Annotated in this window: 58 protein-coding genes (2 of these 58 cut by a window edge); 32 read left to right on the plus strand and 26 right to left on the minus strand. The window is 33.2% G+C overall.

The window, feature by feature from the left end; genetic code table 11:
- The 9 genes from mobB to ACRASX_RS15535 form a co-directional block, all read left to right on the plus strand.
- Nucleotides 1–124 carry the 3' end of a conjugal transfer protein MobB gene (gene mobB, locus ACRASX_RS15495; protein ID WP_432221882.1) on the plus strand. 1,181 nt of this gene lie to the left of the window's left edge, so only the last 124 of its 1,305 coding nucleotides appear in the window; the start codon falls outside the window, past its left edge; its stop codon occupies nucleotides 122–124.
- Between the two features lie 116 nt (nucleotides 125–240).
- Nucleotides 241–2,241 (plus strand): conjugal transfer protein MobC, encoded by a 2,001-nt coding sequence (mobC, locus tag ACRASX_RS15500; protein ID WP_432221883.1) that lies wholly within the window; start codon nucleotides 241–243, stop codon nucleotides 2,239–2,241.
- Between the two features lie 159 nt (nucleotides 2,242–2,400).
- On the plus strand, nucleotides 2,401–2,691 hold the full coding sequence (locus tag ACRASX_RS15505) for a helix-turn-helix domain-containing protein (RefSeq protein WP_248428673.1): 291 nt from the start codon (nucleotides 2,401–2,403) through the stop codon (nucleotides 2,689–2,691).
- A 444-nt stretch (nucleotides 2,692–3,135) separates the two neighbouring features.
- The gene (locus tag ACRASX_RS15510; protein ID WP_432221884.1) at nucleotides 3,136–3,321 is read left to right on the plus strand and encodes a hypothetical protein; all 186 of its coding nucleotides are present in this window, start codon (nucleotides 3,136–3,138) and stop codon (nucleotides 3,319–3,321) included.
- Nucleotides 3,322–4,123: 802 nt separating this feature from the next.
- Nucleotides 4,124–4,471, plus strand: coding sequence for a hypothetical protein (locus tag ACRASX_RS15515; RefSeq protein WP_432221885.1), 348 nt, complete (start codon nucleotides 4,124–4,126; stop codon nucleotides 4,469–4,471).
- 66 nt (nucleotides 4,472–4,537) lie between these two features.
- Nucleotides 4,538–6,319: an Eco57I restriction-modification methylase domain-containing protein gene (locus ACRASX_RS15520; protein WP_432221886.1), complete on the plus strand. Its 1,782-nt coding sequence runs from the start codon at nucleotides 4,538–4,540 to the stop codon at nucleotides 6,317–6,319.
- A 98-nt stretch (nucleotides 6,320–6,417) separates the two neighbouring features.
- Nucleotides 6,418–7,284, plus strand: a complete 867-nt coding sequence (locus tag ACRASX_RS15525) for a TaqI-like C-terminal specificity domain-containing protein (RefSeq protein ID WP_432223098.1) — start codon at nucleotides 6,418–6,420, stop codon at nucleotides 7,282–7,284.
- Between the two features lie 16 nt (nucleotides 7,285–7,300).
- On the plus strand, nucleotides 7,301–11,104 hold the full coding sequence (locus ACRASX_RS15530; protein ID WP_432221887.1) for a hypothetical protein: 3,804 nt from the start codon (nucleotides 7,301–7,303) through the stop codon (nucleotides 11,102–11,104).
- 77 nt (nucleotides 11,105–11,181) lie between these two features.
- Complete coding sequence (locus ACRASX_RS15535; RefSeq protein ID WP_432221888.1) at nucleotides 11,182–11,817, plus strand: DUF4011 domain-containing protein; 636 nt, start codon at nucleotides 11,182–11,184, stop codon at nucleotides 11,815–11,817.
- A 60-nt stretch (nucleotides 11,818–11,877) separates the two neighbouring features.
- Here the strand turns inward: ACRASX_RS15535 and ACRASX_RS15540 are convergent, their stop codons facing one another.
- The 3 genes from ACRASX_RS15540 to ACRASX_RS15550 all read right to left on the minus strand — a co-directional run bounded on the left by ACRASX_RS15540 (nucleotide 11,878) and on the right by ACRASX_RS15550 (nucleotide 15,801).
- Nucleotides 11,878–13,959, minus strand: coding sequence for a DNA topoisomerase (locus ACRASX_RS15540; RefSeq protein WP_432221889.1), 2,082 nt, complete (start codon nucleotides 13,957–13,959; stop codon nucleotides 11,878–11,880).
- A gap of 21 nt (nucleotides 13,960–13,980) precedes the next feature.
- Entirely contained in the window at nucleotides 13,981–15,408 is a 1,428-nt protein-coding gene (locus ACRASX_RS15545; protein ID WP_432221890.1) for a DUF3945 domain-containing protein, read from the minus strand.
- A 99-nt stretch (nucleotides 15,409–15,507) separates the two neighbouring features.
- Entirely contained in the window at nucleotides 15,508–15,801 is a 294-nt protein-coding gene (locus tag ACRASX_RS15550; protein WP_066306475.1) for a helix-turn-helix domain-containing protein, read from the minus strand.
- 915 nt (nucleotides 15,802–16,716) lie between these two features.
- Between ACRASX_RS15550 and ACRASX_RS15555 the strand changes: the two genes are divergently transcribed.
- The 3 genes from ACRASX_RS15555 (at nucleotide 16,717) to ACRASX_RS15565 (ending at nucleotide 19,590) form a co-directional block, all read left to right on the plus strand.
- Nucleotides 16,717–17,616: a helix-turn-helix domain-containing protein gene (locus tag ACRASX_RS15555; protein ID WP_432221891.1), complete on the plus strand. Its 900-nt coding sequence runs from the start codon at nucleotides 16,717–16,719 to the stop codon at nucleotides 17,614–17,616.
- Between the two features lie 105 nt (nucleotides 17,617–17,721).
- On the plus strand, nucleotides 17,722–19,224 hold the full coding sequence (locus ACRASX_RS15560; RefSeq protein ID WP_432221892.1) for a MauE/DoxX family redox-associated membrane protein: 1,503 nt from the start codon (nucleotides 17,722–17,724) through the stop codon (nucleotides 19,222–19,224).
- Nucleotides 19,225–19,314: 90 nt separating this feature from the next.
- Complete coding sequence (locus ACRASX_RS15565) at nucleotides 19,315–19,590, plus strand: hypothetical protein (RefSeq protein ID WP_432221893.1); 276 nt, start codon at nucleotides 19,315–19,317, stop codon at nucleotides 19,588–19,590.
- A 67-nt stretch (nucleotides 19,591–19,657) separates the two neighbouring features.
- Here the strand turns inward: ACRASX_RS15565 and ACRASX_RS15570 are convergent, their stop codons facing one another.
- From ACRASX_RS15570 to ACRASX_RS15580, 3 genes are all read right to left on the minus strand, one after another.
- Nucleotides 19,658–22,273 carry an alpha/beta hydrolase family protein gene (locus ACRASX_RS15570; protein WP_432221894.1) on the minus strand — a complete coding sequence of 872 codons (2,616 nt, stop codon included), beginning with the start codon at nucleotides 22,271–22,273 and terminating at the stop codon, nucleotides 19,658–19,660.
- Entirely contained in the window at nucleotides 22,260–23,564 is a 1,305-nt protein-coding gene (locus ACRASX_RS15575) for a RagB/SusD family nutrient uptake outer membrane protein (protein WP_432221895.1), read from the minus strand. The genes ACRASX_RS15570 and ACRASX_RS15575 overlap by 14 nt, the downstream gene beginning before the upstream one ends.
- Before the next feature lie 106 nt (nucleotides 23,565–23,670).
- Nucleotides 23,671–26,604, minus strand: coding sequence for a SusC/RagA family TonB-linked outer membrane protein (locus ACRASX_RS15580; RefSeq protein WP_432221896.1), 2,934 nt, complete (start codon nucleotides 26,602–26,604; stop codon nucleotides 23,671–23,673).
- A 1,005-nt stretch (nucleotides 26,605–27,609) separates the two neighbouring features.
- Between ACRASX_RS15580 and ACRASX_RS15585 the strand changes: the two genes are divergently transcribed.
- The 4 genes from ACRASX_RS15585 (at nucleotide 27,610) to ACRASX_RS15600 (ending at nucleotide 29,839) form a co-directional block, all read left to right on the plus strand.
- Nucleotides 27,610–27,843, plus strand: coding sequence for a helix-turn-helix domain-containing protein (locus ACRASX_RS15585; RefSeq protein ID WP_197413374.1), 234 nt, complete (start codon nucleotides 27,610–27,612; stop codon nucleotides 27,841–27,843).
- A 589-nt stretch (nucleotides 27,844–28,432) separates the two neighbouring features.
- Nucleotides 28,433–28,990, plus strand: coding sequence for a protein adenylyltransferase Fic (fic, locus tag ACRASX_RS15590; protein WP_432221897.1), 558 nt, complete (start codon nucleotides 28,433–28,435; stop codon nucleotides 28,988–28,990).
- 223 nt (nucleotides 28,991–29,213) lie between these two features.
- Nucleotides 29,214–29,438 carry a hypothetical protein gene (locus ACRASX_RS15595; RefSeq protein WP_432221898.1) on the plus strand — a complete coding sequence of 75 codons (225 nt, stop codon included), beginning with the start codon at nucleotides 29,214–29,216 and terminating at the stop codon, nucleotides 29,436–29,438.
- Nucleotides 29,438–29,839, plus strand: a complete 402-nt coding sequence (locus tag ACRASX_RS15600) for a DUF5958 family protein (RefSeq protein WP_432221899.1) — start codon at nucleotides 29,438–29,440, stop codon at nucleotides 29,837–29,839. Before ACRASX_RS15595 ends, ACRASX_RS15600 begins: the two co-directional genes overlap by 1 nt.
- A gap of 56 nt (nucleotides 29,840–29,895) precedes the next feature.
- Here ACRASX_RS15600 and ltrA read toward each other — a convergent pair whose 3' ends face one another.
- Complete coding sequence (gene ltrA, locus ACRASX_RS15605) at nucleotides 29,896–31,212, minus strand: group II intron reverse transcriptase/maturase (protein WP_432221900.1); 1,317 nt, start codon at nucleotides 31,210–31,212, stop codon at nucleotides 29,896–29,898.
- A gap of 704 nt (nucleotides 31,213–31,916) precedes the next feature.
- Here ltrA and ACRASX_RS15610 point away from each other — a divergent pair.
- Nucleotides 31,917–32,231, plus strand: a complete 315-nt coding sequence (locus ACRASX_RS15610) for an SdpI family protein (protein ID WP_432221901.1) — start codon at nucleotides 31,917–31,919, stop codon at nucleotides 32,229–32,231.
- Nucleotides 32,232–32,304: 73 nt separating this feature from the next.
- On the opposite strand, the gene ACRASX_RS15615 is transcribed toward ACRASX_RS15610, so the two are convergent.
- The 5 genes from ACRASX_RS15615 to ACRASX_RS15635 form a co-directional block, all read right to left on the minus strand.
- Nucleotides 32,305–32,679, minus strand: coding sequence for a group II intron maturase-specific domain-containing protein (locus ACRASX_RS15615; RefSeq protein WP_432223099.1), 375 nt, complete (start codon nucleotides 32,677–32,679; stop codon nucleotides 32,305–32,307).
- A complete protein-coding gene (locus ACRASX_RS15620) occupies nucleotides 32,676–32,921 on the minus strand; it encodes a hypothetical protein (protein ID WP_432221902.1) in 246 nt (81 codons plus the stop codon). Before ACRASX_RS15620 ends, ACRASX_RS15615 begins: the two co-directional genes overlap by 4 nt.
- Nucleotides 32,918–33,196 (minus strand): transposase, encoded by a 279-nt coding sequence (locus tag ACRASX_RS15625; RefSeq protein WP_432221903.1) that lies wholly within the window; start codon nucleotides 33,194–33,196, stop codon nucleotides 32,918–32,920. Before ACRASX_RS15625 ends, ACRASX_RS15620 begins: the two co-directional genes overlap by 4 nt.
- Nucleotides 33,197–33,314: 118 nt before the next feature.
- A complete protein-coding gene (locus ACRASX_RS15630; RefSeq protein ID WP_432221904.1) occupies nucleotides 33,315–33,521 on the minus strand; it encodes a hypothetical protein in 207 nt (68 codons plus the stop codon).
- Nucleotides 33,522–33,565: 44 nt separating this feature from the next.
- Nucleotides 33,566–33,910, minus strand: a complete 345-nt coding sequence (locus tag ACRASX_RS15635; RefSeq protein WP_432221905.1) for a transposase — start codon at nucleotides 33,908–33,910, stop codon at nucleotides 33,566–33,568.
- 473 nt (nucleotides 33,911–34,383) lie between these two features.
- On the opposite strand from ACRASX_RS15635, the gene ACRASX_RS15640 reads away from it, so the two are divergent.
- The 4 genes from ACRASX_RS15640 (at nucleotide 34,384) to ACRASX_RS15655 (ending at nucleotide 36,655) form a co-directional block, all read left to right on the plus strand.
- Nucleotides 34,384–34,605: a hypothetical protein gene (locus ACRASX_RS15640; protein WP_432221906.1), complete on the plus strand. Its 222-nt coding sequence runs from the start codon at nucleotides 34,384–34,386 to the stop codon at nucleotides 34,603–34,605.
- 23 nt (nucleotides 34,606–34,628) lie between these two features.
- Nucleotides 34,629–35,717: an acyltransferase family protein gene (locus ACRASX_RS15645; protein WP_432221907.1), complete on the plus strand. Its 1,089-nt coding sequence runs from the start codon at nucleotides 34,629–34,631 to the stop codon at nucleotides 35,715–35,717.
- A gap of 97 nt (nucleotides 35,718–35,814) precedes the next feature.
- The gene (locus tag ACRASX_RS15650; protein WP_432221908.1) at nucleotides 35,815–36,282 is read left to right on the plus strand and encodes an SOS response-associated peptidase; all 468 of its coding nucleotides are present in this window, start codon (nucleotides 35,815–35,817) and stop codon (nucleotides 36,280–36,282) included.
- Nucleotides 36,283–36,292: 10 nt separating this feature from the next.
- Nucleotides 36,293–36,655, plus strand: a complete 363-nt coding sequence (locus tag ACRASX_RS15655; RefSeq protein ID WP_157492525.1) for a hypothetical protein — start codon at nucleotides 36,293–36,295, stop codon at nucleotides 36,653–36,655.
- A 4-nt stretch (nucleotides 36,656–36,659) separates the two neighbouring features.
- Here ACRASX_RS15655 and ACRASX_RS15660 read toward each other — a convergent pair whose 3' ends face one another.
- Nucleotides 36,660–37,007, minus strand: coding sequence for a hypothetical protein (locus tag ACRASX_RS15660; protein WP_432221909.1), 348 nt, complete (start codon nucleotides 37,005–37,007; stop codon nucleotides 36,660–36,662).
- A gap of 105 nt (nucleotides 37,008–37,112) precedes the next feature.
- Between ACRASX_RS15660 and ACRASX_RS15665 the strand changes: the two genes are divergently transcribed.
- Nucleotides 37,113–37,289 carry a hypothetical protein gene (locus tag ACRASX_RS15665; protein ID WP_432221910.1) on the plus strand — a complete coding sequence of 59 codons (177 nt, stop codon included), beginning with the start codon at nucleotides 37,113–37,115 and terminating at the stop codon, nucleotides 37,287–37,289.
- 13 nt (nucleotides 37,290–37,302) lie between these two features.
- Here the strand turns inward: ACRASX_RS15665 and ACRASX_RS15670 are convergent, their stop codons facing one another.
- Nucleotides 37,303–37,494 (minus strand): hypothetical protein, encoded by a 192-nt coding sequence (locus ACRASX_RS15670; RefSeq protein WP_066305464.1) that lies wholly within the window; start codon nucleotides 37,492–37,494, stop codon nucleotides 37,303–37,305.
- Between the two features lie 329 nt (nucleotides 37,495–37,823).
- Here ACRASX_RS15670 and ACRASX_RS15675 point away from each other — a divergent pair, with 329 nt between their 5' ends.
- Both ACRASX_RS15675 and ACRASX_RS15680 read left to right on the plus strand, forming a co-directional pair.
- The gene (locus ACRASX_RS15675; protein ID WP_432221911.1) at nucleotides 37,824–38,198 is read left to right on the plus strand and encodes a hypothetical protein; all 375 of its coding nucleotides are present in this window, start codon (nucleotides 37,824–37,826) and stop codon (nucleotides 38,196–38,198) included.
- 884 nt (nucleotides 38,199–39,082) lie between these two features.
- Complete coding sequence (locus ACRASX_RS15680; RefSeq protein WP_432221912.1) at nucleotides 39,083–39,928, plus strand: RteC domain-containing protein; 846 nt, start codon at nucleotides 39,083–39,085, stop codon at nucleotides 39,926–39,928.
- Between the two features lie 76 nt (nucleotides 39,929–40,004).
- Here the strand turns inward: ACRASX_RS15680 and ACRASX_RS15685 are convergent, their stop codons facing one another.
- Nucleotides 40,005–40,334 carry a hypothetical protein gene (locus ACRASX_RS15685; protein ID WP_432221913.1) on the minus strand — a complete coding sequence of 110 codons (330 nt, stop codon included), beginning with the start codon at nucleotides 40,332–40,334 and terminating at the stop codon, nucleotides 40,005–40,007.
- Between the two features lie 387 nt (nucleotides 40,335–40,721).
- Between ACRASX_RS15685 and ACRASX_RS15690 the strand changes: the two genes are divergently transcribed.
- The 3 genes from ACRASX_RS15690 to ACRASX_RS15700 all read left to right on the plus strand — a co-directional run bounded on the left by ACRASX_RS15690 (nucleotide 40,722) and on the right by ACRASX_RS15700 (nucleotide 44,090).
- Entirely contained in the window at nucleotides 40,722–42,377 is a 1,656-nt protein-coding gene (locus tag ACRASX_RS15690; protein WP_432221914.1) for a helix-turn-helix domain-containing protein, read from the plus strand.
- Between the two features lie 208 nt (nucleotides 42,378–42,585).
- On the plus strand, nucleotides 42,586–43,326 hold the full coding sequence (locus ACRASX_RS15695; RefSeq protein WP_432221915.1) for a DUF3891 family protein: 741 nt from the start codon (nucleotides 42,586–42,588) through the stop codon (nucleotides 43,324–43,326).
- A gap of 263 nt (nucleotides 43,327–43,589) precedes the next feature.
- Complete coding sequence (locus tag ACRASX_RS15700) at nucleotides 43,590–44,090, plus strand: GreA/GreB family elongation factor (protein ID WP_432221916.1); 501 nt, start codon at nucleotides 43,590–43,592, stop codon at nucleotides 44,088–44,090.
- Between the two features lie 38 nt (nucleotides 44,091–44,128).
- Here ACRASX_RS15700 and ACRASX_RS15705 read toward each other — a convergent pair whose 3' ends face one another.
- The 5 genes from ACRASX_RS15705 to ACRASX_RS15725 form a co-directional block, all read right to left on the minus strand.
- Entirely contained in the window at nucleotides 44,129–44,632 is a 504-nt protein-coding gene (locus tag ACRASX_RS15705) for an N-acetyltransferase family protein (protein WP_432221917.1), read from the minus strand.
- Between the two features lie 180 nt (nucleotides 44,633–44,812).
- The gene (locus ACRASX_RS15710; protein WP_432221918.1) at nucleotides 44,813–45,454 is read right to left on the minus strand and encodes a hypothetical protein; all 642 of its coding nucleotides are present in this window, start codon (nucleotides 45,452–45,454) and stop codon (nucleotides 44,813–44,815) included.
- A gap of 159 nt (nucleotides 45,455–45,613) precedes the next feature.
- A complete protein-coding gene (locus ACRASX_RS15715; protein ID WP_432221919.1) occupies nucleotides 45,614–46,303 on the minus strand; it encodes a restriction endonuclease in 690 nt (229 codons plus the stop codon).
- On the minus strand, nucleotides 46,303–46,800 hold the full coding sequence (locus tag ACRASX_RS15720) for a hypothetical protein (RefSeq protein WP_432221920.1): 498 nt from the start codon (nucleotides 46,798–46,800) through the stop codon (nucleotides 46,303–46,305). The genes ACRASX_RS15715 and ACRASX_RS15720 overlap by 1 nt, the downstream gene beginning before the upstream one ends.
- Nucleotides 46,801–46,913: 113 nt before the next feature.
- On the minus strand, nucleotides 46,914–47,594 hold the full coding sequence (locus ACRASX_RS15725; RefSeq protein WP_432221921.1) for a recombinase family protein: 681 nt from the start codon (nucleotides 47,592–47,594) through the stop codon (nucleotides 46,914–46,916).
- A gap of 401 nt (nucleotides 47,595–47,995) precedes the next feature.
- Between ACRASX_RS15725 and ACRASX_RS15730 the strand changes: the two genes are divergently transcribed.
- The gene (locus ACRASX_RS15730) at nucleotides 47,996–48,565 is read left to right on the plus strand and encodes a hypothetical protein (protein WP_432221922.1); all 570 of its coding nucleotides are present in this window, start codon (nucleotides 47,996–47,998) and stop codon (nucleotides 48,563–48,565) included.
- A 390-nt stretch (nucleotides 48,566–48,955) separates the two neighbouring features.
- On the opposite strand, the gene ACRASX_RS15735 is transcribed toward ACRASX_RS15730, so the two are convergent.
- Together ACRASX_RS15735 and ACRASX_RS15740 are read right to left on the minus strand one after the other, a co-directional pair.
- Nucleotides 48,956–49,330: a hypothetical protein gene (locus ACRASX_RS15735; RefSeq protein WP_432221923.1), complete on the minus strand. Its 375-nt coding sequence runs from the start codon at nucleotides 49,328–49,330 to the stop codon at nucleotides 48,956–48,958.
- A gap of 26 nt (nucleotides 49,331–49,356) precedes the next feature.
- Nucleotides 49,357–50,004, minus strand: coding sequence for an SOS response-associated peptidase (locus ACRASX_RS15740; protein ID WP_432221924.1), 648 nt, complete (start codon nucleotides 50,002–50,004; stop codon nucleotides 49,357–49,359).
- Between the two features lie 163 nt (nucleotides 50,005–50,167).
- Between ACRASX_RS15740 and ACRASX_RS15745 the strand changes: the two genes are divergently transcribed.
- The gene (locus ACRASX_RS15745; protein ID WP_066307108.1) at nucleotides 50,168–50,713 is read left to right on the plus strand and encodes a hypothetical protein; all 546 of its coding nucleotides are present in this window, start codon (nucleotides 50,168–50,170) and stop codon (nucleotides 50,711–50,713) included.
- Between the two features lie 79 nt (nucleotides 50,714–50,792).
- Here the strand turns inward: ACRASX_RS15745 and ACRASX_RS15750 are convergent, their stop codons facing one another.
- Nucleotides 50,793–54,374, minus strand: a complete 3,582-nt coding sequence (locus ACRASX_RS15750; protein ID WP_432221925.1) for a PAS domain-containing sensor histidine kinase — start codon at nucleotides 54,372–54,374, stop codon at nucleotides 50,793–50,795.
- 21 nt (nucleotides 54,375–54,395) lie between these two features.
- Nucleotides 54,396–54,830 (minus strand): response regulator, encoded by a 435-nt coding sequence (locus ACRASX_RS15755; protein ID WP_432221926.1) that lies wholly within the window; start codon nucleotides 54,828–54,830, stop codon nucleotides 54,396–54,398.
- A gap of 363 nt (nucleotides 54,831–55,193) precedes the next feature.
- On the opposite strand from ACRASX_RS15755, the gene ACRASX_RS15760 reads away from it, so the two are divergent.
- The gene (locus ACRASX_RS15760) at nucleotides 55,194–55,739 is read left to right on the plus strand and encodes a peptidoglycan-binding protein LysM (protein ID WP_432221927.1); all 546 of its coding nucleotides are present in this window, start codon (nucleotides 55,194–55,196) and stop codon (nucleotides 55,737–55,739) included.
- 80 nt (nucleotides 55,740–55,819) lie between these two features.
- Here ACRASX_RS15760 and ACRASX_RS15765 read toward each other — a convergent pair whose 3' ends face one another.
- The gene (locus ACRASX_RS15765) at nucleotides 55,820–56,470 is read right to left on the minus strand and encodes a ferritin-like domain-containing protein (RefSeq protein WP_432221928.1); all 651 of its coding nucleotides are present in this window, start codon (nucleotides 56,468–56,470) and stop codon (nucleotides 55,820–55,822) included.
- Nucleotides 56,471–56,725: 255 nt separating this feature from the next.
- Here ACRASX_RS15765 and ACRASX_RS15770 point away from each other — a divergent pair, with 255 nt between their 5' ends.
- Both ACRASX_RS15770 and ACRASX_RS15775 read left to right on the plus strand, forming a co-directional pair.
- Nucleotides 56,726–56,893: a hypothetical protein gene (locus tag ACRASX_RS15770; RefSeq protein WP_432221929.1), complete on the plus strand. Its 168-nt coding sequence runs from the start codon at nucleotides 56,726–56,728 to the stop codon at nucleotides 56,891–56,893.
- A gap of 43 nt (nucleotides 56,894–56,936) precedes the next feature.
- Nucleotides 56,937–57,383 (plus strand): hypothetical protein, encoded by a 447-nt coding sequence (locus tag ACRASX_RS15775; RefSeq protein WP_432221930.1) that lies wholly within the window; start codon nucleotides 56,937–56,939, stop codon nucleotides 57,381–57,383.
- 29 nt (nucleotides 57,384–57,412) lie between these two features.
- On the opposite strand, the gene ACRASX_RS15780 is transcribed toward ACRASX_RS15775, so the two are convergent.
- Nucleotides 57,413–57,671, minus strand: the 3' portion of a protein-coding gene (locus ACRASX_RS15780; protein ID WP_432221931.1) for a DUF72 domain-containing protein. 467 nt of this gene lie beyond the right edge of the window; only the last 259 of its 726 coding nucleotides appear in the window; its start codon lies beyond the right edge, outside the window; it ends in the stop codon at nucleotides 57,413–57,415.

Raw genomic sequence — 57,671 nt, forward strand, 5'->3', positions numbered from 1 at the left:
TGGACTTACAGAAAGCCTTGCTGGTTTATTGCCCGAATCTCAAGGTGAAGATTACGAAGAACAGGCATTTGCAAACCAAATGAAGAAAAAATTAAAACGAAAAAATTATCGAGCAAAGAAATAGATTCTCAAGTTATTCTACAGACAAATAGTGCCACTAAAAGCCATTTGAAGTCACTTTATTTTATGGATTTCTCTTATCTATTAAATTCACTTGCTGAAATTTTAACTAGTTAAAACATGCAAGGAGAAGACGATTTAAGAGGGCTCGCGAAAATAATGGCCTTCATGCGAGCAGTAAGTATCCTTTTGATGCTGATGCATTTTTACTGGTTTTGCTATAGCTTTTTCTTAGAAAAAGGTTGGACACTCCAAGTGATTAACAAAATACTAGGTAATTTCCAACGTACAGCGGGCCTGTTCTCCCATACTTTATATACCAAACTATTCGCTTTGGTCTTATTGGCGTTAAGCTGTTTGGGAACGAAAGGAGTAAAAAACGAAAAAATTAGTTGGTCTAAAATTTCCATTGCCTTAACTATTGGTTTTATACTTTTTTTTCTCAATACACCATTACTCAAGCTATCCGCAAGCCTAGCTACTTCTTTATATATCGTGACCACCTCATCAGGTTATATTTCGTTAATGATGGCTGGCGTTTGGATTAGCCGTTTGCTTCGTACCAATCTCATGAACGATGTATTTAATAACGAAAATGAAAGTTTCATGCAGGAAACCACATTGATGCAAAATGAATATTCCGTTAACTTGCCAACCAAGTTTTATTACAAAGGAAAATGGAATGAAGGATGGATTAATGTCGTAAATCCTTTTAGAGCTTCTATTGTTTTGGGAACACCTGGATCAGGTAAAAGTTATGCCATTATAAACAATTATATCAAGCAGCACATTGAAAAAGGATTTTCGATGTACATCTATGATTTTAAATTCGATGATCTTTCCACTATTGCTTACAATCATTTACTAAAGCATAGCGATAAGTACAAGGTAAAACCAAAGTTCTATATTATCAACTTTGATGACCCTAGTAGAAGCCATCGCTGTAATCCTATAAATCCGGATTTCATGACGGATATCTCAGATGCTTACGAATCGGCTTATACGATTATGTTAAACCTCAACCGAAGTTGGATACAAAAACAAGGAGATTTCTTTGTCGAATCTCCAATTATATTACTAGCCGCTATAATCTGGTACCTGAAAATTTATGATAATGGAAAGTACTGTACTTTTCCGCATGCTATTGAATTACTGAACAAGAAATATGTTGATGTATTTACCATCCTTACTTCCTACCCTGATCTCGAAAACTATTTATCGCCGTTTATGGATGCTTGGCAAGGTGGTGCTCAGGATCAGTTGCAAGGGCAAATCGCTTCCGCAAAAATTCCTTTGTCTAGAATGATTTCACCTCAACTGTATTGGGTGATGACTGGAGATGATTTTTCGCTGGACATTAATAATCCAGATGAACCTAAAATTCTTTGCGTTGGAAACAATCCTGATAGACAAAATATTTATTCGGCGGCTTTAGGTTTGTATAATTCGAGAATTATAAAACTAATCAATAAGAAAGGAAAATTAAAAAGTTCAGTTATTATCGATGAGTTGCCAACAATCTACTTTAGAGGATTGGATAACTTAATTGCTACTGCCAGAAGTAATAAAGTAGCGGTTTGTTTGGGTTTTCAAGACTATTCGCAATTAACCCGTGATTACGGCGATAAAGAAAGTAAGGTGATCCAAAATACCGTGGGTAATATCTTTAGTGGGCAGGTTGTGGGAGAGACCGCAAAAAGCCTATCTGAACGCTTTGGGAAAGTATTACAAAAACGTCAAAGTCTAACCATTAATCGAAACGATAAATCAACTTCGATTTCCACACAATTAGACAGCCTGATTCCAGCTTCTAAAATCTCTACACTTACGCAAGGAATCTTTGTAGGAGCTGTTGCAGATAACTTTGACGAACGTATTGAACAGAAAATTTTTCATTCTGAAATTGTAGTCGATAATAAGAAAGTAGCTGCAGAAACAAAAGCTTATAAGAAGATACCGATAATCTTATCTTTCGTTGATGAAAATGGAGTCGATCAAATGAAAGCCGAAATAGAAGCTAATTATAAACAGATAAAACGGGATATTGTTCTGATTATTGAAACCGAACTGGAACGCATCAAAAATGATCCTGATTTGCAGCATTTGGTACAGGTGGGGTAATTGAAAAGAATATCGACTATTTAGCAGACTTATATATAATCTTCAAATAGTGTAACTAAGCATTCTGTTTATATAAGACCATTCAAGAAACAATCGCAAAATGTTTGTTTTTATATACAAATTTATTGTTTGTGCTCATATTAACGAACGTTTGTATAAATGAGTGCGAAAAAACAAATCTTGTTCCCTAAACACCAACTCCTTTTAAAGCCAATGGGGGAGAATATTAAATTAGCTCGAAAAAGAAGAAAACTAACAGCTATACAAGTATCTAAAAGAGCTGATATAGCAAGAACTACATTATACCAAATTGAAAAAGGAAATTCTAGTGAAGCATTAGGTGCTTATTTGAATGTACTCCCAGTTTTAGGGCTTCAAAATGATTTCTTAAAACTAGCTGCGGATGATGAACTAGGAAGAGAACTTCAAGATCTAGACTTACTAAAATAATCAATTAGCCTCATAATTCCCCTCCAATGGAAGGGTGCCCATAGGGAGCGGTGGAAAAAAACAGATAAAAACAATACTCAACATGTCTCCAGCCTAAACCGATATCTACGTTTATGCGTATTGGGAATAAATGCAGAAACCTAAACTAAGTGGTATTCTAAGAACTAAACAAGCCAAAGAAAAAAAGGCATTCAGTTTTGAATACAATAAAAATTGGCTAAAAACGAACAAAAAAATGTTTTACAACCCGAAATTCAATTATAAAGTAACTCACAGTACCCGGGCCAAAAAGAAAACTTTGGTATCTTTCTAGAAAGCATACCTGATACTTGAGGCCGCACTTTATTGAAAAGTAAAGAAGTGTAACTGTTTAAAGAAAATAATGAAAAACCAAAAATACTCTATGATATTGTTTATCTAGTGTGTGTGTAAGACGAAAGTCGTATGGGAGCATTAAGATTCAAAACCGACCCAATTGCAGATTTCTTAGAAAACAACAAAGTCACTCCTACTCAACAATGCTTTTACATTCTTGAATTACAAAACGCTGCGGCTATTTTTGAAAATCACAACTACAACAACATGAAAAAGATCATCAATGAAATACCTATAAACAAAAAACATATCTAATTTTGCATAAACAAATACTTAAATTAATATTGCAGAGAAATAGTCTTGATAATTGTTTTTCCTAAATAAGAAAATAGCAAAACAGAATTCATTGTCACAGCTAATGGAAACAAATTTTATTTCAACCCGTTAAGTTCTGTAATTGATTATGCGCCACGGCTCAAAAAATAAAAATTCAGCTTCTTTATTCAACCAACAACTAGAATAGATCTAATTATCGAAGAATTGGTCGAGTAAGATATTTTTCAAGAAATTATTTTAAAAATTGGCGCACTCAAATTTTTCACTCTATAAAATCAACTGAAGTAAAAAATTTTGAAGTTATGATTTATCTGAAATATTACAATTTATAATGTAACACAAAAACGATTACAAAAGCAATTTTCATAATTATTCATACCCCTTTTGGAGAAAAAAGAGAAACCATAAACAGTTATTTTGTGCAACTACCAATGCTATAAGATCCAAAGCATGAACTGATTAAATTACAGAAACTCAATTACTCTCTTGAATCTTTTTAAATAGACTAATATCACTAAAAGTGTGTATTGTTATTTCAAAATATTAAGTGTTTATTTATATTTGACCAACCAAAGTAAACCAAATAACCACAAAACAAATGAATAAACGAAGTCCCCTTAGCTATTAAATTATATCAAGGTATGGAAAACCGTAAACTAATCCCATTTACTTCGCATAACTTTGAAAGTAGTGTAATTTATCAGCCAACTTTGTTAATAATAAAAATCTTACACTCCTTTCAAATTGTGTATTTTTAGATTCTCAAACAAAAGCGTTGCCAATGTCATTATTTCAGCCTTCCGTACTCAAAAAATATTTGAGTCAACAAGATACAGTACAAGTTCAGAAAGCCTATAAAAAATACACCAAGTATTTTCACAATGCTGTTATTCAAGAAAACATTCGAAACAGCAAGGAAGAACAATTCCAGGAAGGTTTTTTACGTGAATTGTTTGTGGATATCTTGGGCTATACACTCAATCCGGCACCAAGCTTCAACCTGACCACGGAACTCAAAAACATAAGAGGAGCCAAAAAAGTGGATGGTGCCATTCTCAAAGACGGTAATGCATTGGCTGTTATTGAACTAAAGGGAACCAACACCAAAGACCTCGAAAGCATCCGCTAACAAGCTTTTGATTACAAAGCCAACCAAACAGGTTGTATCTATGTCATTACTTCTAACTTCGAGAAGTTGAGGTTCTACATCAACAATGCCGTGGACTATGAAGAATTCAATCTATTTACCCTCACCCACGCAGAATTCGAAATCTTCTACCTCTGTCTGGCCAAAGAAAATATCCTGGCCAACAAACCACTCAGTATAAAAGAAGCTTCGGTGGTGGAAGAAGAAAATATCACCAAAAAATTCTATTCCGATTATTCCGTTTTCAAACGCGAATTGTACCGGGATTTAGTCAAACAAAACCGGTCTAACATCATACTTAATGATTTACCTGAAAAGACTACTAAACTGATTCTTTTCCAAAAATCACAAAAATTGATCGATCGTTTTTTGTTCATTCTCTTTGCCGAAGATCGCGGACTACTAGCGCCAAACTCCATCAATACCGTACTTAAAGAATGGAAAGCCTTGGCCGATTTGGATGTCGAAATGCCACTTTACGACCGCTACAAACAATACTTTGGCTATCTTGATACTGGTCGCAAAGGCACCGACAAGAAAGAAGAAATCTTTGCTTATAACGGTGGGCTTTTTCAGCCCGATATCATTCTCGACGCTGTAATTATTGACAATGATTTGCTCTACCGCCATACCTTAAAACTTTCAACCTACGATTTCGAAAGTCAGGTCGATGTCAATATTCTGGGGCACATTTTCGAACATTCACTAAACGAAATCGAAAGTGTCAATGCAGAAATTGAAGGGACCGATTTCGACAAACAAAGAACCAAACGCAAGAAAGATGGCGTTTTCTATACCCCAAAATACATTACCAAATACATAGTTGACAACACAATTGGTAAACTCTGTGCCGAGAAAAAACAGGAACTGGGCATTATAGACGAAGAGTATGCCAAAGGTCGCAAGAACCGCCAATCCAACACCATCATAAAACTGGACCAGCAGCTCAAGGACTACCGCGAATGGCTTTTGGAACTCACCATTTGTGATCCCGCTTGTGGCTCCGGAGCCTTCCTGAACCAAGCCTTGGATTTATTGATCAAGGAACACGCCTATCTGGACGAACTCAATAAACAACTTTTTGGGGGTTTCTTTGTCTTTCCCGATATCGAAAACCAAATCCTAGAACACAACATCTACGGGGTAGATCTTAATGAGGAAAGTATCGAGATAGCGAAACTCTCTTTGTGGCTTCGTACTGCCCAACCCAAACGAAAACTGACGAGCCTGAACAACAACATTAAATGTGGTAACTCTCTTATAGAAAGCAAAGCCATAGCCGGAGACAAAGCCTTTAACTGGAAAGAACAATTCCCGGAAGTTTTTGCCAAAGGGGGTTTTGATGTGATTATTGGGAATCCGCCTTATGGTGATTACTTTAATTCAACTGAAAAAATATATTTACTTAAAAAATACGATGCCTCATTTTCGGGAACATTTGATATGTACATTATGTTTTTTGAAGTAGCTTTAGGTCTAATTAAGGCCGAAGGAAAACTATGTTATATTACACCTAATACGTTCATAGATTACGCCCAATTTTCAAGCTTAAGAAAGCTCCTTTTAAAAGGAAATAATATAGAACAGTTAATTAGTCTTACGAATGTTTTCGAAGATGCAATTGTAGATACTGCAATCATTATTTTAACAAAATCTAAAACCCAATGTGAAAATTTTAAGGGTATAAATATAAAAGAAAAAATAACATCTTTAGAAACTTCCATTTTACCTTCATTAAATTTCGAAAACTTAGGTTCTAAGGGATTTATTTTAAAATCAACTGGAAATTTTGATATAAAAAAGTTGATAAAAATTGTCCTTATAAATTAAGTGATGTTTTAAAAATAACTCAAGGAATAACAACTGGAGGTAATGATTTTTTTATTGGAAAAAGAGACTATTTTATTAAAAATGGAATACCAGAAACTATTTTAAAAAAAGTATTAAAAGGGAAATCAATAAACAGAAATAAAATTCTTTATGATAATGACTATATCTTATATTCTACAAAAAATACTGATCAAGATGCTCAAAATAAGATTTCTATTTTATTAGATCAATTTAAAAATAAGTTGTCCGAAAAAAGAGAAACTGCACAAGGGAAATTACCTTGGTATTGTTTGCATTGGGCAAGAGATCAAAAAGATTTCAATGAACCAAAAATATTAATTAGACAAACTGCAAGTAATATAATTGGTGTTTTTGATAATGATAATTATTATTCACTTGATACTTTACACACTTTAAATTTAAAAATTGAAGTAAATGATAAGGTTACTACATTGAAATTTTTACTTGGAATTCTAAATTCAAAATTATTTAAATATTTATATCATTGGAAGTTAGATGAAGGTGGTAAAGTTTATCCTCAAGTTAAAAAAGTAAATATTGAATGGCTTCCAATTCCAACATTAATTAATGACAATTTGATTTCAATTAATATTGATCAACTCTTAGAAATAAACTTAAAAGAGGAACAATCTAGAGTTAAATTTTTAACTTTTCTTAATTCAAAATTCGATAGTTCAATTTTAAACTCAAAAAAATTAGAAAACTGGCACGAATTAACTTTTGTAGAATTCATTACTGAACTCAACAAAGTCATTAAAAAAGCAGGACAAACCCAACTCAATAAAAAAGACGAGTTCGAATGGCTAGATTTATTTGAAGAAAACAAAACCAAGGCCCAAGTCCTAAAATCACAAGTAGAAACCACCGAAAAAGCAATTGATAAAATGGTGTATGAGTTGTATGGGTTGAGTGAGGAAGAAATAAAGATTGTTGAAAATTGTTAATTAACACAAAAAATAAATGAACTCAATTTCTCTTGAAAATATAAAAAGTTTAAAAGCGGAATACCTAACTCAGCTTTTATTAATGCTATTACATTTAGAATACAAAAAGTACAATTTTCCTAATTGTTACATCAGCGTACCTCAAAATATTACAACTCCAGATGGTGGAGAAGATGGCAGAATAACAACTACAGACTACAAAGATTCAAGATGGATTATTGATGTTTTTTGCCTATTTCAATCAAAAGCAACTTCAATGTCTAAGGTACAGTGTAAAAATGAAATTTTAAACACAAAAAATGATGCTTTGAAAGATCAAGTGAAAGACCTTTTTGATAAAAATGGCACTTATATATTATTTACAACTGATGATTATGTTGAACAGAATTTACAAGACAGAATAGATGGTTTTAGAGATGCTGTAAAGTTGGTTGAAAATGAAGAATATGGTAACAAAGTAAAAATAAAAATTTATGATGCTAATTTTATAAAAGATTGGACAAATGAATATATCTCTGCAGTTTCATTTATTCAGTTATTGTGTGGAATACAAAGACCGCTTGGTCTTCAAATTTGGGGCGAATTAAAATCACATCCCAGTAATTCATCAAATTTTAAAACAAATCCTGAAATAGAAGCATTAATAGAAAATATTAGAACGCAAACATTTAATAAAAAAAATATTAGAATAGAAGGTGTTTCAGGGATTGGAAAAACTAGATTAATCTGTGAGGCTTTTTCTCCTGGTAGTTGTGATACGGATGGTAATTTCGAAGTGATTAGAAAGTCACTTTCAGATAGTGTTATTTATTTTGATATTGGAAAAGGAAATCCCCAAAATATTTTTGATTTCATTAGAAGTATTGTAACAACGTACCCAGCAATATTAATTTTAGATAATTGTGACCCCAGCAATCACAATAAGTTTCTTCAAGAAATTTTGAGAACGGGTAGTTTACAAACTTTAATTTCTATTGATTACGAGAAAATTAATAGTGATAATAATGAGTTCTGTGAAATGTTTCAACTTAAGGGTGAAATATTTAATTCAGTTGTTGAAGAAATTCTTAAAAATGAATACTCAAACAGCCAATTATCTAATCAAGATATTGAATATCTTATTAAATTTTCAGAAGGAAACCCTAAAATGGCAATCAATTTTGTTAAAGCGGCAATCAACAAAAGTGATTTAAATCAAGGATTTGATAAAGAACTGCTTGAAAAATTAATCTTTGGAAGAGAATCTATTAGTGAAATAGATTTTAATATTTTAAAGTTATGTTCCGTTTTCAAATACTTTGAATATCCATCTGAAGATTTTTATTCTATAGATAAAGATGGATATATATTGCTATTAGAACACGTTCAGTTTTTTTCAAGTTTTTTAAATATTGACACTAAAAGCATTGAGAGAATAATTAAAAAATATTTAGACAAAGTTGTGCTTGAAAGAAGAGGTAATAAAATAGTAATTAGACCCAATCCTCTTTCGTTAAAACTATCAATTTTATTTTGGGAAGAATTAAATATTATTGATTACGAATCATTCATTCATAGTATTCCAAAAAATTTAATCACACCTCTTGTTGATCAACTTAGTCAACTTGGAAATGTAGGTAAAGCCAAAGAACTTGTTGAGACTATTTGGGGTATTAATGGAAATTTTTCTACAGCGGAAATTTTAAATTCTAATATGGGTTCACGCCTTTTTCGCTCAATTGTAACCGTGAATCCTAAGGCGACTATTAAAGTATTATCTAAAAACTACTTAAATCAACCTAAAATATATCTTCAAACTATAGTTGATGGAAGACAAAACCTTGTTTGGGCATTAGAAAAATTATGTTTTAGAGAAGAAACTTTTATTGAATCAACAAAGGTTTTAATGTGTTTTGCTGTTGCTGAAATTGAAACGTATTATTCCAATAATGCTACAGATTATTTCACACAACTATTCAGAATATTTTTAGCCGGTACTGAAGTTGGTTATGCTCCACGAATAGAAGTTTTAAAATGGGCTTTAGAAAAACAAGACTCAGATTTTGATACTTTAGTAATAAAAGCTTGTGAAAGAGCATTCACCCCAATGACAAATCTACACAAAATGGGCGGTGCAGAAAATCAAGGTGGTCTTTTGCCTCTAGAAGATTATAAACCTAATTCAGCGATAGAAATTAATGATTATAGAGAAAAAATAATAGAATTATTATCAAGATTTATTTCTCATAAAAATGAATTTCAATTATCTGCTCAAAGAGTCATTTATAATAACATATCTGATTTATTTGAATTCAATTTTGATATTGAAAAATTAAGAATTGAAATAGATAATATTATTCTAAGTATAGTTGATAAAGATGATTTATTAAAAAGTTTATACTCTCAAGTAAGCTTTATCAATATAAACGAAACTCAAAGGCAATTTATTAATGAATATATAGAAAAGTTAAAGACAAATTCAATGGAAGAAAGAATATTATATAATGTCTCTGAACCAAAAATAATAATCCGAACCATTAAAGACGAGGATGGTTATGAAGATAAAGGTAAAAGACTTGCTGAAAAATTTGCTGAAGAGGTTATTTCTGAAAAAATTGATATTCGTCCATACTTTAAAAATCTTTTAATTGGCAACCAATATAATACGTTTGATTTTGCGAAAAAACTCTCCGAATTAAGCGTTTATAATCAAGATTTTGTTGATGAACTTATATCACTAATCTTAACACTTGAAAACAAACAACATAACATATCATTTTTGTTTGGCTATATTTCTGTTTTGAATCCTGAAAAAAGAAATGAAATCTACAATTTTTTTATTTCCAAAAAATCATCTTTTGCTTTTAATCTTTTTCGGGTTACAGATTTTAGTTTTGAAAATGTTTTGAAACTTATTGATCTAGTCAAAAATCATAGTATTGAATCAAATAAATTAGAAATTATAAAATATGATATTGTCAAATTAAATTCGAATGACTTAATAAAATATTTTGGTTTAATTAAAAATTTAGAAAATGGTCATATTTTAATTATGGATACTTTTAGTATTCTAATATGGTTTTCTAAAAACAATCAATTTCAAATAGATGAAAGCATCTTAAATTATATTAAATCAGTAGTTGAAGAGGAAAATTTATTAATTAAAATCAATACCTCTAGAACAATTGATTTATACTCTTGGCAAGAAATGATGGAAATTTTGATTAATAAGTTTCAAGTTAAAATTTGCATTAATATATCTAACCAAATTGTTGAGTATCAAGAATCATTATCTTTTTACTCAAGAGGAGATCTACATATAGCTAATGTAGCTATTTTAACATTAGATATTGACTTCGAAAATTGCTGGAATATTTATTCAAAATTAATATTAGAAAAAAAGACGATTGAATTTTGGAATATTTTTGATATGAGTTTTATAAGTGGTGTGACCTCAAATCATCCATTTTTTTGTAATGATGTCAGAAATAAAAAATTATTAAGTTGGCTTTTAAAAAACAGAGAAATTGCTCCTTGGATAATTAGAGTGGCTCCACTATATGATGAAAATGGTCAAGATTGGTTTTCATTTTCAGAAGAATTAATTAATATTTTCGGGAAAGACAAACGGTTTATTGATGAATTATCATGTAATCTTCATTCAATGACGACTTGGGGATCCAGAGTTCCATTTCTAAAATCAAGATTACAATTAGTTAAACAACTTAAAGACCATAAAATAGAAGAAGTTAAAAAGTGGGCTAATAGTGAAATAGAAAGTTTTGAAAAGAAAATAAAGATGGAGGAAATAAGTGATGATGAAGGCTTTTTGGGTCTTTAATTAGAAACTGTAATTGCAGATTTTTGAAACATACAGATCTCTAATAAAAAATTTACACATTGCGTAAATAAACAATTATGGAATTAACTGAGAAATTATTATCCGAATTACAAAGAAGACTTAAAATAGGAAACCGCAGGGGCGTTCACTTAAATGCTATTCCGGCAAATTCAAGATACAAGTTCGATTTAAACAGACTTTCTCATATTGACAAAGACCTTCCAAACAATTTTATTAAATCGCTACTAACAGAGTTGCCACTTAAATTTAGAATAAGTTGGAAAGACAAGGTGCCTGATTTAAACTCTCTTTTTCAAGAAGATCAAACACAATTAGTTAGAATAACCAAGGCATTTGAAAACCTAATTAATCAAACAGATGCAATTGAATCTGAAAAAGGGATTAATAATTGTGGATTTGGATTTCCAATTTTAGCAAGACGTGATAGAGATGGCAATAAATTATTTGTTGCACCAATCCTGATTTGGTCATTACAAATTAGAAGAAACAAAGAATTTAAAACTTGGGAAATACGCAGGAATGAAGACGACCCTATTTATATTAATGAAGTTTTAATAAATCAACTGGATAAAGCTTCATTTCGTTATGCTCCGTTCCTACGCTCCACTGCATTCCAGCCCTATCCAGTTTATAGCCTTCCTTTTTATAATGTGAGTTGGTACTCACGTAATTTATCTCCCATTTTTCAGTGAATTATAGCATTCACTCATAGTTACATTTTGCTAAAAATAAACAGAAATTAATCAATGACTTTATCTCCTTTTTTTCTTTTGTGTAAACACAAATGAAGTTTCTCCATTTTCATTCATAACGATAAATGCATCAAATTTCTTTCCTGATTTACTAATCATCCCTTTTAGGAGTCTTGTCTTCCCTTTGCTTATTAATACTTCTAAGTCAACAAGATTGAGTTGTAATCCACATATATTTCGAAACTGAACCCAATTACATTTTTCATCCTTGCATTTTACCAACTTATCCCTAATTGCTAATTTCTGAACTTTACATCTTGGACAAATTAGTTCTGGTACATCTTCGACTTCAATAGATAGAGTAAGTAGTTCTTCTGTAATAGTAGCTGTAAAAGCTTCTATTCCTTTTTGAAATGTTGCTATATCCTCTTCGTTGTTTTCTATTTTTTGCAGGTTTAATTCCCACTCGGAGGTCATCGCTACATTAGCAATCTTCATGTCTTTTACTAATTCGTATACCATTAATCCTTTCGCTGAAGGTACAATTGCCTTTTTATCGCGTTTGACATAATCTCTTTTAAAAAGTGTTTCAATAATAGCGGCCCTAGTGGCAGGCGTACCAATTCCTATATCTTGCAATACTTTACGTTCTAGTTTATTACCAATCTGATTTCCTGCATTTTCCATTGCGGAAAGTAAACTTGCTTCCGTATAAAGAGCAGGTGGGTTCGTTTTCTTCTCCAATACTCTGGCTGCCATAATCTTGACTTCATCACCGATTTTTAGTTCTGGTAAATCTTGAAGAGGATCCTTTTCTTCATCACAAAAACTGCCTTTTATAGCTCTCCAACCTGCATCAATAACTTTAATCCCTTTTAGTTCAAAATCATAGTGTATAACTTGGAAGACAACATTAGTTATCTCTTTGATACAAACAGGAGAAACTGCTTCAAGTAAACGGTATGCGATCATTTCATAAATAGCTTTTTCCTTTGCAGACAAAGCTGATGGGATCTTATCTGTAATCAATAAACCATGGTGATCGGTTACCTTTAAATCGTTGACAATTCGTTTATTTAAGCGTCCTATCTTCATTTTAGCAACTACTCCTTTAAATTTCTGTGTCGCTTCCAAAATCCAGATAAGTTTAGAAATTTCTCCCCACATATCTTCTGGAATATACTTGCTCCCGGTGCGAGGGTAACTAATGAATTTTTTCTCGTATAGGCTTTGAGCGATATTTAGCGTTTCCTCAGCAGTTAAATTTAATTTAATGTTAGACTCTTTTTGTAATGCTGTAACATCGAATAGCAATGGTGGCTGTTCATTGACTGTTTTTATTTCTATGGCAATTACCGTGGCTGTCCCATGTCGCTGTAGCGATTTCAATGCGTCTTCAGCTTGTTTACTGCCTTCCCATTTTATTGTGGAAAGACTTTTGAAATCTGTAAACTCTTTACGATGTTCCAATTCAATTTGCCAATATTGCTTGATAACAAATGACTTGTTTTCTAAAAATCGTTTACAAATGATTGCAAGTGTTGGTGTCTGAACCCTTCCCAAAGAATAAATACCGCCTCCACTTGCAATTGTTAATGCTTGTGAAGCATTAATTCCTACTAACCAGTCTGCACGGCTTCTACCTAGTGCTGCTTGATATAAACCATCGAAATCCTTTCCTGGTTTCAAGTTATTAAACCCATTTATAATGGCTTTTTCAGTTAGCGAACTAATCCAAAAACGCTCAAAAGGCTTACTGCAATTAAGATATTCATAGATGTAACGAAATATAAGTTCACCTTCTCGTCCTGCATCGGTGGCAACAATGATACTTTCACAATTTTTAAAAAGTTGATCAATTGTTTTCAGTTGTTTCATTGCTCCTACATCACGAACATAGTGTTTATCTTTTTTTACCTTACGAGCAGTTAGTAAGAATGGATTAGGTAAAATAGGCAAAGCCTCTCTTTGAAATCCATTTACACCATAATCTTCTGGCATTGCCAATGACACTAAATGTCCGAACGCCCAGGTTACCTGATATCCATTTCCTGTCAGGTAACCCTCTTTCTTCTCAGTAGCTCCTAACAAGATGGCTATCTCTCGAGCAACACTAGGCTTTTCTGCAATTACTACTTTCATTGATTTGACTCTTTAGAATAATTACATTTTTCGACCTTTTGATTTAGCTGCCACTTTTGGCTTCTCCTGTTGTTCTTGCTGTTTGGTACTGTCAGGATTGTTCTGTCCGCTTTTCAAAGGCTCTTTAATATTCTTAGTTGCCTCATTGGTTTTACCTTCTGAATTAACAGCAACTTGTATTTTACTTTCTTCTTTTGGTGTTGCTTTCTCTTTTAATTTATTTGGATTATCAAAAGAAAAACCAGTTTTGGCTGTTTCTTTATCGAATGTAATATACCCTTGATACTCCTTACCTTTCTTGTCAAGCAAACCACTTACATAAACGGTTTGTCCGTCTTTAAGTTTTTGATGTTGTTGTTCGTCAAGTTCTTTTCCTCGAAATTCTTTTGGTACATCTTGTTGTTTACTTTGTGATTGTTTATTGGGATCTGCTCTATCAAAAAGAAATTCAACATAACGTTTATCCGCATTAAATTGAACTGATGCATTGAAAGGCTCGCCTTTTTTGGAAATCATATCTTCGATATACAAAGATTTACCTTCTGTCAACGTCTGCTTTTGCTGCTCGTTTAGTTTTACTCCCTTTATTTCTTCTGGGATTTTGATATGTTCTGTGCGCAGTGCAATAACTTCTTTGGTCAAACGATCAAGACTAATTATAGAGGGTATTGCTTCACCCGATTTGGGATTAATCAAATCAACTACTCTGCCCATGTTTCCAGTTTTGAGCAAGTTTTCCTTATCTTCTTTTGTAAATTCATGTCCAAAGAATTTGTAGTTTAACTGAGGTTCTTTTCGGATGCCATGAATAGCAAGAACCACTTTTCCGTTTTCTTTTTCTTGTAGTGATAGCCTAGCGTCCATTCGCGTGATGGAGGATCCTAAATCAAGAGTTACAGGAACTAATTCATTAGTTTTATAGCCTTTTAACAGTGGCTCTAGTACGTTCATTTTTTCGAGACGTTCTTTACCTAATCCTAGATTAGACATCGCTTTCCAATCAATTTGTTCTAATTTGTAGCGATACTCGCCAACCTCGGGTGTTGATTGTTTGGTTTCCATATTATTTTTAATTTCAAGTTTATAATCTAATTTTATCTCGTGTTGTTTAAATTGCTTTCCTCCCATTTTCGTAGGTTTATCAAATTCTTTCTGCATTCTTTTCGCTATGTGTATTGCTTGGTTTTGAGGAACTTTAAAAAAGATTAACTGTGTAGGATCTTTTAACTGCCGATAAAAGTTTGAGAAAAAATTTGAAAACAAATCACCTTGTCTATCCACACGCAGGAACTGGCTTTCACTTTTTTTATCCGGGATTACTGATTGTAGTTCATTATCTTTTCCAATTCCCTTAAGTATCCTTACTTCCTTTTTATTGGTATCAGATACCAACAAAACATCCGAAAATTGCTCCCCTGATTTTGGATTACTTACAGTTTCTTCTCTCATCTCTATGCTTTTTAAAATTTACTTCATCGAAAATAAATAGTTAAAACCACATTGTTCACAGACTGACTTTAGATGGTAGATTTTGTCTTTTGTTGGCTTTTAATTTTGTCTAGGAGCATTAAAACTGTCTCGAATAAACTGATGAACATCAGATAGTTTATAGTAAATTTTTCCACTTATTGTATAATATGGTAGCTTACCAGTTGAGCGATATCGCTGAAGGGAACGGTTGCTAATCTTTAACATTTGGAGGAGATCCTGATTGTCTAGTAATTCTTCACCATCAATGTTATTTCGCTTCTTTTGATTTTCATTAGTATGTTCGTTCAAAATATCAAAACGATCCATGATACGTTCCATCCACGCTATAAATTCCATTCTATCTATATTCATAGTGATATGTTGTTAATGAATTAAAAATTTTAAATTTCAATATATTTTTTTTCAAGAATGCATTTAAGAAATGTGCATAATTAAATTAACATTGCTATTAGTTTAACAAATTAAAATTTGGGTTTTAATTAGCTGATAAAGTGGTAAAAGAATTATTTATTGATGGAGTAAATTTTATAAAAAAAAATGGATGAATTTCACAAGTACTTCACAAGTTGTGACAGGTTTATTTTAAGGCTAGAAATAATATTTAAATTGAAGTCAGTAGTAAAACATATTTTTTGCAAAAAATTTAGCCTAGAATAAATAAATTATAAACTCTTTAAATGGTCTAAAAACAATGATTCAAATTTAAAGTGTGTCATTATTTTACCAGGTTAGAATGATAATCAATACTGCAATTACAATAAATTATTACACATTTTGAGCAACCAAAAAATCAATGTGCATTTAAAGAAAATTACTGATATTTTTTAAATTGAAAAAGAGCACATCTTCTGCATTGCCAAACATAGTTTTACAACTACGTTAACATGCACAAACGGGGTTGTTGGTTAATACGTTAGTATAATTATTGGGCGCAAAAACGTACATACCACAAAACGAAAGCTGATATTTAAGATCAAAAACAAATTGGAGATATGATGATTTTAAGAGAAAGACTTAAACTAAATGGAACACAAAGTATGTAGAATAAAATATTATGTAGTCTTGCTATTTAACTTATACTTAATATCGTTTTTCTTTAAATTATTTAAATCTTGTGATAGCGCGTTTTTTTTTTTAACTACTAAAATTTCCCCTATTCAATTCCCGAATTACACACTACAGTTTTAGCTTCAAATAATTTATTTTGATAGGTTTGCACAGGTTTTCCCTTTTCTTCAACCGGCAAATCACTTCAAATTATATAATATGTCAGAACAATTTAATCAGGACCGGATTAAACGTATTTACCAAATGCTGTTCGAAATGGCAACTGGAAATATGACCTTCCGCATCCATGATAATAGTAATGATGAATTAAAAAATAATGCTGAAGCATTAAATAAAATTGCTGAAGAACTTCAAAAAATAAATGCGGAATCAGGATACATAACCGCTTGCTACCAATACCACAATCTAATTCAGTTAACATTTGTATTGGATAATAATCTTGTTTTATTGAGTTTTAATAATGAAGTGCCTCTCACTCTTAAATACAATCCGGATACAATTGTCAATACCGACTTTGGTAAATTAATCGCTCAGCAATCGAAAGATATTTGGAACGGTATTCTTGATGAATTAAATAAAAACTCTAATTACAACACTACTTTGCAATTAATTTTCATTACTGGTGATAATCATCTAATGCCCTCATTTTGTACAATATCACGATTATTATATAGCGATGAAATAATTGTAAGTTCAGTATCAACCCTACTTGAAGACATGTGTAGCATTAACGATCGTCTCTCTAGTTCAAAAATTCGTAGACAGAAAGAAGTTACTTCGATTCAAAATTTACATGATTATATTTTAAGTCATCTGGATGAACCATTACCCACTTTACACTACTTGGCTCAAATGTTTGCTATTGAAGAACACATATTAAAAAATGGTTTTAGAACCTTATTTAAAACCAGTGTCTATAACTTTTATCAAGAAGAACGCTTAAAAAGAGCACATCTAATGATCCGGCAAACATCCGTTTCTTTAAAAGAAATTGCATATCTGAATGGCTTTAAGGGCTATCTCAATTTTTATAAAGCCTTCAAAAAAAGATTTGGCTACAAACCAAGTGACATTTCAAGACCTGAAGAAGATCTTTAACCCTTATACTTTTGCTCTGTTTTATTTTTTGAATAACGAAATGCCTGATTTGCATAATGTTATATGTTTTTTATTTAGAATTTTACCTTATTAAAAACTCTAATAATGAAAGTCACAAATAACATCAGAAGAAACTATATAGATACCATAGGCTACTTGCTTATTGTCCTTTTCTCCTATGCTGCTTTTAGTAAAATATTGGACTATCAGACCTTCACCATACAACTCGGACAATCGCCATTGCTTAGTGCTTTTGCCGGTTGGGTCGCTTGGTTGATTCCTTCTGTAGAGTTATTAATCGCTGGATTGCTTATGTTTAAACCTACTCGATTGCTTGCATTGGTTACTTTTTTCGCTTTAATGATGATGTTCTCCGCCTACATCTACATCATTCTGAATTTCAGCGAATTTGTACCATGTTCCTGTGGTGGTATACTTGAAAAAATGACTTGGAACCAACACCTAATATTCAATCTTATCATTTGCCTTATTACTATTCTTGCAATCATTTTTTCTTTGCAGGAATTACAGCAACAAAACAAAGGGTGGAGACTACGACATAGTTTAGTACTTATTTTTACAGTAAGCATTTTTGCGATTGGTATTGTATTATTATTATTTGTAAAATCAGAACAGATCATCCATAAGGAAAATAATTTTATCCGTAGATATCCACCTCATCTATATAATAAATCGGCACAATTTAATTTAAAATATGACGGTTACTACTTTGCCGGGATGGTAAATGATACAATATATTTAGGTAACTTTCTTTCCCCACTTTCAATAATAGCGATAAATAGCAACTTAAAAAAAATTGGTAATTACAGCATTGAACTCGACAACTACAATCTGCCCTACCGAACTGCTCAGGTTCGTATTTCACCACCCTATTTTTTCCTAACAGATGGCACAGTTCCCTGCATTTTCAAAGGAAAAATAAGAACTTGGAAAGCAAAGCAACTTCAGGAAGTTAAAGCTCATTTTTCGGTCTTCGAGCCCATAGATTCCACAACAGCTGCGATAAGAAGTAGAAACGCAAAAACGAATGAAAGCGTCTTGGGTCTACTAACGTTTTCAAATGGCAATACATCAGTATCATGGAATGATGGCCTTTTACAAAAACAAATAGATGGTGTTTTTGATTGTGACGGGATCCTTCGGTATAACCTAAATAACCAGAAACTTATTTATACCTACTATTATCGCAATCAATTTATAGTAGCCGACAAAAGTATAAAAGACTTTTATCGTGACAATACAATTGACACGACCACCTTGGCCAAAATTAAAATCGCTTCATTAGGCAACGGCGTCAGAAAATTAGCACAACCATCCTTAATGGTCAATAAACTGAGTAGCACAGTAGGAAATCAACTGTTTATCAATTCCAATCTTCGAGCTCATTTTGAATCCTTAAAACTATGGAAACAATCGTCCGCGATTGATGTCTACAACTTAAAGACAAAGACCTACGAGTACAGCTTCCATGTCTACAACATTAACAATAAAAAACCACAAGCAATGTATGCAACAAAGGATAAAGTATACTTTATATTCGATAAAGTTTTGGTAGCATATCAAATAGACAAGTCCGTGAGACGATAATATAAAGAAATACCCTTTTAGGTATCAGGAATTAGATCGAACACCTGTAGAAAAAAGTAGATCAAATGAATAACTTTAATTTTTAACATTATGAAAAATGTAAAAATTTTTTTGTCAGTAGCGCTTTGTACCGCTGCGGCAGCCGGAGCGTTCGCAACAACTGCATCTAAAGACGCTGTTAAATCAAGTGCTGCAACCTTAGAGCCAGGTTACATCAAACAAGGACCACAATGTGTCTTTAAAAACAACTGTTCGGTTGAACCAACATTGGTACTCTGTACAGAAACGCAAACAGGCGGAGCACAGATTTTCGGTATGGACAGCAATAATGACTGTACTGTGGAATTGTTTAGACAACCTAACTAAAAAGTTGGAAAGTCAAAAAAAAGGCAGTTCCTTTTCGAGGGAACTGCCTTTAATTTTTAAAAATAACTTATTCAATACCCTTCTTTATCCATTCCGATGGCTGTGCATCCTTTAAAAAAGTGGCAAGCCATTGTTCATATTTATGCGTAAAATCGATTTGACCCCTACCCTGAGTTAAAACATGCCTGTTTTCGGGATAGATAAGCATGATCTCCTTCTTACCTAATCGTCGTAAAGCATTGTAAAATGCTATGCTTTGATGGTAGTGAACTTGCAGGTCCAACTCACCGGTCCATATTAAAATTGGCGCGCTAATCTTTTGTGCATGCATAATCGGTGAGTTTCGCAAATAACCATCCATATCTTCATAGAACGATTTACCCATACGCCACATATCATACTCATATCGCCAGATTTCAGGCCTGCCATTATTCCAGCCAATCGAAAAATAACTACTAATCAAATCAGTCACACCGGCTCCAACAATGATCGTTGCAAAAATAGGTGTTTGGGTAGCAATATAACTGACCTCATAACCTCCAAATGAATGACCCGTCAAAGCAATTTTATCAGCGTGTACTAAGCCCATCTGAATCACAGCCTTAGTCGCAGATACAACACAATCTGTGGCACTACTACCTACATGACCCATTTCATAGGATATATCGGGGTACAGGACAAAGTATCCTTGGGCAGTTAAATTACTGATATTGGCTCCTCCTCCATTATATAAACTCGGATTGACATAGTTATGTAAATGTTGACTCAACTTTTCATAAATATAAACGACCATGGGGTATTTTTTACTCGAATCGTAATCAGCTGGATAGTACAAAGCTCCTTGTAGCTGCTTATTTTTTGAATTAGTATAGCTAATAAGCTTTGAATTACCCCAATGATAAGCTACTTGTTGCGGATTACTGTTGAAAACCATTGTAGGAGTTGCCGATCTTTTGCTAATTGTCATTATCGCTGGTGCGGTATTATAATCTTCTACTTTGTAATAAAGGGTTTCACAGTCTTTGCTAAATCCAAACTCGGTAATACTTTTGTCAGCAAAAACTAAAGGATCCTCAACACCTTTCCATCGATAATAACCTGATTGTCTAGTAATTTTGCCATCAGCTTTTAGATAAATACCAGCTTCTAAATTAATTTTAGGAAAAATGAATCCATCAAAATTCATAAGTCGATCGTTCTGCCCCAAAGCTTTAGCGAGCCGAAATACAATTTGCTGCTCTCTTCCTTTAGTCAATCGTTCTGTTTTCAAGTTCTTTAAATTAACTGACCATAAATCATATTCATCATAAATAAGTATGCATGAATCATCAGCTGTCCATCCCGCAATTCCATAAGCATGGTGCCCTGCTCGATCATTTGACACGTCATAAATCTTTTGAAAAATACCTGCACTAACATTTATATGTCTCCCCGTAGCTAGTTCATAAACCCACCAATGGGAATCGCTACGATAAGTAATAAATTTACCACCGTAAGATGAGGTGACATCTCCCATAATACAACTTTTATCCTGTAAAAAAAGCGTTTGTTTACCAGTGTTCAAATTAGTAACATACCAGTCGATTTTATTATGAAAATCAAACTGCGGCTTTTGCACAGTAGGATTATAAGTAATCGCATACTGCTGGTCGCCACTTAGCATAATTTTTGGCTGTGAAGTGGTAGTAAGCAGTCTAAATTGACCGCTATCCGGAAACCAAACCGCACATTTTGGTGCAATATCCAAACGACCCTCCTTTTGAACCTGACTATAAGTCCAAGAATCATTTCCATTCCATACCTGTACTATCGGTTTTTCCGCATTTGATTTGGCAGTTTCGCTAATAAAAAAGAACACCCGTTTGCCATCTTCTGATATAATAAAGCGAGTCCATAAAGGGGGTAATATGCTACTGCCTTTAGCAAAATCCGAAACTGTATTAGCATCAAAGCCATACAACTTACTGTCTTTAAAGCGGTACAAGTACAAGTTCTTGGTATTACGAACATCTAGACTATCTTTATAGCTTTTCACAAAAGCAAAAGCATTTCCTTCTCCTTGCCAAATTATATTATTAAAACTGGCTTCAGCATCAGAAGCTAGTGATTGAACTTGAACTTTACCGCCATCAAAAAGGCAATAATTTAAGGAGGATATCTCTTTATCTATTGTATAAACCAAAGCAGTACCAGACGGATTTAGGGAAAACTCCGCTACATCTTCTATTTTATTAACAACACTACCATTAATTGGGCCAATAGAAAGTTGGTTCAAATCAGATAAGGTTATTAGAGTTAATCCGTCACTTGAAAAAGCACTTTGCTTTACGTTCTTTATTACTCTGGTACTACCATTTTTTAGATTTACTATCGTAAATACTTTATCAGGAAGCATACACTTAAACCAACTGTCATTAGCAAACCTACCCTCATAACCTTTCGGAAAGCTATAGGTTTTGGTTGCCGTTTTATTCCGTACAAAAAGTGTATCATTCTTACTTTCATAGGCTAAATGATAACTCACCCAGCCCCCCTTGGCAGAGACCTCTTTCATTTCGATCGTACTCCATAACTGGTAATCAGCCTCGGTAAGGTGTTTTTTGAGTACAACCTGCCCCAATACCGAGCAGGAAAATAAAATAACTAATAAAACAAATAGATTTTTTATATTAGTAGCCTTCATTCTGTGGCGCAAGATTAGGGTTAATCAATAATTCCGATTGGGGTACTGGCCAAAAAACATCCGTACTATTCCATCCTCCTTTAACCACTGACAATTTTGTATCCAATTTTCCGTTACGTTGCAAATCAAAAAAGCGGTGCCCAGTTTCTGTAAACAATTCAAATCTTCGCTCCTTAAGTACGGCTTCAATTATTTCTGAACTAGTCACCGCCACAGTATTACCAAGTCCTGCTGTACTGCGAACAAAGTTCAAGTCTTCTTTTGCTCCAATTAAATCTCCCTGCTGCGCTCGTGCTTCCGCTCTGATTAAATATTGCTCAGCAAGTCGCAGCATCACTGAATATTCGGTCGAAGTACCTGTTCCGATACCTTGCTTGTACTTGTAGGCATGATACCAGGCAGCAGTACCTTTGTTAATAATTCTAATCCAACGGTTTTTACGCTGATCACCTACTTCAAAGGAATTATACAGTTCAGTACTGAGCGAAACGCTTGATGGCGGTCCGGCATTAAATACAAACAAAGCTCCCTCCTGTGTATTAGTTGTACCACTACTGGAAGCAAATTGCCAAATAGTGCTGCTGCATCCTTTCAGAAACACCTTGTCTAAATTTCCTTCCCAGACATAGAGACCTGTTTCATTTAAGACAGCCGAAGCTGTATTACTAGCTTCAGCCCACTGCCTGTTATATAAATACAGTCTTGCTAATAAAGCCTTAGCGGCAAATTGGTTTGGTCTAACGCGTCCTATGCTTATGTAGGACTTCGGCAATAAAGCAGCAGCAGCCTCCAAATCAGCAATACAAAGAGCGTAGACTTCTGCCTGAGGCAATCTCTTCACGCTACTATTTTTCTGATAATCAGTAGTTTTTATATAAGGACAACCTCCGTAAACACCATCTAAATAGGAATGTAATAACGCTCGAACAAACAATGCTTCGCCCATAAGCTGCTGCTTTTCGACCGTACTAAGAGTAGTAGAATGGCTAACACCTTCAATCACGGCATTGGTGGCATAAATTTGGCTATAGGCACTTGTCCACAATTCCTGTACAAAAGAAGTGGTGGCCGTCAGCCCATTGTTGTAAAAAGGTTCTGCAGTAGTAATTCCGGTTTGATAACACACCAATTCATCAGTGTATTGACCTAACAAATGAGAAAGCCCAACAGACTTGCCCGTTAATAGACCACCATCTCTCATTTTACCATAGATATCCTTCATAGCAGCGGTCGCAGTAGTATAATCTGCAAAAACGGCTTCACTGGTCAGTTGAGAGTTCGGCTGTTCCACATCCACAAAAGAATCGCAGGAAATAACGACACTTTGTACTAAGCAACATAGTATGGCAGATCCAATAAATCTAATTATATTTTGTTTATTTTTCATAATAGCTTTTTTAAAATTTAATTTCGGCTCCTAAACTGATAACTCGTAGTGGAGGCAAATAATTAAAACTTCTGAACTCAGGATCACCGTCATCATACGAGGTAATTGTCAACAAATTTTGGGCCTGCAAGGATAGTTTACATTGCAATCCTTTCAAATAAGTGGGTACACTATAAGAAACAGCAACGTTCCTAAGGCGGATATACGACGCATCACTCACTGCGGCATTACTATAGGCATAACGTCCGTAGGCAGTCACTGCGGCACTATTCAAACCAGTAGTGTAAATTTGCATAGTAGCATTGTCTCCTGGCTGTTGCCAACCCCCATTTGCCGTAAGGGGTTGGTTGCCAAAAGCACCTGGAGCCGAATACTGCGAAGCAGCATTCCAATTCAATTGCTTTACAAACTGGAAAAGAAAGTCCAATTGAAACCGTTTATAACGCAACTGATTTTGTACTCCGCCATAGTATTCCGGGCTGAAATCCCTGATTGTCTGGGCATCATCTGCAAAAGATAAAGCACCATCGCCATTCACATCTTCAAACTCATAGATACCCGTTTGTGGGTTCACACCGCTAAAATGATATAATTTCTGAATATTGATGGATTCCCCTATCACATATTGATTACGGTAACTGCTGGTTGCAAGACCGGGAAAAGCAATCAGCTTGTTTTTTGGAAAAGTGATATTAATATCAGTGGTCCATCCAAAAGAATCCTTCTGGATATTCAGCGTGCGCAATGTCAATTCTAATCCTGTATTCTGAACCGTAGCATCAAGATTAGATTGTATGGTGGTAAAACCAGTAGTCGAAGGCAGCGGCATACCTATAAGTTGATTGGAGGAACGGTTGTGGTACCAACCCGCAGTCGTGAAAATTCTGTCGTTTAGAAAACCAAGTTCGATCGCTGCTTCTATTTTTTGGTTACTTTCCCAACTAAAGTTAGGATTAAACAGTCGTATAGGTCTCAATCCCACAGTACCATCATAAACACTCGTTGATGATTGATAAGTATCCAAATATTGATAATCACCTATCTGGTCATTTCCGGTAACACCAAAACTGCCGCGTACTTTTCCGAAGCTCAGAAGAGAAAAATCCTCTCTAATTACTTTTTCCTCAGAGAATAACCAAGCCATACCTACAGCGCCAAAATTAGCAAATTGCTTACCTGGTCCAAATCGGCTTGAACCATCACGACGACCGGTCAGATTCACAAAGTATTTATCCTGCCATGAAAAATTCACTCTGCCAAACAAAGCCTGATACATATAAAGAATTTCATCGTCAAAATTAGTTCTACTCAAACTCGCTGAAGCCAAGTTATATAGCAAACTGTTACTGGTGAAACCGGATCCAAATTGGACCAATCGATTGGTAGTTTCGTTCTGAAAAGTACCTCCCACGAGCACATCAAACTTTCCTTTACCGAGCTGTTTTTGCCATTGCAACTGCGGCTCAATTACCCATGATTGCCGAGCAGTGGTCGTAAGATAGATGGAAGAATAAGAAGCAGCGGCCTGATAAATGGGATCATAAATGGTCGAAGGATTACTCCGGGTTTCATGATGCTGCAAATCCGTAAAACCAAAACTGGTCTTAGCGGTAAATCCATAGTCTAATTGATAGGAAAACAATCCATTAGTTACCAGACTATTCGTTTTTGACAATGCCTTTGCATAAAGTGCCGCTAACGGATTTTCCCAACTGCTATTTTCCCAGTTCAGGGTACCATCAGCATTATAAAGAGCGGGAGCATTAGGAGCTAAATTTCGAGATATGCGTGTTAAATCTCTTGCGGGCTGGTCATTATCTTGAATATCATAACTGCCGGAGAATGTCACTTTAAATTTTTTATCAATACTCTCATGATCTAAACTTAGATGTACTCCACCTTTTTTATAATCAAAGTCCCCAGGGTATACCGTACCCTGACTATAGGTATTTCCACTAAGCAAAAAGTGTGTCTGTGCCGAACCTCCCGAAACGGATAATTGCATCGTCTTTATTTCAGCAGTACCACCGGTTAATTCCTTTTGCCAATCAGTATTTTGATTACGGTCCCATGTACCGTTTACATCGTAAGCATTAAAAGGATAAGTAGTGATTCCATCGTTGGCAAAGGCCTGTTCCCGCATCATCAAATATTCAGGAGTGCCCATTAAATCGGTCGTTCTGGTAATTTGCCCTACAGCGGTAGTGCTACTGACCGCAAATTGAGTCTTCCCCGCTTTCCCTTTTTTAGTGGTAATAAGTACTACTCCATTAGCACCACGCGAACCATAAATAGCTGTCGCATCAGCATCTTTCAACACTTCGACACTGGCAATAGCACTAGGCGTAATCGTATTAAGCGGACTGGTAGCACTCGGCAATGAAGTCGAAGTTTGCCTATCCCCTATCGCATCCGAGCTAAAAGGAACCCCATCAATAATATACAATGGTGCATTACCAGTACTGCGTAAACTGTTGATTCCGCGAATTCTAATGTCAAAGCCACCACCTGGAGCTCCTGTCTGTTGAGTTATATCAACCCCCGCCATCCTACCCTGCATCGCTGCGAGTACATTCGTTACAGGCTGCGTTTCAATATCATTAGCAGTGATTCTGGCTATACTACCCGTGCGTTCGCTTTCTTTAACGGAATAATAACCAGCATTGACTTTTACTTCTTGCAGGTTTGTGGCATCTTCCTGAAATCGTACATTAATTATAGTGCTAGTATTTACGGGCATTTCTATAGTCTTGTAGCCCATAAAGGAAAAAACCAGTGTATCTGTAGCGGAAGCAGTTATCTCATACTTCCCATCAAAATCGGTAATAACAGCCGTTTTCGTTCCTTTAATAGAAACGGTTACTCCCGGCATTGACCCTCGATTGTCAGTAACAGTTCCGGTAATTTGTTTAATCTGAACTTGTTTCAGATTCTCCTTTCGCAAGCTATTGTAAGGTTTAAAAATAGTCGAAGGGATTACGGTTTTTTTTGCAAGAACAAGGTTAGTATTCAGTATTATGCAAATAGGCATATACCACAATACCGCCCTAACTCTGATTAATGAAATTTTTTTCATAATTTTGGTATAGTTAAATGAAACGTTAGTTTTGTTAGCATTGGTCCTCTTTTCAGTTGTCCAGACAGTGAGAGGGCCTTTTTTTATGTGTGTGCCACGAAGGCGCTACGGTTTAAAGGGTTTATTTTTTCATAGGCGTTTTTTTAGAGTTAGTGTTTGTACTAAATAAGCTTTAGCTATTTTTAAATCTTTAAAAACAGTTGCAACCATATAACCACAGGCATACTATTGCTATTAAAGCCACTATTAATGCAATTTGCATTTGTTTGTAGTATTTCATTTATTGCTCAATTGTTTAAAAGGTTAATTTTTTTGTTTGTTATAGACTAAAAAACAATCTGCACCTCGTGATAACCAACTCAAATTCAATTATGTCCATTTGATTCAAAAGGTGTTTCGGTGCAGGTATTTTTTTAAGCATTATATTGTTGTCAATCGGATAAGTCAATTTGGGACAAAGATAAAATACAGACATAGGACTTAGATAGTAATAATTATTAAATCATAGGCTCACGGGCTTTACTGGTTAGAATAGATAAAAAATGAATGCGAGGCTTTGAAAATGAGGAAGATTGGCTTAAAACCAGCTGAGGTATAGCCATAAAAAATGGCATGGAACTCAGCTTACTGCCTTAGAGGTACTGGTATACCCGGGAACAATAAGTGAGCCCACGCCATGGGACGTGAGCATCTTACTTATCATTTCGTTCCTTTTAAAATTACCAGTTTTCTAAGACGAAATTCTAAGCGAATGCTTCAATATTGTATTTGAAGAATCGCAAATATATAAATTCAAAAACAAATATAGTTAAAAATAATTAACCACACATATATGTGTAGGGTTAATATTTTTTTATGCTGCAAATTTATCGTGTGGAAGAAAAGGAACTAAATAAGGTAATGATAGCTCTTGGAGCGATGATTAGGAAAATTAGAGAACAGACAACTGACTTTTCTCAGTCCAAATTAGCCGTTGAAATTGGTATGTCAGAAAATCAGGTTAGTAGAATTGAAAGAGGGGAAACAAACCCAACAGTTAAAACTCTTCTTATAATTGCGAAAGCTTTAAAAGTTGAAATTAAAGATTTATTTGAAAATGGAAATTAGATTTCGATAAAAGAAAGGAATTAGAGACAAAAAAAGATGCTAGGCATCTTTTTTTTTATGAAAAACACTTGAACTATAGTATTCAATTCGGGAATCACACACTATACTATTTGTAACTATCTCAATAGAGCTATTAGTTTGACACTTAATCAAATTTATAGTAGGGATGAACTGGTATGAAATAATAGGGATAGTTGTGATTTATGTAATTGGCGTTTTTATAGGTATAAAGGTCAGTGACTTTAGAAAAAATTATCAACATAATGATAGCTGGAAGAGCAGGAAAAAATGAAAGATGCTGTGAGGTGTCTTTTATTGTTTTAAGACTAGTTGATAATTTATAAAAAAAATACTATATATTTGAGAATCACAAAAAACGCTGTCGAATAGCGCCTATCCTACCTGATTTGGGTATATTGGCTCTATAATGTAGCGTGTATATACAAGTTACTAGCAAGCGCACCGCACCGGAATATAAAGCTGCATAAAAACACAAAACCCTCTAAAATTTAAAGAGTTTTAAAGTAATTCACAAACATTTAAAGTATTTTTGACAAAGTAATTAATAGTTGAATAAATCTGAATTATTATGAGAAAAATTGACAAAAAGAGTTTAGAACATGCTTATCGCTTATTTGAGTCAGATGATATTGACAAAATTGAGATAGGTACAACTAAGGGCTTGAATCAAATACATAGTTATTTATTTAAAGGATTATATGATTTTGCTGGTAAGGTGCGCAATAAGAATATTTCAAAAGGTGGATTTAGATTTGCAAATTCTTTATATTTAAATGAAATTTTAGTCAAAATTGAGCAAATGCCGGAAAATAGTTTTGAAGAAATCGTTGCCAAATATGTAGAAATGAATATTGCACATCCTTTTATGGAAGGTAATGGGAGAACAATGCGAATTTGGTTAGATATGATTCTGAAAAGTAGACTTAAAAAATTAGTGAATTGGCAATATGTGGATAAATCTCTTTATTTACAAGCTATGGAAAGAAGTCCAATTAACGATTTGGAATTGAGAACTTTATTAAATAATAACTTAAGCGAAGAAATAAATAACAGAGAAGTGATTTTTAAAGGAATTGAACAATCATACTATTATGAAGGTTATCAGAAAGAAGATGATGAAGCATAATTTATATTGTGGATAAAGCGCCAGCTAGTAACAGCCGTTTGGCGAGATTGGGGTTTTAGTGGAATTAGCGTTTTTTATCATATCTTCGTTTCGGCAGAAAATACTCTGCTATAAAGTCCCCAACCTCGCCAAGCGCCAAGACGTTAGTGGCTATATTACCGCAAAACCTGAAAAAATAGAAATAAACGAATTCATAAATAAGTACAAAATTCAAGAAAAAATATTGAATTCATTTAGTAATTTAGTTAACTCTAACAAAATTGAAGACTTAATTATTGAAGACAAAGAAATATCGATTAACATAAAAGATGTAAACTATAAACAAACTGAACTTAATCAACATTCTTTTCAAACTTCAATCTTAAAAAACAAAATTGAAATTGGTCATAATGCCGTGATTTTTACAAACGAAGGAAATGAAATTGATGATTTTTTTGTAATAAAATAATGAATAAGATAGAACGTATAATTAATGAAATAGCGCAAAATAAAATTGAATTCGACAAAGGTTGTATAACTTTATTGAATGACAAAGATTTTAATTTTGAAACAATATTCAATTATTTGCAAGATTATATTTTTAACTCAATTCCAGAAAAAACAAATTATAATACTGAAACTTATCAGAACGCAATTAAAACAATTCCATTGAAATCAACATTTACACCAATTGTGATTTTAAAATCGTTCGAAACCAAAATTGCGTTTAATAAACTTGAAAACATTATTGAAAATGAAAGACAGAAAACTATAATTGCTTTATTATGGATATTAAAGCAAACAGACACCGAAAGAAGAAATACCGAATGTAGAAATGGTTGTGGACACGAATGGCACAACATTGAATAAAAATACAGCCACTAATCGAGTAGACGGCTCCGCTAGAAACTAACGGAGTGCGCCTCTCACACCACCGTACGTACGGGTCTCGTATACGGCGGTTCGCAAAGTGATGGGTTGAGTTCCATGTAAATGTCCAGCATCGATTGATAGCCTTTCTTCTTGAGCCGTTGTAGGGTAATTGTAGTGGTTAGAATCGGACTTTGAGCAATACGCCAGCCTCCTTTTCTTGTTCTGCTCCAAGCATAGGCGTGGTCTTTGTCAATACCTAATCGCATCAGGTTTTTCCTTTTACGTTCGGGTTTCTTCCAGTCCGTCCAAATGCAATATCGCAGTCTATTGCGCAGCCAACCATCCATATCTCGTAACTTTCCTTGAATACTCGTCCCTCGAAAATAGTTTAACCATCCTCGTTGGATTTCGTTGATTTTACCGATGCGTTCCTCGAAACTTTTCGGTGCGGTTTTGCGTGTCACTTCTTTTAGATTTTGCTTGAGTTTTGACCAAGCTTTGTCCCCTACCGTTAGTTGATACCTGCCTTTTACTCCTTTTTGATAAGTTGATGCAAACGAAAATCCCAGTATCGTAAATTGAATGGGTTTTCTAATCCCGCTCTTTTCTAGATTAATGGTCAGTTTGAGCTTATCTCTCAAAAACAGAAAGATAGCATTGCCGACCGTTTTGGCTTGGATTTTCGATTTGGTGTAAATACTGAAATCATCGGCATAACGGACAAACTTCAAGCCCTTTCTCGTCAGTTCTTTGTCCAATTCATGGAGCAAAATGTTGGATAAAAGCGGACTTATCGGACTCCCTTGCGGAACTCCTTTTCTGCGTTTGACTAGTTTTCCTTTGATGAGTATTGGTACTCGTAACCATTTGCGGATTAATCGCAAAGTCGTGGGGCATTTTACCTTTTGGTAAATTAGGTTCATCAACAAGCAATGGTCTACCTGGTCAAAGAAGGTCTTTAGGTCAATATCTACAATATAATTGTAGCCTTCGTGAATGTTTCCCAAGGCTTTACCTACCGCTTGGCGGGCGTTTTTATTGGGTCGAAATCCGAAGCTGTTTACACTAAAATCCTTTTCGAATCGCGGCATCATCGCTTGCGATACGGCTTGCTGAAGCAGTCTGTCAACTACTGTTGGAATTCCTAAAAGTCGGGTTTTACCGCCTCCTTTTGGAATCTCTACTCCAAGAATAGGTTGTGGCAAATAACAGTCATTCTTAACAGTTTCCAATAATGCAGATTTATGCTCACGGAAATAATCAGCCAGTTCAGTGGTTTTTAAGCCATCAACGCCAGCACTGCCTTTGTTGACTACTACTTGGTGTAGCGCCTTTTGGAGATTGTAAGGATGTGTTACTTGTGCAATCATTCTTGTTTGTTTTAATCTGAATTTAGTTCAGATTCTCTTTTAACCTGTTCCGCTTTTCTAGGGCTATAACTTGCGTTATTCCGATAGAAATTAAGAACCACTTGCGTTCAGTCCTTCCTTGTTTGTGAGCCCTATGCGGTATCTATTCGCAACTCGTTACCTCAAGTACTATGACTTCTGCTGACTTCTCTATAGGATTAACTCGTAATCTAAGAGACCTCCCTCGGTAAGCACTTCTTCTTTCCGTCTATCCCCGACGCATCTACTAACTAAACCTGTTGTCTCTAGGCTTTGTATTGCTGTGCATACTTACCCAATTTAGTTAGCCTCTTATGCGCTTTGTGTTCCTCGGTACAGACTTTTGCCGTTGGGCTTCCTTCACTGCATGGATCCCTCCAAACCAGCTTGCCACTGGCTAATCGGCTCAATATAATCTCAACAACTTGCCGATAAGGGACTTGCACCCTCTAGATAAATTCCTTACGTTTGTAGGAATAGAAGTGCATGCAAGGCACACACAGCAGTTTGCAAAAATGGCGGGTTTTGGGCTTAATTTAAAGCTGGTTTTGCACTTGCAAAGACAGTGTTTAAAAGAAAGTTTAGGCTTCTTTAATCCGCCACTTCTGCAAGCTGCAAAACGTTACCAGAAATGGCTCGCTAGACGGCAGAAAACATACTTTATAAATCTAATTTAAAATAAAACTATGACTCTTTTATTTTTGTTTCTATCTATTTTTGCAGTGTTTTATAAAACTTATCCACCAAAAAAGATTAATAATTTATATGGATATCGAACTGCTAGCTCAATGAAAAATATTGAAAATTGGAATCTTGCAAATAAATATTCGGCAAATTTAATGCTGATTTCAATGTTGTTTCTTTTATTGGTTTCCTATATCGCAGAATTATTAGATTTTAATGCCAAAAATTGGCTTATCGGCTTATTAATCTTGTCACTTGGAATAACTATATTTTTGACAGAAAAGAAAATCAAGCGGAACGATATCCCAAAATACTAGAATATAACGGCACATAATGCCAAATCTGGTAATCGAGTAGACGGCTCCGCTAGAAACTAACGGAGTGCGCCTCTCACACCACCGAGCGTACGGGTCTCGTATACGGCGGTTCGCAAAGTGATGGGTTGAGTTCCATGTAAATGTCCAGCATCGATTGATAGTCTTTCTTCTTGAGCCGTTGTAGGGTAATTGTAGTGGTTAGAATCGGACTTTGAGCAATACGCCAGCCTCCTTTTCTTGTTCTGCTCCAAGCATAGGCGTGGTCTTTGTCAATACCCAATCGCATCAGGTTTTTCCTTTTACGTTCGGGTTTCTTCCAGTCCGTCCAAATGCAATATCGCAGTCTATTGCGCAGCCAACCATCCATATCTCGTAACTTTCCTTGAATACTCGTCCCTCGAAAATAGTTTAACCATCCTCGTTGGATTTGCTTCGCCTGTTCGCCTATCGGCTCGGGTCGTTGATTTTACCGATGCGTTCCTCGAAACTTCTCGGTGCGGTTTTGCGTGTCACTTCTTTTAAACTCTGCTTGAGTTTTGACCAACCTTTGTCCCCTACCGTTAGTTGATACCTGCCTTTTACTCCTTTTTGATAAGTCGATGCAAACGAAAATCCCAGTATCGTAAATTGAATGGGTTTTCTAATCCCGCTCTTTTCTAGATTAATGGTCAGTTTGAGCTTATCTCTCAAAAACAGAAATAATCTGGTTGTGTGACGCTTTCTTTACTTGTTCCTGGCGTAGGATCTGCTACAATGGTGGTGATGTTATGATTTATGAATTGGTTAATTTCCCTGCCACTATGGTAGCCTTTATCCACTAATATAGTAAAATTATCTACGCCCAAATTTTCTTTTGCTTCAATAGCAATAGTCCCTAAGGCATTAAGATCATTGTGGTTTACTGTATGAGTGGCAACAATCAAATTATGTTTAGCATCAACAGCAGCTTGAATATTATAGCTCACCTCGACAACTACCCCTTGAACTAAAAGTGCTCGAGAATCTTCATCAGTAGTACTTATTATTGGTTCGCACTAGCTTGGAGATTTTCTTCCAGAAGTTCGTAACGTACTTTATTCTTTTTTAAACGCGCTGCTTTTTTTGGATTTTAGTAATTTCAATGGAGTTTTCGTGTTGGTCGTTTTTAGTTATTTCATCTAAGTATTCTTGGGTTCTTTCTTCGATATAAGCCAAGTGTTTGTCAATTTTTTTTTGATTGAAATTGGCTTTCTTGCTATTGTGTGCTCGGCTTTTAGTACCATCAATAGCAATAGTTTTTCCTGCAATCAAATCAGCATCTTTTAAAAAAGTGGCAAATAGTTTAAATAGTTTTTTTACACTGATGAATTGTCTTTCCTAAAATCAGAGATACTATGGTAATTAGGAACTATGGCACACAAAAGCCAATGCAATTCTATATTCCTAACACATTCTTTTTCCAGATTTCTATAACTGCGAAATCCATTGAGATAACTGTACAGATACAATTTAAGAAAGATTCTTTTATCAAAACTCGGACGACCTTCGCCTTTAATCCTTTGAACCGAAAAACCCAACGTCTCTAAAGATAAAGCTGATGAAAAAGCATCTATAAATCGAATAGGATTTTCTGATGAAATAGTGTCTTCAAAACTTGAAAAACACATTTGATTGCGCAGTATTCCTGTGATATGTTGCATTATTAAACATACAACTTTTCTTGTTTTTAATAAAATAATTTGACTATTTTTGAAAGAACCAAACAGAAGTTTTTTCACAGACTGACGTTAGGCGTCAGCAAATTGAAATGCATAAAAAGAAGAAAAGCCAAAATTTAACCGTAAAATATATTTCTTTAAAAGTTGTTTTTTTAAAGAAATACATAAAAATTAAAATCTAAGTAAGTTTGGAGAACTCCATTTGAAACTCGAAACCATTATTTAAAGATTTAAGAAAACAAGAATATGTATTATTTTATTATTTTCTTTTATTTCTATTGTTCTACACGGGCAGGAATTAAAACCCAAACAAATCCGAAAAATTGAAAGTTTTAGAATTGATCATAATCGACTAAGAAACGAAAATATTGACTATAATAATTTTGCAGAAATTCTGACCCTTAACCTAAAGAGAAAAAAAAACTATTGGATATGTTTTTACTAACGTAGGTTTATTGACTGCAACTGGTGAAATTTTAGCTTTAACAGATATTAAAAGTAATCCGAATAATGATATGGACGAATCTGGAGCATATCAAGATGTTATTGGAGGGATTCTTACTTCAATTGGAGCAATTAAAATTGGAGTTTCAATTCCACTATTTATATCTTCTAAAAAAAGAAAAAATGAAAGAAATCAAAGAATAATAGAACTGAACCATAATTTTGCAGAATAGAAAAATTAACTAAAACAATTGAAATGACACATCAAAGATTTTATGAGATAGACCTTTTTAGATTTATAGCAGCATTAATGGTTGTTTTTTTTCATTATACCTATACAGGAAAAATGGAAGGTTTTACTCCTGCAATAAGTTTTGATAAATTAAGAGAGGTAAGCCGTTACTTCTATATGGGTATTAACTTCTTTTTCATCATTAGCGGATTTGTGATTTTAATGAGTATACAAGATGGTAGTTTAAAGAAATTTGCTACTTCTAGGTTTTTACGTTTGTTTCCTGCTTATTGGACTGCTATGATTATCACATATATAATGATCATATTTTGGGGAGGAGAAAAATTTTCGGTAACCTGGCTTCAATTTCTTGCCAACACCACGATGCTCAATAACTCTATAGGTATTGCACCAATTGATTCTGCCTATTGGACACTTTTTATAGAACTAAAGTTTTATCTAACGATTGGCATATTAATGTTATTTAGTAAGCTGAAATACTTGGAACATATAATTGCTTTGGCTCTAATTATATCAGTAGTAGTGCTATACCTTCCTTATGCATTAGAAAGTGATGTTTTTTCAAATATCTTTCCGCACTGGGGAGGTTATTTTGCCACTGGTTGTGTATTTTATCTGATAAGAAGAGATGGATTAAATATTTACAGAGGAATATTAATGCTTTTGTCGCTGGTGTTCATAATCAAGCAGTCTATACTCTTTGGATCCATGATGGCATCATGGTTTAGTATTGAGTTTAATCCGGTTGTAATAGTTGCTATGAATACGATTTTCTTCGCCATCTTTTCTTTAATTGCCTTGAAAGAAACAAATTTATTTCGTTATGAAAAATTTCAAATGTTCGGAGTATTAACTTATCCTTTATATCTGATTCATCAAAATTTTGGATATATATTGTTTAATACTTTAGGTGAATATTTAAATAAATATGTATTATTATTTTTAAATTTAAGTGTGATGCTAATTATCGCTTCACTTATCAATTATTATGTAGAAAAGAGAATAACTCCTTTATTAAAACAACTATTATTTAAACGACAACTATTTAAAGGGGTCTTTCAGCCTAATGAACCAATTTCAAAACAGAATTAGTTCTAAAATCCTTATCCTTGGTGTGAAGGCACTATGATGAGATGAAAACTAGCCACAGCACCTACGGTAAGAAATATGACGACAGAAGTACAGACTGATGGTAAAAGACAAATTCTCCTGCGAATTGATTCCAATTTGGGCAAAAGACGAGGAATTCACAAAGAATACTTTAAATGCGCATATCGAAACGCTGAACGAGAAAGCTACCTTTAAAAATATTCTAGACCATAGATGTTTGATTGTGGCCACTTCGTATTACGAATGGAGACACTACGAAGATAAAACCAAACAGAAATTTAGAATAAGCTCTCAGGGGGAAGAAATATTTAGTTTTGCAGGATTGTATAGCAATTGGTTAAATAAAGAAACAGCGGAGGAGAAACTTACTTTTACCATGATTACCACCGAAACAAATGAAACAATGAGGCACGTTCATAATATTAAAAAAAGAATCCCCGTAATGCTCAAAAAAGAAGACGTAAATAAATGGCTTAGTGGAAGTCCACAAATTTCACAGTTTGCTTTTCCTTACGAAGCTCCACTGATTGCATTTCCAACAACTTAAAAAAATACTTATGGACCATTTTAACGGTGTTACCAATGATGATTTTATTGCTTATTTTTTAGTCGATCTGCATTGTCGAATGGAGTTGACACAGTATACTTATCCGCATGAATTTATGGAACCACAAGATGCGATGGATGATCATGTCATTCGCTGTCAAAATATTCTAACAGATTATGTGAGAGAAACAATTAACGAAGCAATCTATGAACAAGGGATAATTATGAAAGGGGACGAAATTAATTACATATACGATCAGAAGGTTGCAGAGCTTTATCCTCTTATCCAGCCGTTAATTTACAAATACTATGAAGACGTAAAAGTTACCTACATTGAATTTAATGAAAAAGGTGAAGATAACGATGTCGAGTAATATTTTAAATATAAATTGTAACGTCTTTAGTACCCGCCATTATTTCACTTTTAGCACCAGTATTAAAAAGAGTGTCTAATAAATGTCTAGCTTCTTCTTTAGTTAATAAATGATATTCCATTTCTTGAACTGTACTGAAATAGAACTCAAAAAATGATTTGGCAGATTCAGCTGCTTTCATTTCTTCATTTTCATAATCCGTTGGGTTATCAAGCTCTACTCCAAAATACTCAGTAGTAATTTCCGTTTGATTAATTATTTTTAGTATAAAGTCGGCATTAACACCTTCGGGCATGTCAATCTTCGATGTAGATAAAATTAGAGTGTGATCGTACATTGTTTTTTTTGACAAAAATAAATATTTTTTTATAATGTAGCAATATTGTTACAATTTAGAACAGGATATCCAGAAGCCGAAGAAGGATAATGAATTAATTTTACAAAAAATCACAACCTCATGACAAGTCCTTCAAAAACATTTACCAAAGTACCCGAGATACAAAGAGCTGAAGAAAACTTTCAAAGTGTGATTCTAAAACTTTTAAACAATGAGATCACTTGCGAAGGGTTTGAAAAATCACACAAAGTACTCTTTAGTGTATGTGATCAATTTGGTTCTCATGTAATAAAATAAAAATTCCTTCCAGTCAAGTTGGAGTTTTGTTGGATAAATAGTTATCGATAATCGTATTAATTGTGGTTTCTTTTAAATCGAACTCTATAGCTATTTGCGAGATACTATTTAATTTACTAAAACGCCATTGCTCGATAATTTTTGTGCGAGTAGTGTCTGAGACAAGCTCTTTTACTTCTCTTGATTTTTTAACTAATTTTCCCATAGCAGTAGAGTATTATCATTATTGCAATGAAAGATGTAACAAAACCAATACCAAACCAAGTCACCCTTAAAACTCTCAAATCATATTTGTCTGGTTTTTTATTTATCCGGTACTTGTCTTTTACTTTTTCTGAAATCATGTTTTTTTTTAAGTGATTGCGAACGACATTTTTAAATCTTTCGGAATAAATTAGAAAGTCACAATGACTTTTTAAACTTTTCAATTTTGCAAAAGTACGATCTATGTATTATTAAATTGACTCGAAAGAGTTATTTATTAACTGCTAATAGTTTGTTTTGAATGCTTGTGCGATATTAAATAAAAATAAAATGGACAAAATACTATGCAACGAAATTCCATATAAAGAAATATTTCTTCTAATATTAGGTACACTAAGTACATTTTTAATTGGGAGAGTTCAACATCACAAAGACAAAATTAAAGATAATGAAAGCCTATTATCAGAGAAGAAGTATCAGTTATACTCTCAATTATTGTATTTTATTTTTGATATTATGAATGCCACAAAATTTGGTAAACCTCTGCCTGAAAAAGAATTAATAAAACGTATGTCGGATATTAAAAAAGACATGTTTCCTTATTCGCCAGATGATGCTTTTAAAACTTTCACAAAGTGGACCCTAGTATCAAATAAAAACGAAAATTCAACAACTCATTTTAAAATATGTTTTGAAGTCAGGTAGAAAAAACGATGAGCCTGACCATCATTTTCCAGTTTGTATTGACCTTTAAAATTTAATAATCAAACATCTATTGAATTTGTTGCTATAACTCTGAAAATTAGAATCTTATTATCATACTGTCAATGATTATACATACTATAATTTACTGCTCACTTTAAGTTGGAATTGGGTGGTCAATATAACTGGAATTTGCAATGTACCGAATAATGCTAAAAACGATGCTTTATTTACAATAAAATGCGCAATAGCCACCCCCATTAATACCAAAAAGTGAGTGTTTTTATGCAATTTTTCACATCTAAAATTTTAAAATTTTTATCAACATAGTTGGTAACATGTCTATTAGAATTCAGATAGTATTCGAAGTACTTCATTGTAGCAATTTCATTATACATTAAGCTATTTATCCTGCTCTTCGAGGTTTCCCCGATCGCTCGGATATGTTAGTTATCAATCGGTTCGTTAGCGCATAGTTGCATTCAGTACCCGCTATTCGAAGTCTTCACTAAAACATTATCGAAACATGGAATACGGTACGAAGTCTTCTGGCTTAGTACCGTCTAGTGTTCGTTTACAACAAGTACCAACTTCCTTTTAAAACGTTTTAAAGCGTTTGTAACGCGACTTATTGACGTCAATATTTGTATAGTAACAGATTGAGTATTTCAATCAAAGGTGAATAGACTTTTCATTAGACTTTTCTCTGCTTATTAGGCGTTATCGTCTAATATTTCAATCAAATTTCCACTATGCAATTCGGGAATTTCAATATTCAATTCGGGAATTGAATACAGAACCATTTGTACCCTTGCTGTCAGACCAATAGATTTGTCAAAGTATCTAATACTCACATCAGTACAATTGGCAAACCTTAATAACCTAAAATGAAATTGTTTTCTCAATCCCTCTTATCCGAATTAGAACATCAGTTAGCCAAAATACATCTGGAAATGAAAGAGCCGGTCCAATATGCGGAGGAGGCTATAAAGATTACGATATCCATTTTAGAAAAACTAAAAACATATTGCCTAAAATACAAATTCCAAGATAAAAATGAGGAGATTGAATTTTTCCGGAATATCAAACCTATGTTTGCTGCAAAGCTCATTTATTATAATGAAATCTATACTATTGAAACCAATAAACCCTACGGTTCTAAAAAAACCCTTCGTAAATACTACAACAATGAATTATTAAAATTAAAAACATTCTTCGAAGATAATCAGGAATTTTACCGCTACCACCGTACAAATAATCGATGCCTTGACAAAAAGTATTTTGTAAGAGGTAAATATGACATTAAACTCACACTGGATAGTTTTTACTTTCAAGCTGACCAGAGTTTCTCAACTTCACATGACTATAAAATGGCAAAAATCTTGGCCAATGATTTAATTAAATCCTACATAGAATCGGAAATTACAAAGTTAGGGCATAACAGCGACCAGCTACAGCCAACTATTCTATGTTCCAAAAAACAGAAATGGACAGGCTCAAAAGTTGAATTAATTGAAATAATCTACGCATTACATACAGAAGGTGTTTTTAATAATGGAAAATCCAGTCTAAAAGAAGTGGTAAGTTATTTTGAATCCGCTTTTGATATAGACTTGGGGCAATTCCACCGCGTTTTCATCGAAATCCGCAACAGAAAAATGGAAAAAACCAAATTCATAAATACCCTCAAAAACAAACTCATCAACCGTATGGACGAAGCAGATGAAAATTAAAAAAGGCTACTCAAAATGAGTAACCTTGTTACAACAGACTGTATAAACTGTCTATAATAAAACTGAAAGCTAGTTCCTACTCGTTACCTAAACGGGTGATAAGCTTTTTCCAGTCCGGGTCAATTATATCATCTGCATCAGTGGTCGAATAAGTCGTAATGCTATCCGGTATATGATAAGCCTCAGATAACGTAGCGTGGCTAAGCACTCCTGATGCATCCTTGACCGCACTTTTAGCGGACACCACATCCACTTTTTTTGGTTCATGATAAGAATTCTGATTTTTCCCACCTACCTTATCTAAAGTATCATCTGATACAAAAACCGAATCGGTAGTACAGGAATTAAGTGCAAATAAAAAGGAAACGCATAGTGTAGTGCTAAAACATAAATTGAATTTTTTCATTTTGGTTAATGTTTTTAAATGTTACTGATTATTTTTTTTCATCAGTTCATTTCTCCCGGGGTAATTTGAACAATGTTGGTGTTGGTTTTACTCATAACAAAACCGTTTGAATTCAGGGCAAAACTAATGGCTCGTTTCTCTCCAAGCAAGCCCACAACTGTTCTATTGGGGAATCTAACATATGTAATTCCAGAATTGAACACAGAAAATTTACCACTAAACAACAACTATACAGTAAGTTATACTCCAGAAAATGAAAAAATCCTTTATTAAGGTAATTCTTGTATCAATTAATTTATTTTAATTACATTTAGTGCATAGGAATAGAATAACGTAGTTAACAAGTCCTGTATTTTCTAATCAGTAAGCCCCCAATCTCTTAGATATATGACGAAAAAATACTTACTTGTACTATGGGTAGGCCTGTTTCATAATGCCTATACGCAACAAAATAATTTGGTGATTTCAGACAGTCTTTCCGCTAAAAACTATGAATATTTTAGCAACAACATACGATATGAGGAAAAAGATAGCATCAAAGAAAGGTTGTATGCACAATCTTGGTTAGCTAAAGCAAAACGAGAGAAAAATTTCTGTCAAATGACACAGTCTTATAAAGCTTTAATTTATTCAAGCGATAATAAACTACAACTAAAATATGCCGATAGTATGCTGACAGCAGCGAAAAGTACAGCTGACATCGAATTAATCGGATCGGCATACATGACAAAAGGGATTGTACAGTACGATCGCAAAGAACACATGAATGCGCTCGATAGCTATCTGATAGCAGACGAATATATTTCAAAGACAAACAACCACTATCTAATATATAAAGTAAAATATGTTATTGCTCAGGTCAAATATTACCTTGGATTTTACGATGAGGCAACAGCATTATTTCAAGAGTGCGTCAACTATTTCAAGGGAAAAAATGACCGTGCCTATCTGAATTCTCTTCATTCTTTAGGACTTTGTTACAACCGAATAGGTAAATATAAGCTGTGTAGCCAGATCAATCAAACGGGAATAAGCGAGGGATTGCGCTTTAAAAATTTAGAAATGCAGTCCTACTTTATTCACTCGGAAGGCGTAAATCAGTATTTCCAACACAATTATACGGACGCAATAAAAAAATTGAAAAAAGTACTGCCTATTGTAATTGCTAATAAAGACTTTATAAACGAAACAACCGCTTATTTTTATATCGGTAAAAGCTTTTGGGATGAAAAATTGCAGGAAAAGGCACTACCCTATTTAAAAAAGATAGATGAAGCGTTCCAAAAACAAAAGTACATACGTCCTCATTTGCGGGAAGCCTATGAAATATTAATAGATTATTATCAGCAACAAAGCGACAAAGCATTAGAGTTATATTATGTCAAATGTCTTTTAGAAGTGGATCAAGTGCTGCTAAAGGATTACAAATACCTTTCAGGCAAAATACACAAAGAATACGACACAAAAAAATTACTGCAAAGGCAAAGAAACATTGAACAATACTGGACAGTTATAATCTGCATTATAATTACAGTAATGACAGCGATCATAGCGCTATTGGCGCACAGGCACAATAAAAATAAAAAATTATTCCAAGAGCTGATGAACCGGAAACCGGAAACATCCAAATTATTTGTAGCAAACGGAAGTAGAGAACTCGATATCAATCCCGACCTAGTTGCTGCAATTCTAAAAAAATTGGAAAAATTCGAATACAGTAAAAAGTATCTCGAAAAAGAGATGAATTTATTAAAATTGGCTTCTCTATTAAATACAAATACCAAATATGCTTACAAAATAATTGCAAAATACCGTCACAAAGGAACCATTGAATATATCACTGATCTTAAAATTGATCATATCATAGAATTGCTTAAAAGTGAAAATAAATACCGTATTTACAAAAACAAATCCTTGGCAGACGAAGCTGGCTTTGGCTCTACGCAAAACTTCACAAGAGCATTTAAAACTCGTACAGGGATATCCCCAAGCTATTTCTGTACGGAATTAAACAAATCTTTAACAGCAGACATTTTAAAATAATTGTAAGGTGAATTTAAATAATTCTATTGCCTCGTCAGTAAAGGATCGTAGTTTCTGCTTTTCGAAGTAAATTGAGGCTCTGGTTGACTTTTAAATTTTCATATTGCTAATTCTTTTTTTCGGAAATAATGATTAAATTGGCTGATTTGAATAAAGCCCCTTCAATTACTAAATTTTTTTTTAATGTAAACGTTAATGATATTCAATTATGATTGTAGCATCACACAATAAAGGTTGGAGAATTATTACTCAGCGCTCTCATGGCCTTCTAGCTGCTATGATTGCTTACCAATATGACATTAAATTACCTAATGATGTAATTGTTCCAACACTTATCGCAATAGCGGAACACGATGATGGTGTTGCAGAAACTTTAGAAAACAAAAATCTAACCGACGCTGGAGCACCTAGAAATTTTTTAGTAAGTGATAATTCAAGTAAGACTGAACTAAAGCAATATTTAAACGTTATGGAGCTAGCTACTTCTAAATGCCAGTTAAACGCTCTATTAACCTCTATGCACTTAAATTTTATCTTTGGTGGCATTAATGAGGAAAATGATTCTAAGCTAAATTTATTTCTCACGGAACAAGAAACTAATCGTAAACAAATACTAAAGCACCTTAATATTGATAAAAAATATTCGGAACGTTTATATAGATTAGTTGAATGGTGCGATGCATTTTCTTTGCTAATTTGTTTGGATAAGATTCAACCTGAAGGTAGAAAAATGGAAGTATCTGAAAGTCCCGATGGAGATATAAATCAGGTTTTTTATAAAGATCAAAAGGTCATATCATTAGAGCCTTGGGTCTTCAAAGAGAACTCCTTTACCGTTTTTTATGAATACAAGATTGTAGAACAATTAAAATTTGCTTCAGTAGAAGAATTTAATAAAATTTGTAGCGAAGCACCAGTGCAAAGAGAAGAATTTATTTTTTCGAAGTAATTGTTAAAGTCAAAAATTTACAAAGTGGTTAGTTACTGCGAAATTATGCAGAATAATAACTTACGTAAAAGATCTACATAGATTGAGATTAATTCCACTTCATTTATGTTGCCTAATATTCTTCAGCTTGATCAATCTTATAAAAAGTAGTTAGCTTCAAGATCTCGTATTATAAAAAAAATAAGTTTCCTAAGAAATTTTTTAAAAGCACCTCAAATTACTAAATTAGTTATAAACTGCCTAACGGCGATTAACAAAAGGATATGAGCAGAGGATTTGTCAGGGAATGCGACCAAGAGGAATTACCAATAGTTCCACCACGTGCTGATTTACCATCAGACTTAGTTAACTACGTAACAGACACTGGATATGAAGAGTTATTGCTTGAGCGCGAAAATATGATAGACGAGCGTGATAATCTTTTTATTCCAGATGAAAATGAAAAGCGTATAACTATTAATTTGATTAACGCTAAATTAAATCTGCTTTCAAATCGAATTACAACAGCTAAAATAGTTATTACTTCAAAGCAGCCAAAAAGCAAGGTCTGTTTTGGAGCTGAAGTCTTCTTTTGCGTAGACTCAGATCCTCAAATTAATAACTATAAAATTGTAGGAGTAGATGAGGCAAATATTGCAAAAGGGAAAATAGCATTTAACTCTCCTGTAGCAAAAATCATGATAGATAAAAAAGTAGGTGACATTGCAATACTGAAATTGGAAAATACAGAAAAAACTTTTAAAATTATATCAATTAGATATTAAAAATACGTGTAGCCACTTTTACGTGCACTTGGCGAAAATTAATATGCAAACACATTAAAGTCTTTATTATTAAAGTTAAAATTGCCAACTTTTTTAATTCCCATTTTTATGTGCGCTCTTAAAGAAGCTTCATTGTTACTTTCAATAAATAGAATTCCTTCCCGATTTGGTTCTTGAAGTAAAAGTTCTTTAAACATAAGTTGAGCAACTCCTTTTCCACGTTGTGTTTTACTAACACAGACAGGGCCATAAATATATGAGTCAATATTACCTTGATAAGACTTAAACATTTCATCAACAATTGGAACATTCCTTTTTTGATGAACAGCTTGTGATGTTGTTAAAAGAAAACCAACTATTTCTTGATTTATATAAGCTACAATTTGAGGCATATCTTTCATCATTTCTTCAATTTGATTTATATTCAATTCGCTTGATAAAGTTCCTCCTTTGGACTTTTGATTTTCAGATTGAAGTTTAACAATCCCTTCGAAGTCAATTGAGTTTGCTATTTTTATAATAATATTATCTGCTTTATACATAAAATACGAAGTTATTAGCAATATTGTTTTTTAGTATTTTAAATAATTATATGATTAATTTTAACCTGTGCGGGAGGTTACGGTTAATATATAAAAAGTAGGCGATTTCGAATCATTGCACTTTCAGTTAGGCACAAATTCTGATACGAGCCAAAACCTTTGAATTTAGCACTATTTCGCTTATTTTTTATATACATTGTTGCCATTAGTTTTTATTCCTTCAATGAAAGAATCCAATTCGCTCTGCTCCAAGTCATTCGCATTGTCATAAACTAAATAAAAAGTCAATACAAAATTCCCAACTTCGTAAGTCAATATTCTTAAACTTGATGGAATTGGTTCAGTTCCATTTTTGATTTTATATTCAAATCCGTATTCGGTCGAAAGTGCTCCAGTCAGGTCGTTTTTCAGAATCCTTTTGGCATTCATTGGCACTTCATTTGTCTTTTTTGCTAAATAAGGTGTCCACATTAACTCAAACTTGTTTATGCTCCGAATGTTCAGGTTGCTATCACCTTTCAATGCTCTAATATCAAATAAGTAGCACGCAATGATTGGTCTTCCATTATTTTTTTTGAGTGTAAAAATAGGTGGGAAAATCGCGTTTTCAAAGTTTTCTCTGTCCTTTTTTGAAAACTCAGAGTTTTCTGGAAAAACGTATACCGTTTTAAAATTTATAAAAATTCCGCCGCCATCAACTGTAAATCCGTTGGGTATTGGAATTGAAATTCCGATGTCGTTCAATTCAACAGTGTTTTCTAAAATTTCCACCTTTGGTTTGAATTTCAGCTCTCGGATTTTTATTTGGTCATTTAGTTTCATGTAAATTAATTGCAACGTTTTTCGGCTTGGCGATGTGGCGGATTAGAAGCGAAAAACTTTCAATAATCACTAAATTTTGTAAGAAGCACAAATCTTCGATTTAGCACGAAACCCGCCATATTGCCAAACCAATGTTAGCGGTTCGGGCTTTTGTAGTTACTATTTTTCATATTTTAATCCTGTTGGTTTTTCCGTCAATTTGAAAAATGGAACTTGTGATAAAATTAAAATAATTCCTGAAGATGCTCGTCCGACATAATTTTGATTAATATAATCACGAGTTATTGAACCATCTGTTAAAAGTCTATTTACTGCTTGTTTAAAAATCTCAATTTTAATTTTTCCATTATTTCCATTTGAAGTTTTTCGTTCAATTCCGCTCCAATCTGCTTTAATTATTTGATTGGTTTCTCCGCTACTTCTTGTCAATGTTTTGTTTTGAAGAGGAATTACATAATCTTCCCAAATTTGTTCAAACGTTTTATTACTCTTGCTTTTTGGTGTCGTTTTGGTAATAGAAGTGCTTTTCAGAATTTCATTTAAATACAAAATTTCAATTTTCAATTTTTCAGCGACAACTAATGCGTCTTGTAAAAAAGTTCCGTCTGTTGCGATAACTGCTTTTGTACAATCAAAAAAATCTTTCGCACCGTGAAGTTCCATTACCATTTGTCTATTAATTTTCCTTGATGTATGTCCGTACATTTTTGACTGTATTGCTATTTTCTGCTTTCCCTTGATTGCAAAACCGTCAATTCCATAATCGTTGCTATAAGTCGTAAGTTCTGTTTTATAACCTTGTTGGCGAAAATGTTCACAAACAAACTCTTCAAATTGTCTTGGGTTCATTAGTTAGCAAGATTAGCAAAAGGTCGTTTAGAAAATTCTGAAACAAACTTTTTGATTAATGTATTTTCAGTTGTTCTTGGGTCTTCATTTAATAGTGCTTTCCAACAAACAATTAAATCACTACTATTTTTTAGTTGCCAAATTAATCTTCCTCCCCAATGTCCGATATTTTTTCCTTGTCCGAAACCAAAATATTGTTTTAGTCGTGTATTAAGTGTCGCTTTGCTGGTCTCACTACCTGCTTTTCCGATATAAACAACAAGAGAATTTTCAACCCAATTTGATTTTAATTCGTCAACGATAACATTTGGGTTCTTTCCTTTAAAATGTCCGCCTGTTCCAATTTGTAAATAATCCGCTTTCTTAAAGTTCGGGTTTAATACAAGATAAATTCCTTTAATTTTTGGAATTGATGAACTATCCACAAAAAGTTCACTCATTTTTTTGAAGCCTATGAAACCTGCTTTTTTAATTTCGTCAATGTTGTTAAAATCCATAATTTTTTCGTCTTTTCGGATTACGTTCCGGTCGCTCGTAGCCTGACCGCTAACTTACTTATATGTTTAACAAAGTCATACATATACAACAAATAGTTGTTGTGTATGTACGACTAAAGTCGTACAATATTTAAAAAGCTAATATATTCAAAATCTTTACCGTAATGGACCACTTTTAATAATCTACCATGAAATTTAAGTGATTTTTTCAACTCTTCTAGACGAGCTGTTTCAAATTTCAGATATTTATAAAAGGTAGTTTTACTTTTAATCTCAAGCACTTTACAAATCTCCTCAACTAATAGCTGCTTCTCATCATATAGTGCTTTTGCACGTATCGCTTTTTTTTGTGATTCAGCTGACAAACCTTTTGGTTTTCCACCAATTCTACCTCTAGCTCTAGCGCTTGCAAGTCCAGCGATAGTCCTTTCAGAGATTAAATTCCTTTCGAATTCTGCAAATGCTCCTACCAAATGGAACATTAACCTTCCTATCGCTGTAGAAGTGTCTATTCCATCTGATATACTTATAAAATCAACATTTTTAGAAGCTATTAAATTAACTATCTCTATCAAATCTTTTAGGGATCTACCCAGCCTGTCCAATTTATATATTACTACAATGTCTTTCTCTCTTAACCCTTCTAAAAGTTTAGTTAATTGTGGACGTTCTAAATTTTTGCCGGAAGCCTTCTCTACAAATATTTTATCACAGCCATATTTTTTAAGTGCATCATTTTGAGCATCTAATTTTTGATCTAAAGTTGAGACCCTTGCATAATCGAATATTGCCATAGTAAGTAATAATTTATCTAATAGATGTGCTTACACTTGTTTGAAGCTCACAAGTAATTAAAAGCATTTCTTTAAACTTTTGAGCAGTATCTAAATCTTCAAAAATCATGGCTTCGTAAATTGAACTGGATAAAACTAATGTGCCAATTAAGTATTCTACAAAGTAACTATCTTAAGGAGTTAATAATACATACATAAATTCTATTATTATTTAGAATCAAAGATTGTAAATAATAATAGAATTTTAGAGTTAAAACTGATAAACTATTTAGATTTATTTAATCCGTAAGTGCTAATTGTTGATTATATTTGATCAACATCAAACTATCTTCTTAAAGCAAGTGTAATCTCTGCTTTAATTAAGTAAGTAAATAATATTGACTTAAACATTAATTATAATTATGAAAAACCTATTCCTTCTTTTTTTAATTTTCTCTGCGAGCACACTTTTTGCACAAGATCAGGAAATTATTAAGCGTGATTTTCAAACGATAATTAAATACACTTCTGAAATGAAGATTGATGATGTGCTCAACATGACATATCCGCAACTGTTTACTGTAGTTCCAAAAGCTCAGATGAGTGCAATGGCAAAAGGTATGTTATCAGGTATGGGTATAAAAATGATTTATGAACAAGTTCCGTTAAATCTTAAGATGACACCAGTCAAAACTTTATCAAAAAGCTCAATTTGTCTGAGCAAATACAATCAAAGTATGATAATGGAAGCAGCAGACTCTAGTTTGCTAGAAATGTTGACTTACGCAAAAATGAAAGACAACATAATTGAAAAATTGGATGCAAATAAAATAAGAATTAAAGGCAGTTCTTACTTACTTGCAATTAAAGATAGTTTCACTAAAAATACTTGGAAATACCTAAGATATGATGATGAGAACGCTGAAGCTAACTCAAAAATTCTATCCAAAGAAATACTGACAGCTGTTGAGAAGATGAAGACTTCTTTATAAAGAGCTAATTTTTCATGTACTTACAAAATGATTTACTTTTTTACTAACCAAACTCTACCTAATAATAGGACAGTCGTTTTTTTTTGATTAAAAGAATATTACTTTTAAAATGCAATTATACTATTTAATAAAATGGTATATATAATATTAATGTTCTTAAAGCAAGAACAATCATAGTATTAATAAAACTCAAATAAAAAATTCTGAAATTGAAATGAAAATTAAATCGAGACTTATATAATGTTCAATACAGCAAATAGTGTTAAAAGTACATTTTAACGTTAAAAGTAATTTAAACTGAACTTTGAAAAATGAACGTTAATAATGTACTGAGTTGAGTCAATATATTGCTGAAATTCGCACCGAAAATAATTTAGTGCAAATTTCATTTTAACGACCGTTAATTTGAAGTAGGTCATTGCAAAATTTTAAAGAGATATCAATGATAATTTCTATATCCTTGTCATCTGCTTTTATTTCTTTTTCCTTTTTATAATGTAAAAGGTCTATAGTGAAGTTTAAAACATCTTTATCAGTGTAACTATTGTAGTCGATTCGATCACATGCAAAATGAATAGTAATAAATGAAGTCCTATTAATTTTTAATTTCATCTGTTCGTCAAAGTAATCTTCAGTATTATTAATCTCAATTCCAAAATAATCAACCTCCATTTCTTTTTCCTCTATTAAAGAAAGGATAAGTGGTATAAAATCTCCTTCAGGAATATTTATTCTTTTAGTGCTTAAAATCAGTACGTGTTGCATATTTTAAATTTTAATTATTATGAATATTAAAACAGAGATAGATGTTGTGGATCATTGGAGATTTGGTTCGCCACCAAATCCGTCATGTAAGGATATGCGAAATCTTCGATTGGTGCTAAGTTAAGCCACTTACTTTCATCTTCTGGATTTAAAACTATTGGCATTCTTTTTTTAATATTGTGAATTTTAGCCATTAATGGACTTGCTTGAGTCGTCAACATTGTATATGTATTAACTAATTGGCCAGATTGAATATCATTCCATCGGGAGTATAATCCTGCAAAAGCAAATAACTCTTCATCGCCAATTCCTATTTCATATTTAACTTTGTTTTTCCCTTTAGAATCTAACCACTGCCATTCATAAAACCCATTAGCTATGATTAAGCACCTTTGATTGACAACATCTTTAAAAGATGGCTTTTCTTTAACGGTTTCAATTTTAGCATTTAAAGTCATAACCTTAATATCATCGTTTTTTGACCACGCAGGGATTAAGCCCCAATTAAAGTGCTCTATAATAGTAATATCCTCATTTGTAATTATTGGAGTTTTAGGAAACGTAAATCCATTGATATGATCATCAGGTGCAAAGGAACTTTTGTCCTTAATTTTGGCATTAAACCGCTTTTCAATTTGTAAAGCTAATTTCGTTTGTATGGTGTGGTAGCACATGTACTTAGGTTTTGAAATGAGTAAAAATAATGATTTTTACAGCACTCACAATCAGTACTTTGAATTACATAAAAATTCTAAAAAATAGTGTAAGACTTTTTATTTGTGCATTTGCCAACTTTGTAAAAGGAGAAAAGTAATTCACCAATTAAACAAATATATTATGGAAAATAATCACAACAACCACAACAATGACAGAGGACAAATGCTAACAGGAATGTTCTCTGACCGTGAAAGTACAGAAAGCGCATATAATGCATTACATGAGCGCGGATATGCAAAAGAGGACATTAATCTAGTGATGTCAGATGAGACACGAAAAAAATACTATTCTGATGAGAATGATAATTCTGAATTAGGAACTAAAGCGGCTGAAACTGCAGGTACTGGTTCTGCCATTGGTGGAACAGTAGGAGCTATTGTTGGAGTAATTGCTGCTATAGGTACAAGTTTAGTAATTCCAGGTTTAGGACTAATAGTTGCTGGACCATTAGCAGCTGGATTAGCTGGAGCAGGTGCAGGAGGAATTGCAGGTGGAATTATTGGCGCATTAGTTGGTTCAGGAATACCTGAAGATCGTGCAAAATTGTATGAGTCCGGTATTAACAACGGTCATGTTGTAATGGGAGTTCATCCAAGAAATGACGAAGATGCTGACTATTTAGAGCAAAATTGGAAAACAAATAGAGGTCAAGATATTTACAGATAATCTTATCTATTTTTAAAAAAAATACTCGGCATTATAATGTCGAGTATTTTTTTTGATTATAAATTAAAATTCTTAAATATTAATGGGAAGTAGGGATAAAGATTTTGAAAGTAGCACCTTCATTTAAAATTCCATGTGCAGTTATTATTCCGCGATGATTTTCAACTATCCTTTTCACAATCGCTAAACCAATACCGGTCCCCTGAAACTTTTCCTTTCCATGCAAGCGCTGAAATACTTGAAATATTTTCTCACTGTATTCCTCTTCAAATCCAATTCCATTATCGCTAAATTTTATATAGCAATATTCTACATCTTGCTTTAAATTTAAATTGTTTAACTCTGATCCAAAAGCTACTAAGCTGTCAATAGTAATTTTTGCATCGCAATCAGGTTTACTGAACTTCAGTGAATTGGTAATTAAATTAAATACTACTTGTCTAAATTGAACTGGAATAACATCAATTTGGCAGTCATTTATAATGTTTATAGTAGTGCTTCTTCCTTCAAAATCGTACTCTAAATCTTCTTTTACCTCTTCCACTATAGTAGAAATATTTGCCTTCTCATATATTCGTTCTTGAATGCTAGTTCTAGAATAAGCAAGTAAATCCTGTATAAGTGTTTGCATGCGATCAGCAGCACTTTGCATTCTTATAAACTTATTTTTACCTCCCTCAGATATATTGTCATACTCTCTTTCTCTAAGTTGAGTCGCGAATGTTTGAATTTTCCGCAAAGGCTCTTGCAAATCATGACTAGATATATAAGCAAAGGACTGTAATTCCTTATTCATCTTTTCTAAATCATCATTCTTCTGAAAAAGCTCCTTTGTGCGTTCCATAACCTCTCGTTCTAGCTCAGTCGTAAACATTTTTTGATCTTGAATGTCTGTACTAGTACCTACCCACATTGTTATTTTTCCTTCTTTATCGCGTTGCGGGATAGCTCTAGTTAATTGCCAACGATATGTTCCATCACTTTTTCGAAAGCGATGCTCAATTATAAAGTCTTTCTCAGTTGCTATTGCATCCATCCATCTCCTAGTGTTCTCTTCTCTCTCGTCGTCATGGACAATTGAAAGCCAACCTTTTTCAACAATTTCCTCCTTAGTATATCCTGAGAAATCAAAAACAGCTTGATTAAAATAATTCAATTTTCCTCTCTCATCAGCAGTCCACACAAATTGAGGCATTGAGTCCGCTAAGAGTCTGAATTTTTGCTCATTTTCCTCTAATAACTTCTTTGCTGTAACATTAGCCGTTACATCTGTAGCAACAACCATAACTCCTGTTACTGTATTGCCATCTAGTAAAGGATGGTATACAAAGTTAAAATAGCAGTTTTCCTTTTTACCAAATCGTGTTAAAGTCACTGGGAATTCGTAACCATGAAACGCTTCACCGGTTCTATAAATTTCATTAAAAATGGGATTAATTGTTTCCTCTGCATCAGGTAAAGCTTCGAATATTGGTCTTGATAATAAGTCGCTTGTGGATTTGTCTACTAATTCTAAATAAGGGGCATTAACCATGCTAACAATATTTTCTGGGCCTCGCACAATTATCATAGCAACTGGAGCTTGATGCACCGCATCACGAAAGCGCTTTTCACTTTCTTGTATTTTTTCTTTAACTTCATTTAATTCAGTGACTTCGGCCGCTGTATTCATTACACCATAAATCGCACCACTTGAATCTTTTAGTGGAGTAAAACTATAATTGAAATAATGATCCTTTAAAAATCCATTTTTTAAAATAGCTACGGGCTGGTTTTTAGCATTAAATGCTATTCCAGTTTTATAAACATTTTCTATTTGCTCAAAAACATTCTGCTTTTCTAATTCTGGTAAAAGATTTCTATATAATTTCCCAATAACATCACTTCCCTTTCCCCATGCATCAATCATGGATTGATTTGCAAGGGTAATACGCATCTCACTCCCAGTATAAACCGCAATGGGAAATGGTGCACTTTCCACTAAACTACGAATGCTTTGCTCACTTTTTTCAATTTCTTTTCGAGCAATCACTTGGGCAGTTACATCATAGCCTAGAACCATAATTTTATTACTGTTGCTTTGATCATCGTAAATAGGTTCATACGAGAAGTTCATATAAACAGTTTCTAATGTACCATATCGCATAATTTTTAATGGCAACTCTGTGGTGGATAAATGTTTTCCTGATGCTCTTACATTGTTTAAAATATCTTTAACTCCTTGTAAAGACAATTCTGATATGGACTCAAAAACAGATATATTATTAACTTCCTGTAGGGTTTTACCCCATAAGTTTAATGCACTTTCATTTGCTATTTCAACAACATACTCAGGGCCACGCAAAATTGCAATAGCCATAGGCGCTTGTAGTATAATTGATTTTAAATTGTTCTCACTTTGCTCTAATTGTTTACGAGCAGTATTTTGCGCCGTGATGTCCTCTACTGTTCCATTAAATCGGAATGGCATATGATTATCATCAAATAGCACTTTCCCTTTTGCATGCAATGTAATTTCATTTTTAGAAATAGGATTTACAATATTGTATGCGAGATCATAAAAACCTCCTGAAGAAAAATGCAAAGCTTTTGCAATAGCACTTAAAACATATTCTTGATGCTCTTCTACAATAACCTTTGTGGCATCACATAAGTCTACTTCCTGGTCAGCACTTAAACCAAACCATTCTTTTAAACGGGTATTAGCTGAAAATTTATTAGTTATTGGATTATAATCAAATGTTCCTAAAGCTGCAGCTTCAATTACAAATTCTAATTCTTTTTTACTGTCATCGAGCGCCTGCTCTGTAGCTTTTTGCGAAGTTATATTTGTGTTAGTACCAAACCAAGTTGTAATTTCTCCCTCTTCATTTTTTACAGGAAGAGCTCTAGTTAAAAATTCCTGATAATTTCCATCCGCACCTTTAATGGGATAACTCATCTCCAATGGTATCCCTTTTTCTAAAGATAAGTTCCATTCTTTAAATATATTTACTAATTCATCTTCACGATAAACGGACTTCCATCCCCAACCTTTCATTTCTTCAAAGGTGGTTCCCGTATAATCATACCATTGTTTGTTATACCAATATAGATCCCCTTTTGCGTCTGCCATCCATGCAAGATTTGGAATATTATCAGCAATAGCTTTAAATCGCTTCTCGCTTTTATTTAGTTCCTCATCTGCGAGGTTCTTAGCGGTAGTCTCAAAAATGGTAATTAAAATTCCTCCTATGGATCGATCCTGCAAAAATATGGGACTGTATGCTAAATCAAAATAACAGTTTTGAATGGAGCCCTCTCTTAATAATGGGAACATGAAGTTTGAAAACCCTACAGATTCTCCTCGTTCCACAGCTTTAAAAATAGGTTCAGTAATATGCCAAACCTCTGAAAAGGTTTCAGAGGTACTTTTCCCCAAAGCATCTATCTCCTTTTGATGTCCTAAAATGGGCACATAAGCATCATTAAAAATTTGTCGGTATTCCTTTCCCCATGCGATATACATTGGAAAAGGATTATTGAGTATGATAGAAACGGCAGATTGCAGATTTTGAGGCCAAGTCTCTGGACTTCCTAGCGGAGTTTGTGTCCAGTCTTTGTTGCGAATTTGAAGTCCCATGTCGCCTCCACCTTCTAGAAAATAATATGGATTGTCCAAATTGATAGGATTAAAAATGTATTAGCACTGAATGATAAATTTACTTCTTTCTGGTTGATTAATTTTATCTAGAGTTAATAATACTGTTACCTGATAAATTGCCTTTTTTAATATGCTAAAGTCACCTGGCTTTCTAATATAATAATGGGCTCCAATTTCATATAGTTTATTTACCATATCAATATCCAAAGAAGTAGAGAAAATTACAACTGGTAACAATTTTAAAGATTCAGTAGATTTGATCTCTAGTAGACATTCATAACCTGATTTACGTGGCATATTTAAATCAAGGAAAAGAACATCAGGTAATTGATCTCTATTATTTGTCAAGAACTCCATTAATTCAACTCCGTCACTAACGGTTGATAAAGTCGTAGTTGAAAATAAATCTTCGACAGCATCTTGAAAAAAAAGACGATCATCCATATCATCGTCTGCAAGTAATAATTTTTCCATAGTTAAGAATATCAAGTAAATTTATAAACAGAAATTTTAGGGTAATAAAAAAATTTATAAAAATCACTCCAAAAGTAAGAAAAAATTAAGCATCAAAACGCACATTTATCTGCGGTTAAATACGCCATCACTATGCAAATAAAGCTGTGCCATTTAAAGTCCATAAATATTTAAAAAACTTGCTTAAAAAGGTGAAGTCAAATCGAGAAATAAATTAATGTTTATTTATAAGAAAACATCATGTAGTAATTAAACTACATGCATTTCCATGTTTCACTACAAAGCGATTTTTAAAACTAACGTAGATTTGCAGTGTTCAAAAGGAACAAAAAACAAGACACAAAAAATCAAACATATAGTATCATGAAAAAACAAATCGTTATCGCTGCACTTGCTCTTGGAGCATTCATCTTTGGAACTTCAAACGCACAAGCTCAAGCAATTTCAAATACGGCAAGCACTACAGTTAATTTAATATTATCTGACGTTATTTCAATTGATGCAGGCTCTGTAGCTAGTAATGGAATTGTAGATTTTAATTATGTGACAGCAGCTGACTATAATGCAGCAAAGAATGTAACAGTAGCAAATAGCTTAATTGTAACTTCATCTAAAAATTTCGATGTTAAAGTAAAAGCTGGAGGTGCTGATTTTTCAAACGGTACAAATAAAATTCCTGTAAATGTATTGCAAATACAAGCTGTAACTGGAGGGAGTATGTTAGGAACTTTAAATACTATTGCTTTAAGTACTGCTGATCAAAAATTAGTAAGTAATGCGACTTTAGGAGCTAAAAGATCATTAAGTATAGACTATTCTATCTCAGCTGTTAAAGCACAGACTGTTCTTCTTGGTAAGCCAGCAGGTACATATTTTCAGACTGTAACATATACTGCGACTGCGCTATAAATCAAAGAAAAAATTCTTTATTAAGAAGGCCCTCAACCATTATGGTTGAGGGCCTTCTTAATTTTAATAGCAGTTATAATTTACTCTTCTTCACCTTCCTCAGCCGCGTCAAAATTAATTGTATTGTATGCTGCTTCTGTTAGCGTAACATCAGCTTCTTTTTCTTCAGCAAGTGTAACACTTAATAATTCAGCTGCTTCGTCTTCTCCTAATGTTTTAGCGAATGCTACTAAAGTACCATATGTTGCAATTTCATAGTGCTCAATTTTTTGAGATGCAGCTATTATACCTGCATCACGTACAGCACCTATTTCTGTTTCCTCCATTATGCTTGCTCCCTCTTTAATCAAACCGTCCATAGCATCACACTTTTTTGCAACTGCTTTTTCTCCAATTATTTTAAACACTTGTTCTAAACGGTCTACTTGAGTATTTGTTACATCTAAGTGATCTTCAATTGCTGCAATTAGATTTTCATTAGTTGCATTTTTCTGCATTTTTGGTAAAGCTTTAGTCAACGCTTTTTCTGCCCAGTAAATATCCTTTAAAGAATCAACAAATAGTTCGCGTAATCCATCTGCGGCAGATGATTTTGCTTTTACTTTTCCCGCAGTTGATTTAGTTTCACTAGTTGATTTTTTATCAGCTGTGCTTTTTGTTGCACTACTTTTAGTATCTGTACTTTTTTTTGGTGCTACTTTTTCTTTGTTGTCTTTATCAGTAGTTTTCATAATATATATATTTTTGATTATTTGAATTACAAATTTATATATGATAAGAATTATATGAGTTATACAATTTTTAAAAATGTTTTCAATATTCTTATTTTTCAATGAAAATGAGATAAAGAATTTTATAAAATTAAAAAGTCATTATATAACATAAATTTACACATGTGATTTTATTTTTACACCTAATTTGTAAATCATTTCATATAAACAAGTCTACATTTTTTTAAAAAATTAGTGGATTTAAATAGTAGGATTATGTTTAAAAAAGGACAGAAAGTAAAGTTGAAGTTAACGCATCAAATTATGGAAGTAATTGGTTTTGAACCCGAGTTTATAGAAAACATCTTAACAGAGTGGGAGGATGATGAAGGCACTATTATTAAAGGAAAATTTATGGATGCCGAATTAGAACCTGTTGAATAAAACAGCATTACCTTTACTTTTTCTTTACAAATAATACTATAAAATGGAAATCCTCCAAATCATCATAATTACATTATTAGCAACAACTGCGATGACTTTATTTAGTTATTTCGTTTCTTGGACTTTTGATAAAAATTATAAAGAACCTGTGTTGTTAGAATTTTTAATGGTTGCATTTAAATTTGAGATCCCAAAACAGTTCAAGGTTATAATAAGTTGGATATTGCATTATTGTATTGGTTTGTTATTTGTTGTGTTATTTTATTTACCAATTTGGTTGCAACTTAAAATATATAACGTAAATATAATTTCAGGTTTACTTTTTGGATGTATAATTGGTTTTATAGGTATAATGGCTTGGCAATTTATGTTTGCAATTTCACCAAAGCGACCTCCAACAAATAGAAAAGGTTTCTTGTTACAACTATTTTTTGCGCACATTATTTTTGGATTAACTGCTGTACTGGCAGATGGGATTATTAGCCTATAAATTTTAATAAAACATTCATTTTTTACCTTTTAAAAGAGTAATTTTTTTAATTCTATTGCATTTAAAATTCCACCAGAACTGGCAGTATTATTAAAATAGACATATACTGATTTTAACTTTTTAATACTTATAATAGTTTCCTTTATTTGATTCAATTCAGATAAAGAATAACTGGAATAAAACATTTTTTCATTCCCGTGCAATCGAATATAAACAATAGGAGAATCTTTGAAAATTATTTCAGGTAATTGGGGATGGCTCACACTACACAAGCTGATATTGTTTTTT

The organism is Flavobacterium sp. TMP13 (assembly GCF_050847115.1).
Classification (GTDB): Bacteria; Bacteroidota; Bacteroidia; order Flavobacteriales; family Flavobacteriaceae; genus Flavobacterium.

Coding starts and splice junctions, on each gene's coding strand:
- mobC (WP_432221883.1), top strand. CDS start 241: ATGCAAGGAGAAGACGATTTAAGAGGGCTCGCGAAAATAATGGCCTTC.
- ACRASX_RS15505 (WP_248428673.1), top strand. CDS start 2,401: ATGAGTGCGAAAAAACAAATCTTGTTCCCTAAACACCAACTCCTTTTA.
- ACRASX_RS15510 (WP_432221884.1), top strand. CDS start 3,136: ATGGGAGCATTAAGATTCAAAACCGACCCAATTGCAGATTTCTTAGAA.
- ACRASX_RS15515 (WP_432221885.1), top strand. CDS start 4,124: ATGTCATTATTTCAGCCTTCCGTACTCAAAAAATATTTGAGTCAACAA.
- ACRASX_RS15530 (WP_432221887.1), top strand. CDS start 7,301: ATGAACTCAATTTCTCTTGAAAATATAAAAAGTTTAAAAGCGGAATAC.
- ACRASX_RS15535 (WP_432221888.1), top strand. CDS start 11,182: ATGGAATTAACTGAGAAATTATTATCCGAATTACAAAGAAGACTTAAA.
- ACRASX_RS15540 (WP_432221889.1), bottom strand. CDS start 13,959: ATGAAAGTAGTAATTGCAGAAAAGCCTAGTGTTGCTCGAGAGATAGCC.
- ACRASX_RS15545 (WP_432221890.1), bottom strand. CDS start 15,408: ATGAGAGAAGAAACTGTAAGTAATCCAAAATCAGGGGAGCAATTTTCG.
- ACRASX_RS15550 (WP_066306475.1), bottom strand. CDS start 15,801: ATGAATATAGATAGAATGGAATTTATAGCGTGGATGGAACGTATCATG.
- ACRASX_RS15555 (WP_432221891.1), top strand. CDS start 16,717: ATGTCAGAACAATTTAATCAGGACCGGATTAAACGTATTTACCAAATG.
- ACRASX_RS15560 (WP_432221892.1), top strand. CDS start 17,722: ATGAAAGTCACAAATAACATCAGAAGAAACTATATAGATACCATAGGC.
- ACRASX_RS15565 (WP_432221893.1), top strand. CDS start 19,315: ATGAAAAATGTAAAAATTTTTTTGTCAGTAGCGCTTTGTACCGCTGCG.
- ACRASX_RS15570 (WP_432221894.1), bottom strand. CDS start 22,273: ATGAAGGCTACTAATATAAAAAATCTATTTGTTTTATTAGTTATTTTA.
- fic (WP_432221897.1), top strand. CDS start 28,433: ATGAGAAAAATTGACAAAAAGAGTTTAGAACATGCTTATCGCTTATTT.
- ACRASX_RS15600 (WP_432221899.1), top strand. CDS start 29,438: ATGAATAAGATAGAACGTATAATTAATGAAATAGCGCAAAATAAAATT.
- ltrA (WP_432221900.1), bottom strand. CDS start 31,212: ATGATTGCACAAGTAACACATCCTTACAATCTCCAAAAGGCGCTACAC.
- ACRASX_RS15610 (WP_432221901.1), top strand. CDS start 31,917: ATGACTCTTTTATTTTTGTTTCTATCTATTTTTGCAGTGTTTTATAAA.
- ACRASX_RS15635 (WP_432221905.1), bottom strand. CDS start 33,910: ATGCAACATATCACAGGAATACTGCGCAATCAAATGTGTTTTTCAAGT.
- ACRASX_RS15645 (WP_432221907.1), top strand. CDS start 34,629: ATGACACATCAAAGATTTTATGAGATAGACCTTTTTAGATTTATAGCA.
- ACRASX_RS15650 (WP_432221908.1), top strand. CDS start 35,815: ATGGTAAAAGACAAATTCTCCTGCGAATTGATTCCAATTTGGGCAAAA.
- ACRASX_RS15655 (WP_157492525.1), top strand. CDS start 36,293: ATGGACCATTTTAACGGTGTTACCAATGATGATTTTATTGCTTATTTT.
- ACRASX_RS15665 (WP_432221910.1), top strand. CDS start 37,113: ATGACAAGTCCTTCAAAAACATTTACCAAAGTACCCGAGATACAAAGA.
- ACRASX_RS15670 (WP_066305464.1), bottom strand. CDS start 37,494: ATGGGAAAATTAGTTAAAAAATCAAGAGAAGTAAAAGAGCTTGTCTCA.
- ACRASX_RS15675 (WP_432221911.1), top strand. CDS start 37,824: ATGGACAAAATACTATGCAACGAAATTCCATATAAAGAAATATTTCTT.
- ACRASX_RS15680 (WP_432221912.1), top strand. CDS start 39,083: ATGAAATTGTTTTCTCAATCCCTCTTATCCGAATTAGAACATCAGTTA.
- ACRASX_RS15685 (WP_432221913.1), bottom strand. CDS start 40,334: ATGAAAAAATTCAATTTATGTTTTAGCACTACACTATGCGTTTCCTTT.
- ACRASX_RS15690 (WP_432221914.1), top strand. CDS start 40,722: ATGACGAAAAAATACTTACTTGTACTATGGGTAGGCCTGTTTCATAAT.
- ACRASX_RS15695 (WP_432221915.1), top strand. CDS start 42,586: ATGATTGTAGCATCACACAATAAAGGTTGGAGAATTATTACTCAGCGC.
- ACRASX_RS15700 (WP_432221916.1), top strand. CDS start 43,590: ATGAGCAGAGGATTTGTCAGGGAATGCGACCAAGAGGAATTACCAATA.
- ACRASX_RS15705 (WP_432221917.1), bottom strand. CDS start 44,632: ATGTATAAAGCAGATAATATTATTATAAAAATAGCAAACTCAATTGAC.
- ACRASX_RS15710 (WP_432221918.1), bottom strand. CDS start 45,454: ATGAAACTAAATGACCAAATAAAAATCCGAGAGCTGAAATTCAAACCA.
- ACRASX_RS15715 (WP_432221919.1), bottom strand. CDS start 46,303: ATGAACCCAAGACAATTTGAAGAGTTTGTTTGTGAACATTTTCGCCAA.
- ACRASX_RS15720 (WP_432221920.1), bottom strand. CDS start 46,800: ATGGATTTTAACAACATTGACGAAATTAAAAAAGCAGGTTTCATAGGC.
- ACRASX_RS15725 (WP_432221921.1), bottom strand. CDS start 47,594: ATGGCAATATTCGATTATGCAAGGGTCTCAACTTTAGATCAAAAATTA.
- ACRASX_RS15730 (WP_432221922.1), top strand. CDS start 47,996: ATGAAAAACCTATTCCTTCTTTTTTTAATTTTCTCTGCGAGCACACTT.
- ACRASX_RS15735 (WP_432221923.1), bottom strand. CDS start 49,330: ATGCAACACGTACTGATTTTAAGCACTAAAAGAATAAATATTCCTGAA.
- ACRASX_RS15740 (WP_432221924.1), bottom strand. CDS start 50,004: ATGTGCTACCACACCATACAAACGAAATTAGCTTTACAAATTGAAAAG.
- ACRASX_RS15745 (WP_066307108.1), top strand. CDS start 50,168: ATGGAAAATAATCACAACAACCACAACAATGACAGAGGACAAATGCTA.
- ACRASX_RS15755 (WP_432221926.1), bottom strand. CDS start 54,830: ATGGAAAAATTATTACTTGCAGACGATGATATGGATGATCGTCTTTTT.
- ACRASX_RS15760 (WP_432221927.1), top strand. CDS start 55,194: ATGAAAAAACAAATCGTTATCGCTGCACTTGCTCTTGGAGCATTCATC.
- ACRASX_RS15765 (WP_432221928.1), bottom strand. CDS start 56,470: ATGAAAACTACTGATAAAGACAACAAAGAAAAAGTAGCACCAAAAAAA.
- ACRASX_RS15770 (WP_432221929.1), top strand. CDS start 56,726: ATGTTTAAAAAAGGACAGAAAGTAAAGTTGAAGTTAACGCATCAAATT.
- ACRASX_RS15775 (WP_432221930.1), top strand. CDS start 56,937: ATGGAAATCCTCCAAATCATCATAATTACATTATTAGCAACAACTGCG.